The following is a 54,462-nucleotide window of genomic DNA, read 5'->3' as shown; positions in this document are numbered from 1 at the left end:
CTCGCAGGTCAGGTCGAAAAAAGCCGGTTTGGGTGAGATCTGCATAACTGAAACTCTTGTACGGCGGTAATGCCGGGGATAGCGGCATCGGCATTGCCGAGGCCAGTACAGACTAGACGCGAAACTGCGCCATCAATGCTTGTTGCTGATTGGCCAGGTGGTTCAGCGCCTGGCTGATGCGCGCCGATTCGTCTGCCTGGCCGGCGAGCGAGTCGGTTACATCGCGAATGCCGGCCACGTTGCGGTTAACTTCTTCGGCGACGGCGCTTTGCTCTTCGGCAGCCGAGGCGATCTGCAGGTTCATGTCGGTGATCACTGCGACAGCCTCGCCAATGCGCTGCAGCGCGGGCATCGCCTGCTCCATCTGCTGCGCGCTGTCCTGCGCCTGGCGCTGGCCGGCCTGCATGGTGCCGACCACGGCTTCGCTGCCTTGCTGCAGGCCTTCGATCACCTGGCGGATCTCCTCGACTGATACCTGGGTACGCTGAGCCAGGCTGCGCACCTCATCAGCCACCACCGCGAAACCGCGCCCAGCCTCGCCGGCGCGGGCTGCTTCGATAGCGGCGTTGAGTGCAAGCAGGTTGGTCTGCTCAGCAATGGCGCGGATCACCTCCAGCACCGAGCCGATCTGCTCGCTGCGGCTCTCGAGCGCTTTCGCCTGGCCCATCGCCGCATCCATGTCGCTGGCCAGTTGGGAAATTGCCCGACGGGTGTCGGCTACCCGCTGCAGGCCTTCGCGGCTGGCCTGATCGGCGCCGCGTGCCGCCTGCGCTGCCTGCGCGGCGTTATGGGCAACGTCCTGCGCGGTGGCGCTCATTTCATTGGCGGCGGTCGCCACCTGCTCGATCTCGCGTTGCTGTTGCTGCATGCCATTGCTGGTCTGGCTGGCGATGGCGGCGGACTGGTCCGCCGTGGTGCGCGCGTCCTGTAGCGAGGCTTTGACCTGGGCAATCACCGGTTGCAGCTTGTCGAGAAAACGGTTGAACCAGCCGGTCAACTGGCCCAGTTCATCATCGCGGGCGTAGTCCAGCCGGCGGGTCAGGTCGCCTTCGCCGCTGGCGATATCCTGCAGACGCCGGGCTACCATCAGGATTGGCCGGGTAACGCCACGCGCGGTCAGCCAGACCAGCAGCAAACCCAGCACCGCTGCAAACAGGCCGATGGCCAGGCTGATCAGGTTGGCGTCCTGGTTATGCCCGGCCAGGCGTTGGTTCAGCGCTACTGCCGGCGCCTGCAACACGGCCTCGGGCAGCTCCAGCAGAACTTGCCACGGGGCGGCGTCAGGGATAGGCGCAAATGGCTGCGAGACGCGCATCTGGCCGTGATCCAGGCGCCGCACTGGCTGCCCGGCAAGCAAGCTTGGTAGCAGCTCGCGGGCCGGGCCGCTGAGGACGTGCTCGAGCGGCTTGCTCAGTTGCGTGGCATCAGCGCTGTGGCCGGCGAGCAAGCCCGCCGGGCTGACGATGCTGACCTGGCCTTGGCCGTCGAACAGTTCCTGGCGGCCACTGAGGCTCAGTTGCTGGAGGTTGTCCAGGCTGATGTCCAGGCCAACTACGGCGATGACCTTGCCGTTATCCATGATCGGCAGGGCGATGCTGGTCATCAGGATCTGCTGGCCATTGATCTCGTCGAAGTAAGGTTCGACCACGCAAGCCTTGGCGGTTTGCTCCGGGCAGGTCAGCCAGCGGTTGTAGGGCGAGCCGTTGGCGCCAATGCTGCTGTCGGCAAGCATCGCCTCGGGCATGGCTTCGGCGGTCAGCGTGCCGGACTGTGCTTGCGACCAGTACAGCGAGAAGCGTCCGCTGTCATTGCTACCGTGCTCGGGCTGGTTGATGAAGCGCGCATCCTGTCGGTCGAGGGCGTTCGGTTGGAACACCAGATACAAGCCGATCAGGCCAGGATTGCCTACCAGCGCCGCGCGTGCCTGTGCGCTCAATGATGCGCGTAGATCGCTATCGCCGCGCTGCCTGAGTACCTGCACCAGGCGGCTGAAACCGCTGCCGTATTGGTAGGCATCCATGAAGTAGCGCTGAATACGCAGTGCCTGGGTTTCGGCCTGAGCCTGCAGGCGCAGGCGGGCGCTGTGGTCGAGCAGTTCGCTGTTGGCGCTGAACACCTGTGCTGCGCTGCGGCGCGCCTGAGTCAGCGAGGTGGCCACCAGCAGGGCGACGATGACCAGCAGGCACAGGCCGGCGAGCAGGGTGATCTTCCACTGGATGGAAAGGCGGCGCGGGAGCATGGGTTTTCCTTCTCGAGCAGAGCGACGCCCGCATCAAGCGGGCGTCGGTGGGGGAGGCTCAGTCAGCGATACAGCTGGGCGGCGCGATGCGAAACGCCTTGGTCAGCCAGCCGAGGTAGATCAGCCCGGCCAGTGCCCAGGCGCCGCCAAACAGCAGCGAGTGCTGGTTGAGGTCCAGCCACAGCGAGACGATGATGCAAAAGCCAATGGTCGGCAGCACCAGGTACTTGAAGGTCTGGGCCAGGCTCTTGCGACCCTTCTCGCGCAGGTAGCAGTGGTTGATCACCGCCAGATTGACGAAGCTGAAGGCAACCAATGCGCCAAAGTTGATTACCGAGGTAGCTGTGACCAGATCAAAGAAGATCGCCGACAACGCCACCAGTCCCACCACGGCAATGTTCAGCACCGGCGTCTTGTACCGAGGATGCAGGCGGGCGAACACCCGAGTCGGGATCACCCCGTCGCGGCCCATCACATACAGCAGCCGTGACACACTGGTCTGCGAGGCCAGGCCCGAGGCGATGGTGTTGATCACCGTGCAGGCGATGAACACCGACTGGAACAACTTGCCACCGACATACAGGGCGATTTCCGGCAGCGCCGCTTCCTGGTCATGGAAGCGCTGCATGGTCGGGAAATAGGCCTGGATGAAGTAGGACACAAGAATGAACACCACGCCGCCGATCAAGGCGGTGAGGAAGATCGCCCGCGGAATGGTCTTGCCCGGATCGCGAGTTTCCTCCGACAGGCAGGTCACCGCATCGAAACCCAAGAACGAGAAGCACAGAATGGTCGCACCGGCGGCCAGCGCGCTGAACTGCACCTGTGGGTCGACAAACGGGATCAGGCTCCAGGCCGTGCCCAGGCCCTCGCCATGCTCAAGGCCACGTGCGCAGAGATAGATGAACACACTGATGATCGCCACCTGCACGGCCACGAACAGGGCATTGAAGTGGGCCACCAGGTTGACGCTGCGCATGTTGACCAGGCTGATCAGGGTGACGAAGCCGGCCACCCAGATCCACTGTGGCACCTCCGGGAACATCGCCGACAGGTACAGCTTGGCCAGCAGGGCGTTGACCATCGGCAGCAGCAGGTAATCCAGCAGCGAAGACCAGCCGACCAGAAAGCCCACGTGCGGATTGATCGCCCGCTGGGTGTAGGTGTAGGCCGAGCCCGACTGCGGAAAACGCCGTACCAGCGTGCCGTAGCTCACCGCGGTGAACAGCACGCCCAGCAGCGCCAGGATGTAGGCACTGGGCACATGCCCGGCAGTAATCCCGGAAACGATGCCAAAGGTGTCGAAGACGGTCATCGGCGTCAGGTAAGCCAGACCGATGATCACCACATGCCACAGGCGCAGGGATTTGCGGAACTGGCCGCCGGTGCTTGGTTCAGGCTGCATGCGCGCGATGCTCCTGAGCCTGAACGGTGGGCGAGTAGGCGGGCGGGCACAGCCAGGTCGTGCGGATGAGCTCCATGTTGTTCACCTTTTATGTCGGAGCGAGGGCGGGCGCATGCGAGGCGCCGGTGGCATGGCTGACAGTGCCGCAGCGAAGTTCAAGGCGCGCAGAGTCCCTAGTGGGGCGAGTAAGCGCGCTGCGGTTGTTCTTCGTTGTTAGGCGCTGAAGCAAGGTGGTTAAAATAAAAAACGATGCCGGGTAGGGTGTCAAGTTAAACATGACAGGATGTAACGGACATCGAGCTTTTATCGGGTTTTTTCCGCTTATGCCCCAAGGTAAGTGCGAATTTTCATTCAAAGACAGATTTTAATGTCCGTAAAAATTTACGATCGCTGATTGCCAAACACATCCTCAGCAAATTTTTGCCCACTGAGCCCGGCGCATCCGACAGGCGTCAGTGGTACCCTTCGTGCCCAGCGCGACGGTGTCGCACCCAGTCCCCCCTTATGGAAAGCAATCGGTTCAATTCATGAAGAAATCAGTAGGCATCCTCTCCGGCCTGGCCGTCGCCATCGCCATCGCAGCCACCGCTGGCGCCTGGTACACCGGCAAGCAACTGCCCGCCGAGTTGCAGGCTTCGGTCACCCGTGCCAACGAAGAACTGCTCAAGGCCACTGCTGGTACCGGCGGCAGCATGAGCCTGGAACTGTCCTCGCTGGAGCAGCACCTGTTCAGCAGCACCGCGCACTACCGGCTCAAGGCCAAGGATGTGTGGCTGGGCGAAGGCCAGGCGCTGAACTTCGATGTCGGCATCACTGATCAGCTTGAGCACGGGCCATTCCCGTGGTCGCGGGTCAAGGCGCTGAAACTGATGCCGGTGATGGTCTCGAGCAACAGCGTGCTCGACAAGGACGAAGCCACAGCCAAGTGGTACAGCGCTGCGGGTGAGCAATCGCCGATCACCGCCAATGTCGATGTCGGTTATGGCGGTCACATCGACAGCGATGTTCGCCTGGCGCCGATCAAGCTCAATGAGGTAGACGGCAACAGCGTTGACTTCTCCGGCATGCAGGTGCTGCTCAGCGGCGACCGTGAAGGCAAGGCTGTGAAGATTCACGCCAACGCTGATCGTCTGCAGATGAAACTGGTGGGTGCAGACCATCCGCCAGCGACCTTCACCCTGGACAAGTTCAAGGTAGGCGGCAACCTGGCCAGCACCGACCACGACATGGTCTATGTCGGCAACGTCGATGTTCTGCTTGGCCAACTGGAGGCTGTGCTTGGGCCAAAGCAGGAAGTGATGTTGCTCAAGGACCTGGAGCAAACCAACCTGTACACCGCCGAAGGAACTGACAAGATTGGTGCGCGAATCGCGTACAAGGTTGGCGACATCAACTACGCCAACCGCGCCGTTGGCAGCGGCAAGATGGTCGTGACCATGAACTCGGTCGACGTGTCGGCCCTGCAGTCACTGGCCGAGTGGTACCAGACCAAGCTGCCTGAAGTGCAGGCCATGCAAGCGGCCACTGCTGCTGGCGAGCCAATGCCGTCGTTCAACATGAGCGAGGAAGAGAAGGTCAAGGTTCAGGCAGACCTGCAGAAGATGCTTGCCGCCAAACCAAAGCTGGCCCTGGAGGAGTTGTCGTTCAAGACTGCCAACGGCCAGAGTCACTTCAAGCTGGCGCTGGACTTCGCCGCGCCGAGCTCGTTCGACCTGCCGCCTGATCAACTGGCCAAGCAACTGATCAGCCAGCTCAACGGCGAACTGCTGGTGTCCAAGCCGATGGTCGGCGACCTGACCGCATTGCAGGCGCTGCTCGAAGGCCAGACCGACCCTCAGGCGATCGCTCAGCAGTCCAGTCAGGCCGGTGAAATGCTCGGCATGATGGCGCTGCAGAGCGGCATGGCCACGGTCAAGGGCGACGACGTCGTGTCCAACCTGCACTACGCCGATGGCATGGTCGACTTCAACGGCAAGAAAATGACCGTTGAAGAGTTCGTCATGAGCCTGGCTGCACTCATGGCGGCGCCGTGGCCGCAGGGCTGACCGTGTGAAGGCGTGGCCAGGCAACGGCGGGGCAAGCCCACCGTTACCTGGCCACGCAACTGCAAGCACTTGCGCGCAATCAGGTCAGCTACGCCGGCCTGATTGGCACGCGCAGAAATCGCTTTTGCAATGACCTGATTGTCTGTAGCCTTCGGCGCGATAATAATCCGCGCCCGCAGAAGGCCGTGATGGCCTGTCTGGCCGTCCGGCGTCATTAGCCTGACTGCCAGGGCTCGGTGATACTCTTGACTGACGCGCACGCGCGCCCGCAGGTCCAGCGATCATGACCCAGATTTCCGAACGGCTGTTGGTTCAAGCTCACCTTGACGCCAAGCAACCCCATCCCCTGACGCCCGCGCAGGAGGCCGAATACCGTGCGGCCATCGCTGCCGAGCTCAAGGCCCAGAATGCTGTGCTGGTTGCGCACTTCTACTGTGACCCGGTGATCCAGGCCTTGGCCGAAGAAACCGGCGGCTGTGTTTCCGACTCGCTGGAAATGGCCCGCTTCGGCAAGAACCACCCGGCAGACACCGTGATTGTCGCCGGCGTGCGCTTCATGGGCGAAACGGCAAAAATCCTCACCCCGGAAAAACGCATCCTGATGCCAACCCTGGAAGCGACCTGCTCGCTCGACCTGGGTTGTCCGGTAGAAGAGTTTTCGGCGTTTTGTGACAAGCACCCCGAACGAACCGTGGTGGTGTATGCCAACACGTCGGCTGCGGTCAAGGCGCGTGCCGACTGGGTGGTGACCTCCAGTTGCGCGCTGGAAATCGTCGAAACCCTGATGGATAACGGCGAAAAAATCATCTGGGGGCCGGACCAGCACCTGGGCCGCTATATCCAGAAGAAGACCGGCGCCGACATGCTGCTGTGGGACGGTGCCTGCATCGTCCATGAGGAGTTCAAGTCGCGCCAGCTCGCCGACATGAAAGCGCTGTATCCGGATGCGGCGATTCTGGTCCACCCGGAGTCGCCTGAGTCGGTGATCGACCTGGCCGATGCGGTAGGCTCGACCAGCCAGCTGATCAAGGCGGCGCAGACACTGCCGAACAAGACCTTCATTGTCGCCACCGACAGCGGCATCTTCTACAAGATGCAGCAGCTGTGCCCGGACAAGGTCTTCGTGGCCGCGCCTACCGCGGGCAATGGCGCTGCCTGCCGCAGCTGTGCGCATTGCCCGTGGATGGCGATGAATACCCTCGAGCGCACCCTCGACTGCCTGCGCACCGGCAGCAACGAGATCCTGGTCGACCCCGCCTTGATCCCGCGCGCGATCAAACCGCTCAACCGCATGCTCGACTTCACTCAGGCGGCCCGCCTGAAGTTGTCCGGCAACGCCTGATCCGCAGCTTGGGCGACGCCGGGCAAACCGGCGCCGCCTGCACGCTGCTTAGCGCATCATGTCCTTGACCATCCGCTGCTGCTCGAGAATCTGCCGCTGACGGGCGTCGATCTGCGACGCCAGCGGGAAGTTGCTGCCCGCGCGGCGTTTGGCGAAGTCGAGCTGCTGCACTGCCTGGTCAAAATCACCGACCAGCGTGAAGTACTCGGCGCGTGCCCGATGCAGGCCAATGGTATTGCCCGACAGCCCGCGCACTTCAGCCACTTCGTACCAGACGTCCGGGTCGTCCGGGCGCTTCTTGACCAGGTCATCCAGCACTTTCTCTGCCTCAGCCGGCTTGCCCTGCTTGATCAACAAGTCGGCGCGCGCCTGCTGCAGCGGATAATTGTTCGGATACAGGCTGCGTAGCCGCTCGATCCGCTGCTGCGCGTCGGCCAGGCGATTGTTGGTGATCTCCAGGTCGATCTGCGCCAGGTTGTAGGTGATGTCGTTGGGCGCCTTGGCCAGCAGTTGCTTGAGGTTGTCCCGCGCTTCGTTGAGGCTGCCGCCCTTGATCTGCGCCAAGGCAAGGCCGTAGCGGGCAGCATCCAGCTTGGGATCATCTGCGAGTTGATCGCGGAAGCGCTTGGCCGCAAGCCCCGGCGTGCCTTCGTAGGTCAAGGCGACGCGGGCGCGAATCAGCTGATAGCGCAGGCTGTCCTCGACGCCGCCCTTGGGCATCTGTTCGGCGCGGTTGCGGGTGTCGGCGATACGCGACTCGGTCACCGGGTGAGTCAGGAGAAACTCCGGCGGCTTGGCGCCGTAGCGGTACTGCCGGGCCAGGCGCTCGAACATGCTCGGCATGGTGCGTGGGTCGAAGCCGGCTTTTTCCAGGTTCTGGATGCCGATGCGGTCGGCTTCCTGCTCGTTCTGCCGCGAAAAGCGCCGCTGCTCCTGAATCGCCGCTGCCTGGGTGCCGGCAATCAGGCCAATACCGGCATCGCCGCCACCACCGGCTGCCAGTACGATGCCGGCCAGCAGTGCGGCCATCATCGGCACCTGCATGCGCTGCTGAGCTTCTATCCCTCGGGCAAAGTGGCGTTGCGACAAGTGGGCCAGTTCGTGGGCCAGTACCGAGGCGTATTCACCTTCAGTCTGGGCATTGAGGAACAGCCCGCCGTTGACCCCGACAATCCCCCCGGGAGCCGCGAAGGCGTTCAGCTCGCGGCTGTCGATAAGCACGAATTCCAATCGGCGGTCCTGCAGCTGGCTGGTCTCGGCCAGGCGATAGACGCTGGTTTCGACGTAGTCCTTGAGCTGCGGATCATTCAGCTGGCGCACTTGCCCGCGCAGCAGGCTGAGCCAGGCGCGGCCGAGTTCATGTTCTTGCTGCGGGGAAACGATTGCAGAACTGGCATCGCCCAGCGACGGCAGGTCATCGGCATGCCCGGGCAGGGCCATCAGGCAGGCCAGCGTCAGCAGGGTAGGGCGCAGTAGATTCATGCACGAAGCTCGCGTCGGATCAAAGACCCGTACTGTAGCCCGCTCACACCTTGACGACCAGTGGCGGTATCCTACCAGGCTTGTCTGCCATGCACCGTTGCCACCGCCAGGAGCCCCTTGGATGATCGATACCCTGACCTGCGACGCCGAACTCGACGCCAGCGGGCTTAACTGCCCATTGCCGCTGCTCAAGGCAAAAATGCAGCTTAACCAGATGGCAGCGGGCGCAGTGCTCAAGGTGATTTCCACCGACGCCGGCTCGCAGCGCGACTTCAGCACTTTCGCCCGTTTGTCCGGTCATAGCCTGCTGCAACAAAGCGCCGAAGCCGGCGTGTATACCTACTGGCTGCGCAAGGCCTGAGTTTTCCGCCCAAGGATCGTCAATGTTCAAAGTGCTTCGTGACTGGATGCAGCGCTACTTCTCCGATGAAGAAGCCGTAGTCCTGACAGTCCTGCTGGTTCTGGCCTTTACTGCCGTGCTCACCCTCGGCGGCATGCTCGCGCCGGTGCTGGCGGGGATGGTCCTGGCGTATCTGATGCAGGGCCTGGTCAACGCCTTGGAGCGGATGCGGGTGCCCAGTGGTGTTGCCGTGGGCGTGGTGTTCGCCTTGTTCATCGGCGCGCTGGGGGTATTTCTGCTGGTGCTGGTGCCGCTGCTCTGGCACCAGTTGATCACCCTTTTGAACGAGCTGCCGGGAATGCTCGGTAAATGGCAGTCGCTGCTGTTGCTGCTGCCTGAGCGCTATCCGCACCTGGTCTCTGACGAGCAGGTGCTGCGCGCCATCGAATCGGTGCGCGGTGAGATTGGCAAGTTTGGCCAATGGGCGCTGACCTTCTCGCTGTCGAGCCTGCCGCTGCTGGTCAGCGCCATGATCTACCTGGTGCTGGTGCCGATTCTGGTGTTCTTCTTTCTCAAGGACCGCGAGTTGATCGGGCGCTGGGTCAGCGGCTACTTGCCGCGTGAACGCAGGCTGCTGACCCGGGTCGGTGACGAGATGAACCGGCAGATCGCCAATTACATTCGCGGCAAGGGCATCGAGATTCTGATCTGCGGGATCGCCACCTACATCGCCTTCATCAGCCTGGGGCTCAACTACGCCGCGCTGCTGGCGCTGTTGGTCGGGCTGTCGGTGGTGGTGCCGTACGTGGGGGCGGTGGTGGTCACCGTGCCGGTCACCTTGATCGCGCTGTTCCAGTGGGGCTGGGGCGATCAGTTCATCTACCTGATGGCGGTTTACGCGATCATTCAGGCGCTGGACGGCAACGTGCTAGTGCCGCTGCTGTTCTCTGAGGCGGTCAGCCTGCATCCAGTCGCGATCATCTGCGCGGTGCTGCTGTTTGGCGGGCTGTGGGGCTTCTGGGGGATCTTCTTCGCCATCCCGCTGGCGACCCTGTTCAAGGCCGTACTGGATGCCTGGCCCAGGCAAGAGCCGGCTGTAGCACCGTTGCTGTAAGAACTGGGGCCGCTTTGCGAGCCTTCGCGGATAAACCCGCTCCCACAGGTTTAGTCGGCGCTGCAGACCCTTGTGGGAGCGGGTTTACCCGCGAAGGGTCGCAGAGCGGCCCCATACAGTTTCAGGCCTGATTCAATGCCTGCGCCGCTGCAAGCACGGCATCAACATGACCTGGCACTTTCACGCCGCGCCATTCCTGACGCAGAACACCGTCCTTGTCGATCAGGAAGGTGCTGCGGTCAACACCCATGTATTCCTTGCCGTAGAGCTTCTTCAGCTTGATCACGTCGAACAGCTGGCAGAGCGCCTCGTCCTTGTCGCTGATCAGCTCGAAGGTGAAGCCTTGCTTGGCCTTGAAGTTCTCGTGCGACTTCAAACCGTCACGCGAGACGCCGAACACCACGGTGTTGGCCGCGGCAAACGCGTCGAGTTGATCGCGAAAGCCCTGGCCCTGAGTGGTGCAGCCGGGGGTGCTGTCCTTGGGGTAGAAATACAGCACCACCTGCTTGCCCTTGAGCTCAGCCAGGCTGACGCTCTGGCCGCTGGTGGCCTGGGCCTGGAAGTCGGCGACAGGTTGATCGAGGGTTACCGCCATGTGAGGCTCCTTACACCGGGTTTTGAGGGCGCCATGGTTCGATCAGGGCATCCAGGTTCAGCGCATCGGCAAAGTCCAGGAACTGATCGCGCAGCCAGCTGATCTGGGTGCCAGCCGGCAACACCACGGTGAACTGGGCGTTGAGCATGCTGCTGCCGGTCTGCGGCGCCAGATAGGTATCGCAGGTCATGGCTTCGAGCTCGACGTTGTGGTCGAGGAAGAACTGGCACAGCTCGTTGATGATGTCCGGGCGATAGGCGGCGCTGACATAGGCCACATAAGGCAGGGCCTGCGGGCGCACTTCCTGATCGGCGCTGCGCACCACATCAAGAGTCAGGCCGTGCTTCTTGCCCAGGCCCGGCAGGGTGGCTTCAAGGCGGGCAAGGGCATCCCAGCTGCCACCGACTTGCAACACCAGGGCGCTGGTTTCGCCGTGGCGCGACAGGCGCGAGGTGACTACCGCGCAACGATTGTCGACGGCGGCGCGGCTGAGAACGTTGGCCAGCTCCATGGGATTGGGGCCCAGGGCACTGATGACAAGGAATTGTTCGCGGACTGTGGGGGTGGACATGCAGCATTCCTAAAACGATGAGCGGTCGGTGCAGGACCTGGGACAACCTCCGTTACAGCAAGGTTCTGAGCCGATTGCAGCGGCTGTAGACACCCGCGGGAGGCACTGTCGACGGCCCGGCGGGCCGCTCTGCACTGATCAAAGGATCAAGGGTAGCGAAAAGCAGCGCCGAGGGGAATGCTCCGCCCGCCAGCTTTGCTTGTGCAAGGCCGATGGCGCCAGTACCATTACCGCTCTCTTTTTCCGGCAGGAGCAGTTACATGATTGCGGGCAGTATGGTGGCACTGGTCACTCCCATGGATGCACAAGGGCGTCTGGACTGGGACAGCCTCGGCAAGCTTGTAGACTTCCACCTGGAAAAAGGCACTCATGCGATCGTCGCCGTCGGTACCACCGGCGAGTCGGCCACCCTCGATGTCGAAGAGCACATCCAGGTCATCGAATTTGTAGTCAAGCGTGTCAACGGCCGTATTCCGGTTATCGCCGGCACCGGTGCCAACTCCACCTCCGAAGCCGTGCACCTGACCCAGAACGCCAAGAACGCCGGTGCCGACGCCTGCCTGCTGGTGGTGCCGTACTACAACAAGCCGACCCAGGAAGGCCTGTATCAGCACTTCAAGCTGATCGCCGAGTCGGTCGACATCCCGCAGATTCTGTACAACGTGCCCGGCCGCACCTCCTGCGACATGCAGGCCGAGACCGTGATCCGCCTGTCCACCGTGCCGAACATCATCGGTATCAAGGAAGCCACCGGCGACCTGGTCCGGGCCAAGGCCATCCTCGATTGCGTCAGCAGCGACTTCATCGTGCTGTCGGGTGATGATCCGACCGCGGTCGAGCTGATCCTGCTCGGCGGCAAGGGCAATATCTCCGTTACCGCCAACGTCGCCCCGCGCGAAATGGCCGATCTGTGCGAGGCCGCACTGGCCGGCGATGCCGACAAGGCCCGCGCAATCAACGAACAACTGATGCCGCTGCACAAAGACCTGTTCTGCGAAGCCAACCCGATTCCGGTGAAGTGGGCGCTCGTGGAAATGGGCCTGATGCACAAAGGCATTCGCCTGCCACTGACCTGGCTGAGCGAGAACTGTCACGAAAAAGTCCGTACTGCCTTGAGCAAGTCCGGCGTACTGGTTTAATCGAGGAAGTACACCGCATGAAGCGATTGGCTGGTCTATCCGCCCTTGCCCTGATCATTTCCAGCACCAGCGGCTGCGGCTGGCTGTGGGGCGACGAGGGTTATTTCCGCGACCGCGGTAGCGATTACCTGCAGGCGCAACCGACCGCGCCGATGCAGCTGCCGGCAGACGTGGCCAACGTCAAACGCCTCGATCCGCTGTTGCCGATCCCGCGTAACGTTGCCGACGACACCGCCACTGGCGAATACGAAGTGCCGCGTCCGCAGCCGCTGTCGGCTGCTGCCGACATCAGCGACTTTACCCTGCAGCGCAGCGGTAACAGCCGTTGGGTGCTGGCCCAGCGTTCGCCTGCCGAAGTCTGGCCGGTGGCGCATCAGTTCTTTGAAGACAACGGCTTCCGCATCGCTGAAGAGCGTCCGCAGACCGGCGAATTCACCACCACCTGGCAGCGCTTCGACGAACTGTCGGCTTCGCTTGGCCAGCGCCTGGCCAGCTCGGCCAGCAGCGCCGAGAGTGAAGTACGTGTTCGCGTACGCATGGAACCCGGCGTGCAGCGCAACACCTCCGAGGTGTTCGTGGTCAGCGTCGAGCGTCCGGCTGGCAGCACTGCCCAGACCGATTTCCCGAGCAACTCGACCAACACCGGCGTCGATGCGCTGCTGGTCGACGAGATGCTCGCCAGCATGAACCGCAGCGCCGAGAAGGGCGGTTCGGTTTCGCTGCTGGCTGAGCGCGACTTCGATGCCCCAAGCCGGGTCAGCCTGAGCGAAGACGGCAGCGGCAACCCGGTGCTCAACGTCGGTTCCGACCTCGACCGCGCCTGGTCTGGTGTCGGCCGTGCGCTGGAGCAGGGCGAATGGCGCGTTGAAGACATCAACCGCAGCCTGGGCCTGTACTACATCAACTTGTCCGAGAAACCCGAAGACAAGAACAACCAGCCCGGCTTCTTCAGCCGCCTGTTCGGCAGCGAGCCGACCCAGGAAGAGCGTGAAGAGCGCGCCGAGCGTTATCAGGTACGCCTGAGCAAGGTTGGCGAGAGCGTGCAGGTAACGGTCGAGAAAAACATCAACACCGTGGCCCCGGCCGATGTCGCCCGCCGCGTGCTGAGCGCCATTCAGGACCGTTTGGGTTAAGTGCGCTTCGCAGTACTTGGAAGCGGCAGCCAGGGCAACGGCACGCTGATCGCCAGTGGTGATACGTACATCCTGGTCGATTGCGGGTTTTCCCTGCGGGAAACCGAGCGGCGCCTGGCGCTGCTCGGGGTCTCGCCAGCACAGTTGAGCGCGGTGCTGGTCACCCACGAACATGCCGACCACGTGCATGGCGTGGGTTTGCTGTCGCGGCGCTACAATGTACCGGTCTACCTCAGCCAGGGCACCTTGCGCGGCTTGCGCAAGCCGGTCGAGGTCGCCGGTTTTCTCGGTTGTGGTGACAGCATCAGCATCGGCGCGCTGCAGGTCAGCGCGGCGCGGGTCGAGCACGACGCCCATGAGCCGCTGCAGTACGTGCTTAGCGATGGTCGCCGGCGCTTCGGCATGCTCACCGACCTGGGCTGCTACGACGCCCGGCTGCTGGAGCGCTATCAGGGGCTGGACGCCCTGCTGATCGAAGCCAACCATTGCCGCGACTTGCTTGCCCGCGGTCATTACCCGCACTTTTTGAAGTTGCGCGTAGGCGGCAGCCAAGGACATTTGAACAACCACCAGGCCGCCAACCTGGTGGCCGAGCTGGGCTGGCAGCACCTGCAACACTTGGTGCTGGCGCATCTCAGCAGCAAGAACAACCTGCCACAGCTGGCCCGTCAGTGCTTTGTCGACGCCCTTGGGTGCGACCCGGACTGGCTGCAAGTGGCGAATCAGGAACATGGGCTCGACTGGCGCGAAATCGCCTAGCCCACCAACTCAAGCAAGCGGAGCCCATCATGGAAAAACGCGACGAACTCTACCGCGGCAAGGCCAAATCGGTTTACAAGACCGATGACGCCGACCGCTTGATCCTGCTGTTTCGCAACGATACCTCGGCGTTCGACGGCAAGCGCATCGAACAGCTCGACCGCAAAGGCACGGTGAACAACAAGTTCAACGCCTTCATCATGCAAAAGCTTGAAGAAGCCGGCATCCCGACTCAGTTCGACAAGCTGCTGGGCGACAACGAGTGCCTGGTGAAGAAGCTCGACATGATCCCGGTTGAGTGCGTCGTGCGTAACTACGCCGCCGGCAGCCTGGTCAAGCGTCTGGGTGTGGAAGAGGGCATCAAGCTCGAACCATCGACCTTCGAACTGTTCCTCAAGAACGACGAAAAGGGCGACCCGTTCATCAACGAATCCCACGTTGTGGCTTTCGGCTGGGGCACCGCCGAGCAGCTGGTCGAGATGAAGAAGCTGTCGCTCAAGGTCAACGAAGTGCTGAACAAGCTGTTCGATGACGCCGGCCTGCTGCTGGTCGACTTCAAGCTCGAATTCGGCGTATTCCACGGGCAGATCGTCCTCGGCGACGAGTTCAGCCCGGACGGCTGCCGCCTGTGGGACAAAGAAACCCGCAAGAAAATGGACAAGGACCGCTTCCGCCAGGGTCTGGGCGACGTGATCGAAGCCTACGAAGAAGTGGCCAAGCGTCTGGGCGTGCCGCTGTAAGGCCCGCTGTGACGCAAGCGTTTGATACCACGCGAATTTTTTTCAGATAAAGGTTTGCCTTTTACGAAATCGCTGGTATGATGCGCGCCATTGGAGAGATGCCGGAGTGGTCGAACGGGACGGATTCGAAATCCGTTGTACTGGCAACAGTACCTAGGGTTCAAATCCCTATCTCTCCGCCATACATCGAAAAGCCCCGCAGATGAAAGTCTGCGGGGCTTTTTGTTTTTGCGTTATCTGAAATGTGCGCAGGCATGGTGTTACCGTACTTCCTGATTTCATTTTCATAAGTGGTATTAGAAGACCTTCGCTAATGAGCTCTACTTGCTCTCATGCACCAAACTAATATGCCGCGTATGCGTGACTTGAATCAGTAAATTTAGTTGCTTTTTTACTTGCATGAAAATCGCCGTTTGAACCACTGGCCTCCCCCCGTTGCATAAAAGACCGCGGTCATCTCTGCTGATGCTGGTCGGCACCGGCCGCTGCGCCGTCAACGGCTGGGCAGGTTCAAGATTACGGTTCGGAAAGGGATTACAAGAAATGCAAGCTCTGTGAGTTCGACATGTTGAGAGGTTTTGTTGGTGTGAAGAGTAGCGTCAGAAGCCTTACATTTTTTCGTTTGCTCGCCAGATCTATCGCTCAAGCATTACTAAGTTCACTAACACGGTATTTGACTTGGATCCAATGCCCAGAAACTGTATGATCCCGCCGCCGTCAGTACGATGGCGCATGATCATTTAAAGGACTTAGTATGAAAAAGCTGTTCAAAGCTACCGTCGCTGTAGCCGTCGTATCGGGTGTTGCGCTGCTGTCGGGTTGCACCGGCCAGGTCTACAACCAGCAAAAGAATTGCTCTTACGACTACCTGTTCCACCCTTCGGTTTCGGTCTCCAAGATCATTGGCGGTTGCGGCCCGATCGACAAGCTGCCACAGCAGCAGTAATTCCAGATCGTTGATGGGGCCGTTCGCGGCCCCGTCCAAGACCCTCGGCCATCCACGTGGCCGGGGGTTTTTGTTGTCTGGCGTATACTCGGGCCACGGCCACCCCGCGACATTCGGCCACTGAGACATCCCGTCACCTTGCCTGCCACTTGCGAATTTGTTTGTGCTGGCATTTCGGTTACAATCGGAAAAACGTTTCAGCCCTGACTGGTCAATTCGACCTTAGGCTGGCGTCCCTGTTTCTCAAGCTGCTGACTCCAATGATCAATAAAAAGCGCGCGCTGAAGGACATGGATAAACGAGGCCCTGCCTAGGCCTTCCTTACGTGCTATCGATTGGAATTGATCAATGTTCAAGAAAGCTGGCAAGACCCTGCTGGGTCTGGCTGTCGCGGCGAGCCTGATGCAGGCGCACGCCGATGAAGCGAAGAAAGTAGACGTGCTGCTGGTTGGCGGCGGCATCATGAGTTCGACCTTGGCGGTCTGGCTCAATGAGCTGGAGCCGAGCTGGTCGATGGAGATGGTCGAGCGCCTGGATGGCGTCGCTGAAGAAAGCTCCAACGGCTGGAACAACGCCGGTACCGGTCACTCTGCGCTGGCCGAGCTGAACTACACGCCAATGGATAAAGACGGCACCGTCAATATCTCCAAGGCCATCGAGATCAACGAATCGTTCCAGATATCCCGCCAGTTCTGGTCGTGGCAGGTCCGTCAGGGCGTGTTGAACAACCCGCGTTCGTTCATCAACACCACGCCGCACATGAGCTTCGTGTGGGGCGACGACAACATCAAGTTCCTCAAGAAGCGTTACGACGCGCTGCAGGCCAGCCCGCTGTTCCGTCCGATGCAGTACTCGGAAGACAACACGCAGATCGCCAAGTGGGTCCCGCTGATGATGGAAGGGCGTGATCCTTCGCAGAAGCTGGCCGTGACCTGGACGCCGATCGGCACTGACGTCAACTTCGGCGAGATCACCCGTCAGTTCGTCAAGCACCTGCAAACCCGGGAAAACTTCGACCTGAAGCTGTCCACCGAAGTGCAGGACATCACGCGTAACGAAGATGGCTCGTGGCACGTTGAGTACAAGAACCTCAAGGACGGCAGCAAGTCGGCCACCGACGCCAAGTTCCTGTTCATCGGTGCTGGCGGCGGCGCGCTGAAGCTGCTGCAGAAGTCGGGCATCCCGGAAGCCAAGGAATACGCAGGCTTCCCGGTCGGCGGCTCGTTCCTGGTGACCGAGAACCCTACCGTGGCCATGCAGCATATGGCCAAGGCCTACGGCATCGCCTCCACCGGCGCGCCACCCATGTCGGTGCCGCACCTGGACACCCGCGTGCTGGATGGCAAGCGCGTGATTCTGTTTGGCCCATTCGCCACCTTCTCGACCAAGTTCCTCAAGAACGGTTCGTACCTCGACCTGCTGAGCAGCACCACGCTGCATAACGTCTGGCCGATGACCAAGGTAGGTGTTGATCAGTATCCGCTGGTCGAGTACCTCGCTGGCCAGCTGATGCTGTCTGACGATGATCGCTTCGCGGCGCTGCAGACCTACTTCCCGAACGCCAAGAAGGAAGACTGGCGCCTGTGGCAGGCCGGTCAGCGCGTGCAGATCATCAAGCGTGACGAAGAAAAAGGCGGCGTACTCAAGCTGGGTACCGAAGTCGTAACCTCGCAGGACCGCAGCATTGCCGGTCTGCTGGGCGCTTCGCCAGGCGCTTCGACCGCGGCACCGATCATGCTCACTGTGCTCGAAACCGTGTTCAAGGAAAAGGTCGCAACGCCTGAGTGGCAAGCCAAGCTGCACGAAATCGTGCCAAGCTACGGCACCAAGCTGAACGATTCGGCTGCTGCTGTGCAGAAAGAGTGGAACTACACCGCCGAAGTGCTGCAACTGGAAAAACCACCGGTTATCGATCAGAGCGTTGGCACTGATACAACCGTGAGCAAGCCAGTTGAAAGCAACCCTGCGAGCGACATGGCGCTGTAATCAGGCTTTAGCTGCGCGGTAACCATTTGCCGCTACGGCAACCAGCCCATAAAAAACCACGAGGTGCTGCCTCGTGGTTTTTTTTATGCCTGCGGTTTGCGGTTCAGGCTTGAACTGAATTTGAGTCATGCGGGTACCTTGTCTGGTGTCTGATTCAAACCTGTGCGGTCGGCAGATCTGCGGCTTGCCACCAAGGCCCCGCTGGACGGCGCATGCTGTGCCTTGTGATCAGTAGAGAAGGGCGCTTCGAACGGCGTTCATTACGCCTGCTGCGCGAGCCGATGGGCTGCGCAGGGGGAGAGGATGCGGCGGTTACTCAGCGCTGGCGCAGGATGCACTCGAGCAGGCCGGGGAAGCGGCTGTCGAGCATTTCGCTGCGCAGCGAATTCATGTGCGTGGTGCCGACATTGCGCGTCTGCACCAGGCCCGCATCACGCAGCACGCGAAAATGATGAGACATGCTCGACTTGGGCCGGCCGCCATCCAGCTCGCCGCAAGTGGCTTCGGTGACACCCGCCAAATGGCGCACGATGGCCATGCGCACGGGGTCGCTCAAGGCGTACAGCACGCGTTCGAGGATGAGGTCTTCACAGCTTGGATGTTTGTAGGCTCGCATGGTCGACATGATAACGGGGCTTTCATTAATTGCCATAGTTCGATTATGATCGAACTATCGTATACCCAACCTGCTGGAGCTGGCTCATGTCTGCATTGTTCGAACCCTACACCCTCAAAGACGTCACCTTGCGCAACCGCATTGCCATTCCACCGATGTGCCAGTACATGGCCGAAGACGGCATGATCAACGACTGGCACCACGTGCATCTGGCGGGTATGGCCCGCGGCGGCGCCGCCTTGCTGGTGGTCGAAGCCACTGCTGTATCGCCAGAAGGACGCATCACCCCAGGCTGCGCCGGGATCTGGAGCGACGCCCACGCCGAAGCGTTCGTACCGGTGGTGAAGGCGATCAAGGCGGCCGGTTCCGTACCCGGCATCCAGATCGCCCACGCCGGGCGCAAGGCCAGCGCCAATCGCCCATGGGAAGGTGACGACCATATCGCCGCTGACGACGCCCGCGGCTGGGACACCCTTGCACCGTCGGCAATTGCCTTTGGCGCCAACCTGCCGAAAGTGCCAAAGGCCATGACCCTGGACGACATCGCTCGGGTGAAACAAGACTTTGTCGATGCTGCGCGTCGCGCCCGTGACGCCGGTTTCGAGTGGATCGAGCTGCACTTCGCCCACGGCTACCTCGGCCAGAGCTTCTTCTCCGAGCACTCCAACCAGCGTACCGATGCTTACGGCGGCAGCTTCGAAAACCGCAGCCGCTTCCTCCTCGAAACGCTGGCGGCCGTGCGTGAAGTCTGGCCTGAGCATCTGCCGCTGACCGCCCGCTTCGGTGTGCTGGAATATGATGGCCGCGACGAGCAGACCCTGGTCGAGTCGATCGAACTGGCCCGTCAGTTCAAGGCCGGTGGCCTCGACCTGTTGAGCGTCAGCGTTGGTTTCACCATCCCCGACACCAACATCCCGTGGGGCCCGGCCTTCATGGGCCCGATTGCCGAGCGCGTGCGCCGCGAAGCAGGCCTGCCGGTGACTTCGGCATGGGGCTTCGGCACGCCGCAGCTGGCTGAAGGCGCGCTGCAAGCGGGTCAGCTGGATCTGGTTTCGGTAGGCCGTGCGCACCTGGCTGACCCACACTGGGCCTACTTCGCCGCCAAAGAGTTGGGCGTGGACAAAGCCTCGTGGACCCTGCCAGCGCCGTATGCGCATTGGCTCGAGCGCTATCGTTAAGGCTCGCCCTAACGCCAGCCAGCACCGTTAACCACGCGGGGCCAGTCCGAGCAGCACAGCGCTGCGAGACTGGCCCCGCGTTTTTTGTGGCTAGCAGTTACTGGCCAAACACTATCCGTGCCTGGTTAAAGCACTGCTCGGCAATCGCCGACCTCGGCTCGCTGCGGCGCAGCAGCAGGCCGACCGGGCTGAGCACGCTGGCCTCGGTGATGGGGGTGATGCGCATGTGTTCGCTCAAATCCTCCAGCCCGCAGTTGAGCGGCATCACTGCGCAGCACATGCCGCTGGTGATGGCCTGGATCAGCTGGAAGGTCGAGTCGCTTTCCAGCACTGCCAGTGGCGCAAGGCCGCGGCTGCGAAAGCTCAGGTCCAGCGACTGGCGATAGTGCATGCCCTTGCTGAGCAGCCCCAACGGCAGATCCCCCAGCTCATCCCAGGCCAGCTCGCTTTGCTCGAACTGATAATGGCGGGTGTCGTGCAGCAGGCCCATGGTGGTGGTGCCCAGTTCGATCACGTCGAAAAAGCTTGAGTTGACCTGATCCAGATAGCAGATCCCCAGGTCGAGCTGATTGCGGCTGAGGCCATCGACAATCTGCTCGGAGGTACTCGAGCTGAGCTGAAACTGCAGCTCGGGAAACTTCTCCCGCAGCGGCACCAGCAGCGCCATTGGATTGAAACTGGCCAACGGCACGCTGCCCAGGCGCAGGCTACCGACCACTTGGCCGCGGCAGCTGGCCGCTTCGGCCTGCAGGCCGTCATGTGCGGCCAGCAGTGTCCGCGCCCAAGCCAGAATGCGTTCGCCGGCCTCGGTGAAACCCTCGAAGCGCTGGCCACGTTCGACCAGCACCAGGTCAAGTTCTTCTTCCAGATTACGCAGGCGCATCGACAAGGTCGGCTGGGTGATATGGCACAGCGCAGCGGCCTGACCGAAGTGCCGGGTCTGGTCCAGGGCGATAAGAAACTTGAGCTGCTTGATGTCCATGGGGCGGCCTGCGCAATCGGAATGCGTTGACCTTAACCAAGTTGAGCGGGGCTAGCCATTGTTTAGTCGCCGCCGCCCGGTTCAGCTGAGCACGTGATCGACCGGCATCAGCGCCGGCGGCAACGGCTCGTGGCCAAGCGCCGCAAGCACGTCGCGCTCCAGGGTGCGCACCAGTGAGTCGGTGGGCAGGTCGTTTTCGTCGCGGCCGAACGGATCTTCCAGCTCGTTGCCGATCGCATCCAGGCCAAAGAACGTGTAGCTGACGATGGTGGTGAACAGCGGCGCCAGCCAGCCCAAAGGTTCTGCCAGGGCGAACGGCAGCAGCAGGCAGAAGATATAGATGGTCCGGTGCAACAGCAGGGTGTAAGGGAAGGGTAGCGGCGTGCCCTTGATCCGTTCACAGGTCGCCTGCACTTCGGCCAGGCCAACCAGACGCTGTTCGAGCAGGGCGTAGCGCCATTCGCTGATCTGTTGCGTCTGCGCCAGCTCCGAGCAGCGCTGGCCGATGTTACGCAGGATGCCGTCGCAGACGTTGTGCGGGCTGAGTGAATGCGCCGGGTTCAGCCACGGCTGCGCCGCGCCGAGGGCATCCTCACCGCGCAATCCAGCGTTCAAAGCATGGGCAAAGCCGCACAGGCTGCGCAGCACCTCGCGGCGCAGCTCGGGGTCGGCAATCGCCACGCTCTCGCGCACGAACGAGCGCACCTCGATGAGCATCCGCCCCCAGGCCTTGCGGCCCTCCCACCAGCGGTCATAACAGGCCGTGTTGCGAAAACTCATGAAGATCGACAGCGACAGGCCGAGCAAGGTGAAAGGCGTGGCGCTGACCGGCGAGAACATCTCTGGATAATGCCGCTCGACCAGCACGATCAACGCCGCCAGCAAGGTAACCAGCAGGCAGCGCCAGGCAATGCGCTTGACGATCGAGCCTTTCAGGGTGAACAGCACACGCAGCACATCGGGCCGGGAATGGACGATCATGGGAATCCAGAGGCGGTTGGGTCAGCCGCCAGTCATGTTCATGAAGCGCAGGATCTGCACCTCGCCGCCTACTTCGAAGTGGTGGCGGTAAGGCTTGAGCTGCACCGCTTCGCGGATGGCATGCTCGAGGCGCTCGGCGTCGCCTGGGTGCGCACGCAGCACCTGTTTCAGGTCCAGCGAATGCTCGTTGCCCAGGCACAGCAGCAAGCGGCCCTCGACGGTCAGGCGGACACGGTTGCAGGTGGCGCAGAAGTTGTGGCTGTGCGGCGAGATGAAGCCGACCCGCGTCTGCGCAGCCTCGGCCAGGCGCCAGTAGCGCGCCGGGCCCTGCGATGATTCGGCAGATTCGATCAGGCTGAAGTGCGCCGCGAGGCGGTCGCGCACGTCATCGCTGGAATAGAACGACTCGCCGCGCTGATGCTCGCTGATCACGCCCAGCGGCATCTCTTCGATGAAGGTGATGTCCAGCTCACGGTCGATGGCAAAGCGCACCAGATCGACCAGTTCGTCATCGTTGCGACCCTTGAGCACCACGCAGTTGAGCTTGATCCGCTTGAAGCCGGCGCGGCGCGCGGCGTCGATGCCGGCGATGACCTGGGCCAGATCGCCGGTGCGGGTCAGCTGGCGAAAGCGCTCCGGGTCGAGGCTGTCGAGGCTGATATTGAGGCGGCTGAGGCCGGCGTCGAACAGCGGCTGCGCCAGCCGGTCGAGCTGCGAGCCGTTACTGGTCATGCACAGTTCACGCAGGCCGGGCAGGGCGGCAATGCGCCGACATAGGTCGACGATGCCCTGACGCACCAGTGGCTCGCCGCCGGTCAGGCGGATCTTGCGCGTGCCGAGGGCGACGAAGCGTTCGGCCACCTGATACAGCTCTTCAAGGCTGAGAATCTGTTGGCGCGGCAAGAACTGCATGTCTTCGGCCATGCAATAGACACAACGAAAATCACAGCGGTCGGTGACCGACATCCGCAGGTAGTCGATTTTTCGGTTGTAGCCGTCGATCAGGGCCTGGCCGTTGGGTTCCACAATCGCGCTCGCGTCTAAGGAGGGTCGGCCGGTTGGCCGCAGGGCAGTGAGTCCAAGCTATAACCTGTACCCGACGCCGTCAAATTGCTTTGTCCACTCGGTTGATCGGCGCGCTCTATCAGCCGTTCAAACCAATTGATCGACGCATCAGCGATGCACCGGATAGGCCGTGGTGTACTTCATCTGTTCCATGGCAAAGCTGGAGGTGATGTTAGACAGGCCATCGGTGCGGGTGATCAGCTTCTTGTAGAAGCGGTCGTAGGCGGCAATATCGCTGACCACCACCCGCAGCATGTAATCCCAATCGCCAGACATGCGGTAGAACTCCATGACCTCCTCGAAGCCGCTGACAGTGGCGGCAAATTGCTCGAGCCAGGCATTGTCGTGGCGCTGGGTCTTGAGCTGGACGAACACGGTCAGACCCAGGCCCAGGCGTTGCGGATCAAGCAGTGCGACGCGGCCGAGAATGTAGCCATCATCCTGCAGGCGCTTGACCCGCTTCCAGCATGGGGTGGTGGTGAGGTTGACCGCTTCGGCCAGCTCCTTGAGCGAGGTGGAGGCGTCGCGTTGGAGCAGGGTGAGGATGTGCTGGTCGAAACTGTCCATGCCGGTGCGTCGCCTTGCCGAGAAAAATATGCTCCAGACTAGCCGTTAACGAGCACGAATAGAATGCTGGGGCCGGGGTATCGCGCGCATCCGCCTGCGCTCGGCCAATCGCGGCGGATATGCGATAGTGACGGCCATCAACCCCGCCTTCTACCAGTCACTGGGCCCGATCATGTCCGACAAACCGCGCAACTTCGCCACGCGTACCATTCACGCTGGCGAGCAATTCAGCGTTGCCGACAACGCCATCTTCCCGCCGATCTACACCGCCAGCTCGTACATCAAGCGCGGCCTCGACGATAACCCCGAGTACGCCTACAGCCGCGTTGCCAATCCGACCCGGCATGCCTACGAGAGCTGCGTTGCGGCGTTGGAAGAAGGGCTAGGTGCGGTCGCCTGTGCTTCCGGCGTCAGCGCCACTTCGACAGTGCTCGAGTTGCTCGACAAGAACGCTCACGTGGTGGTGATGAACGGCGTCTACGGCGGCACCTTCCGCCTGCTCGAAGACTACCGCAGCCGCACCTCCGGGCTGACCACCACGTATGTCGACCTGAATGACCTGGACGCCCTGGCAGCGGCGATTCGCCCGGACACGCAGCTGATCTGGATCGAGTCGCCGACCAATCCGCTGCTGCACCTGGTCGATATCGAAGCAGTGTGCAGCCTGGCCCGTGCCCGCAATATCCTCACCTGCATCGACAACACCTTCTGCTCGCCGTGGAATCAGCAGCCGATCACCCTCGGCGTGGACCTGGTGATGCACTCGGCGAGCAAGTACATCGGTGGCCACTCCGACCTCACCGGCGGAGTCGTGGTGGCGGCCAACGCCGAGTTGCTGGCGCGCCTGCGCAAGATCAGCATGGCCGTCGGTGCCGTGCAGGGGCCGTTCGATTGCTACCTGGCCCTGCGCGGACTGAAGACGCTGGACGTGCGCATGGAGCGCCAAAGTGCCAATGCCCTGCGGGTGGCGCAGTTCCTCGAGAGCCATCCGCTGGTCGACAAGGTGTTCTATCCAGGTCTGCCCAGTCACCCGCAGCATGAGCTGTGCAAGCGCCAGATGCGCACGGGCGGCGCGGTGGTGACCTTGCAGGTGAAGGGTGATCGCGAGGCGCTCAAGCGCTTTGTCGACGCGCTGTCGATCTTTGTCCTGGCCGATTCGCTGGGCGGCGTCGAGAGCATGATCAACCATTCCTGGAGCATGTCGCACAACTCGTTGAGCCCAGAGCAGAAAGGCGTGATGGGGATTACCGAGGGCCTGTTGCGGCTGTCGCTGGGGATCGAGGACTGCCGCGATCTGATCGATGATCTGCAAGGCGCCTTGCAGGCCAGCGCCGCAGTCTGAGGCTTTGTTGATCGCCATCGCAGGCTTGCCCCGCGATGGCGGTTTTACAGTTGTTGCAGCCGGGTCAGGACTTGGCTGGATGAATGATTCGTTCGATCTTGTCCTTGATCAGCAGCCGCTCCTTGCGCAATAGCGTGACGGTGTCATCGGTGGCGGCGGTGCGTTCAGCGACGTCCACCTCTTTGTCCTTGGCTTGGTAAGCCTTGTGTAGCTTGAGCAGCTCCGGGTCCTTGGCGCTCAGTGCGTGAAAGTCGTCAGGCTGGATGCTGAGGTCTGCGAACAGATCATGCGGTACGGGCATTTCTTCACCTCCGTCAGGGGTTGGACACTGGTGCAGAATCTTGAGGATAGCCGCGTTTGCCAAAGACGTGGGTGGGGGTGGTCTGGCAGCGGTTGGCTGAACGTCGGCTGAATGAAAGGTAAACACGTGTAATTGTTGCTGGATGTCAGAGTTTGTTGGCGGGTTTTTCACAAAAAAACGATGGTCTGCTTCCCACAATCCGCTTCGAATTGCCACGCGCTGAGTCGCGCCTGGGCCAACATCAAACTCGATAGCGAAGACCATGCTGAAACTCGACAATCTGCGGACCGAATGGGTCACGTTACTGGCCAGCCTGTACCTGTTGATTGGCTTCAACAGCCTGCTCTGGAGTCACCTCCAGGCGGTGGTGCCGCCAGGGTTGACGGGGCTTTGGCTGATGCTGGCGTTTGCCCTGCTGATGCTGTTTGCGTTCAACCTGGTGTTGACCTTGATTGCCTTCAAGTATGTGTTGAAGCCGGTCTTGATGGTGCTGTTTGTCAGCGGTGCGGCAGTGGCTTACTTCATGAATCAGTACGGTGTGCTGATTGATGCAGGCATGTTCCGCAACGTTGCCGAGACCAACATCAGCGAAGTGCGTGATCTGCTCTCGTTGAAGTTCATCGGCTATATCGTGCTGCTGGGTTTGCTGCCGGCCGCACTGGTGTGGAAGGCGCCGATCGCCTATCGCCCGTGGCACCGCGAAGTGTTCGGCAAACTGCTGGTCGGGGGGGCCTGTACGGTGGCGTTGGGCGCGGTGGCCCTGGCTAACTATCAGGGCCTGTCTTCGCTGTTTCGCAACCACCACGAAATCCGCCTGATGCTCACCCCAAGCAACGTTGTTGGCGCCTCGTTTGGCTATGCCAGCGAGCGGTTGGGCAGTGCGGCCGCGCCGTTTCAGCGCTACGGCGAAGACGCCCGCCGCGATGCCGCTGCCTGGCAGCAGCACAAGCGCAAGTCGCTGACGGTGTTGGTAGTGGGTGAAAGCGCCCGCGCGGAAAACTTTGGCGTGCTCGGTTATAGCCGCGATACCACCCCGCGCCTGAGCAAGGAAGACGGCCTGCTGGGCTTCACCGATGTGCATTCGTGCGGCACCGAAACCGCTGTCTCGGTGCCGTGCATGTTCTCCGGCATGCCGCGCAAGGACTACGATGCCAGCGTCGCCCGTAACCGGGAGGGGCTGCTGGACATGCTCCAGCGCGCCGGCCTGACGGTGCAGTGGCGTGACAATCAATCAGGCTGCAAGGGTACCTGCGACCGCGTGCAGTTCGTCGACGTCAGCAACCTCAAGGACCCCGCCCTGTGTGCCGGCGGCGAGTGCCACGACGAAATCCTCCTGCAAGGCCTGGCCGAACTGCTCGACAGCCTCGACCAGGACACCGTGCTGGTCCTGCACCAGATGGGTAGCCACGGCCCTGATTACTACAAGCGTTATCCGCAAGCGTTCGAGCGATTCACCCCGGTGTGCCACAGCAACGCCCTGAACCAGTGCGATCAGCAGGCAATCATCAATAGCTACGACAACACCCTGGGTTACACCGACCACGTGCTGGCCTCGCTGATCGACCTGCTGCGCAGCCGTCAGGACAACGTCGACACCGCCATGCTGTACCTGTCCGACCACGGCGAATCGCTGGGTGAGTACAACCTCTATCTGCATGGCACGCCGTACATGCTGGCGCCCGAGCAGCAACGCCATGTGCCGATGCTGGCGTGGTTCTCCGACAGTTACCGGCAGGACTTTGGCCTCGACAACGACTGCCTGGCGCGCCTGCGTGATGCCCCGCTGAGCCAGGACAACCTGTTCCACTCGATGCTCGGCCTGCTGCAGGTGCACAGCGCGGTCTACCAGCAATCACTGGACTTGTTCGCCGGCTGCCGGCCGTGGCTGGCGGCTGGCCGCTGACAGAAGCGCCGGGCGATGGTCGCCATGTTTCGCGTGCGCGGCCCACGGCGTATATACTGCGCGCCACTGTTTGTGGGAGAGCCTCGTGGCCAACGAAATACACTGGATCTGTGACGACCAGAGCCTGGCCGAGCACTGCCGGACCTGGCGCGAATTGCCCTTCGTAGCGCTCGACACCGAATTCATGCGGGTAGACACCTTCTACCCCAAGGCCGGGCTGCTGCAGGTTGGCGACGGTCAAAAAGCCTTTCTTATCGACCCGTTGCGCGTTCGTGACTGGCAGCCTTTGGCTGACCTGCTCGAAGACCCGCAAGTGGTCAAAGTGGTGCATGCCTGCAGTGAGGACCTTGAAGTTCTCCTGCGCCTGACCGGCAAGCTGCCACAGCCGTTGTTCGACACCCAGTTGGCCGCAGGTTACCTCAACATCGGTTTCTCGATGGGTTACTCGCGCCTGGTGCAGGACGTGCTCGGGCTCGATCTACCCAAGGGCGAAACCCGCTCTGACTGGCTGCAGCGGCCTCTGTCGGAAACCCAGGTCAGCTACGCCGCCGAAGACGCCGTGCACCTCGCCGAGCTGTTCTCCGCGCTGCGCCCGCGGCTGTCCGATGACAAGTACGCCTGGGTGCTGGAAGACGGCGCCGAACTGGTTGCGCAGATGCGCCGTGAAATCGAGCCGCAGCTGCTTTACCGTGAGGTCAAGCTGGCCTGGAAGCTGTCGCGTCAGCAGCTGGCAGTCCTGCGTGAGCTGTCGGCCTGGCGCGAGCTTGAAGCGCGCCGCCGCGACCTGCCGCGCAACCGCGTGCTGCGTGAGCATTCGCTGTGGCCGATCGCCAAGACCCAGCCAGACAGCCTCTCGGCCCTGGCTAAGATCGATGACATGCACCCGCGCACCCTGCGTCAGGACGGCGAGTTCCTCCTGCAATTGATCAAGCAGGCCGGCAGTGTGCCGGCTGAGCAGTATCCGCCAGCGCTGCCTGAGCCATTGCCGATCGAAGCCTCGGCCATCCTCAAGCGCCTGCGCGCCATCGGCCAGGCCGAAGGCGAGCGGCTGGGCATCGCCCCGGAGCTGATGCTGCGCAAGAAAACCCTCGAGGCGCTGCTCAAGAGCGGCTACCCCAATGGGCCCTATCAACTGCCCGATTCGCTGCGCGGCTGGCGTCGCGAGCGGATGGGCCAGGCGCTGCTGGATGATCTGGCCGCGCTCGGAGAATCCTCATGAAACGCATCTGCTCGATCTACAAGAGCCCGCGCAAAAACGAAATGTACCTTTACGTGCTCAAGGCTGACGGCCTGGAGCGGGTCCCAGCAGGTTTGCTGCCGGCCTTCGGTACGCCGATTCACGCCTTCGACCTGGTGCTGTCGCCGGAGCGCAAGCTGGCCCGGGAAGACATCGAACAGGTGCTGAACAACCTCGAGGCCCAGGGCTACCACCTGCAGATGCCGCCGCTCGAAGACGAGTACATCGAGCACCTGCCTGAAGAGCTGCTGCGCCGCAACGACCCGGTCTGATAGGCCCGCGCTGCCCATCGTTTGCCCAAGCGGCCCGCTACTCGGGCCGTTTTCCGTTATCTGCCAAGGTTGTCTTTTGAGATGCGCGTTCTGATCGCTGAACAGGATCATGCCAACTATGCCGGCCTGCTGGCCGCTGCCGCCCCCGACCTTGAAGTGCTGACCAGCGGTAACTCCGCCGAGCTGGCGCTATTGGCGCCGCAATGCCCGGTGTGGCTGGGTCAGCCAGACCTGCTGGCGACCCTGCTGCGCCAAGGCCATAAGCCAGAATGGGCGCAGTCGACCTGGGCGGGGATTACCCCGCTGCTGGCCGACGGCCTGACGCGTGACTACCGCCTGACCCGCGCTGTGGGCATCTTTGGCCAGGTCATGGCCGAATACATGCTGACCTACATGCTTGGCCACGAGCGCGAGGTGTTGTCGCGCCTGGTCAGCCAGGTCGAGCGGCGCTGGGATGAACGCCCTGGGCACAGCCTGCAAGGGCGCCAGGTGCTGATCGTTGGCACGGGCGATATCGGCCAGCGTGTGGCGGAGTTTCTCGTGCCATTTGGTGTGACCCTGTACGGCGTTGCCAGCAGCGCGCGTCAGCAGGCGCCGTTTGTTGAAGTGGCTGGGCTCGATCAATTGCCACAGCGAGTCGAGCAGGCTGATTACGTAATCAACCTGTTGCCTGATACCCCGGCCACCCATGACCTGTATAACGCCGCGCTGTTCAAACGCTTCAAGCCCAGTGCGCTTTTGATCAACGCTGGTCGCGGTGTTTCGGTGGTGGACGCCGACCTGGTCGCAGCGTTGAAGGAAGGTCATCTGGCCGGCGCCGTGATCGACGTATGCCGGCAGGAGCCGCTGCCGCAACAACATCCGTTCTGGACGGCGTGGGGTTTACTGCTGACCGGGCACAGCTCCGCGCCGACCTCGCCTACGGCGATGGTGCGTTTGTTTGTCGAGAATCTGCGGGACTATTTAGCGGGGCAGGCACTGCGCGGCGAGGTGGATTTCCAGCGCGGTTATTGATGTGTAGCGCGGGGCGTCTGGAGCAAGCGTCGCCTCGCGCTGCGGTAGATCAGAGGCTGAAATCGCCTTCTGCAGCCAGCTCGGCCAGTGGCTTGCGCGGGCTAGGTACTTCACGGGCCTGCAGGCCTTCGGCGAGCGTGGCCTTGTCGCCCAGCTTGCCGATCGCGACCATCGCCTGCAGCTCATAGCCTTCGGGGATCTTCAGTTGTTCGCGGGCCATCGCCTGGTCAAAGCCGGCCATGCCGTGGGTGTGCCAACCGCTGAGGCTCGCTTGCAGCGCCAGGTGGCCCCAGGCCGAACCGGTATCAAATGCGTGCCACAATGCTGGCGACTCTTCGCTGGCACCGGGTGCGATAAAGCTGGTCTTGGAAATCACCAGCACCAGCGCCGAGGCGTGCTGGGCCCAGCTGCGGTTGAACGGCACCAGCAGCTCCAGGTAGCGCTGCCAGTTTGGCGTGTCGCGACGGGCATAAAGGAACCGCCACGGCTGCGAGTTATAGGCCGAAGGCGCCCAGCGCGCCGCTTCGAAGAAGCTCAGCAGGGTTTCTTCGCTGATCGGCTCGGGGTTGAATGCGCGGGGCGACCAGCGATTGATGAACTGCTCGTTGATGGCGTAATCGGCAACGCGTGGGTTGGCGCTCATGACAGCTCCTGCAAGACACAAGGGGAAGCCGGCACGCTACTGCGTCTGGACACCCCTGACAAGCGGTCTGGCTTTGCCCAAGGCCAGGCTCTAGACTGGCGCCGCCGCCTGCTGCGGCCCAAGAACAACTGCGAGAAACCGTGTGATGATGGCCCAGACTGCGCCCTTCTGGCAGCGCAAGACGCTCGATCAACTCGACCCGCAAGAGTGGGAATCACTCTGCGATGGCTGCGGCATGTGCTGCCTGCAGAAACTCGAGGACGAGGACGACAACAGCGTCTACTACACCCGCATTGCCTGCAAACTGCTCGATCTGAACAGTTGCCAGTGCAGCGACTACCCTAATCGCTTCAAACACGTGCCCGACTGCATCCAGCTCACCCCGGGCAAGGCCGATCAGTTCAAATGGTTGCCGCCGACCTGTGGCTATCGGCTGGTCAGCGAAGGCAAGGACCTGCCCGCCTGGCATCATCTGGTCTGTGGCGACCGCAGTCAGGTGCATGAGCAACGTATTTCGCAGTCCGGGCGCATGCTCAGCGAGAACGATGTGGCTGAAGACGACTGGGAAGACCATTTGATTTTCCGCGCCGGCTGAGCGCCGCGGTGATTGGCCTGTGCCGAACAAGGAGTTTGTCTATGCGTTGCCCTTTGCTGCTTGTTCTGGCGCTGGCGGCTTGCTCGCCAGCCTGGGCCAAGAAGGTCGATCTGGATTACCAGGTGCGCCTGCTGCCCAACAGTGGCCAGGCCGAAGTACGCCTGACCCTGGCTGATGGCAGCGCGGTGCGTAGCCTGGATTTTGCCTTGGGCAAGGCCAATGCCTACAGCGGTTTTCAGGCCGATGGCCAGTGGTCACAGCAGGGTGAGCGTGGCGTGTGGCGCCCGGCTGCGGGCAAGACCAGCCTCAGTTACCGCGTCCGGCTCGACAGTGCTGCATCAGGGGGTGCCTTCGAGAGCCGCATGACCGCGCATTGGGCGGTGTTCCGTGGCGATCAGTTGGTGCCGCCTGCACGTCTTGATCAACAGGACGGCACCGAGTTGGTAGCGCGCCTGGCAGTCGAGCTGCCGCCCGGCTGGAAGAGCGTGGAAACCGCCTGGCCGCGGATCGGCCAGCACAAGTTTCGTATCGATGATGTCTCGCGCCTGTTCGATCGGCCGACTGGCTGGATGCTCGCCGGTAACCTCGGCAGCCGCCGCGCGCGCCTGGGCGAAACCGACGTCACCGTGGCCGCGCCGCAAGGGCAGGGCATGCGCCGGATGGACACGCTGACGTTGCTGACGTTCGTCTGGCCTCAGTTGCAAGCGGTGTTCCCGCGCAATCCGCCCAAGTTGTTGCTGGTTGGCGCACGCGATCAGATGTGGCGGGGCGTGCTTGGCGAGCACAACTCATTGTTCATCCACAGCAACCGCGCCTTGATCAGCGAGAACGGCAGCAGCCCACTGCTGCGTGAGCTGGTCCAGCTGTTTGCGCAGATCAAGGTGCGCGATGACAGCGACTGGATCAGTGAAAGCCTGACGGACTACTACGCCACCGAACTGCTACGCCGGGCCGGCGGCATCAGTGATGATCGCTATGATGCCTGGCAGGCACGCCTGCACAAACAGGGCGCCAAGGTCACTCGGCTGGTGGCCAGGCAGGCTAACGCCGGGCAGATCGCGCGAGGCGTGCAGGTGTTGCAGGCATTGGATCGGGAGATCCGCCTGCACACTCAGAATAAACGCTCACTGGACGACGTCACCCAGGCGTTGATGCGCATGCCGAGTGTGAATACTGCAGAGTTCATCCAGATCAGCGAGAGCGTGCTTGGGCGCAGCTCAGACGTGCTTCAGAGCAAATTGCTACGCTAGCCCTGCTTGCACGCAGTTGGTGTAGGAGCGGCCTTGTGTCGCGAAAGGGTCGCATAGCGACCCCGGCAACCTAGCGTCAAACGACAGATCGAGGGGCCGCTGCGCAGCCCTATCGCGACACAAGGCCGCTCCTACAAAGGGCGCGGTGTTACAGCTTCGGGGTATGGACGGGGTCGTCACCGGTTACGGTTACGCCGCGGGTAGCAGCGTCGGCACTGGCGCGAAGCACTTCCAGCTCGGCGGCGCCACGGTCAATGTCACCCTTCAGACGCTGGTATTCCTGACGATGACGCAGCCACCAGGCCTTGGTCGCACAACGGCCCTTGACCCCGCGTGCCAGCGCCAGGCCGCCAACGGCAACCTGCAGCAGGCCGATCACGCCGCCATGGCGCATACCTTTGCTGATCATGAGGGCGCCACCGGCCAAGGAACTGGCGCGTTCCCAGCCATGCACGTTCTTTTCCTCGGTATGGGCATTGGAATCTAGATCAAGCATGAGCAGAGCCTCCAGGTAGGTTGGTAAATAACTGACCCTGGCGGTTGTCGCGCCGTTCATTTCATATGCCCAGCGGCCTGCCTGTTACTTGAATTTAGGCCCCGAGCGGGTGTTCAGGCCCTTGGCCAGGCGGTCGTAAAGCACCACGTTGACGGTTGCCGCAAGGTTCATGCAGCCTTCGGTGGGGATATAGATGGTTTCTTCGCACCAGGCGCGCACGTTCTCGTCGAGGCTGCCGTCTTCCGGGCCGAAGATATAGATGGCGCGATCAGGGTGGGTGTATTCAGGCAGGGGGCGGGCGCCGTCGACCAGCTCCACCGCCACCGGCGTGCAGCCCAGCGGGATGATGCGTTGCAGGTCGTCGATGCCGATCAGCGGAATGTCGTAATGCACCCGCTTGGTGTCGGTGACGAAATCACGCGCGCGCTCATACCGCTTGCCGGTGTAGAACACCGAACTGACGCCGTAACAACCCGCAGCGCGCATCACCGAACCGACGTTCTCTGCAGACTTGGGGTTGAACAGGCCGATGCAACTGTACCGTTTGTTCGCCACGTGCCGGGGCCCTTCGCAAAAAAAACGCGATTATACGGGGTTGCCCGGGCGCTGTGGGCTCAGTCTTTCTTGAGCAGACCGGCCAGCCCGGCGAACGGGTTGTGGGTAGCCTTGGCGATGCTCGGGGTGGCCGTCGAGCCTTCGCTGAAGTACTGCTGATCGGTGTAGCGCGAGTGCTCGTTGTCGTGGCAGTACAGGCACAACAGCTCCCAGTTGGAGCCGTCCTGGGGGTTGTTGTCGTGGTTGTGGTCGCGGTGGTGCACGGTCAGTTCGCTCAGGCGCTTGCCGGCGAACTCACGGGCGCAGCGGCCGCAGACGTGCGGGTACATCTTCAGGGCCTTGTCGCGGTAGCCCATTTCCTTGTCGCGCTTGGCGTCGGCGATGATGCGGTCCAGGCGAGCGGTGGCGGAGAGGGTGGAACTCATGGTGTGACCTTTCTTGTAATCAGGCTGATGACGGTTATGGCGTTGAGTCTAGCGTGGTTACAGGCCAGGCGGACAGGCAAAAACCCGCAGATGGGCGTAGCCTGTAGATGAATTTTCGACAGGAGGTTGCCGATGCTCCACGCGATCCTCAGCGCACTGATCCTGCTCGCCGCGCCGCTGGCTGACGCTGCCGGGCAACAGCCGCGCATTACTACGCCGGTGCCCGGTGCTCCGGGTACCGCCACGCCCACGCCGTATCCGCAGATCACCCCGAGCGCGCCACCCAAAGCCTACGACAATCAACCCGGTGGGCCGCTGTTGCCACCGATGCCGCTGCCTAGCCCGCGCCGGGACGAGCCGCTGCCCGGCTTGCAGCAGGACGCGCCCAGGCCGCAGGGCAAAGACGACTAGACCTGCGCCAGGCGCTGGCCATCCTGCATGCGCAGGCGTTTGGACAGCGCCACGGCGAGTGCGCGAATGATCCGCGCAGCAATCCGCGGCGCTTCGTTGAGCATCTTCTCCAGCGAATCCTTGCCCAGCGTCAGCAGCTGGCATTCGCTGGCGGCCACGCAACTGGCCGAGCGCCGCTCGCCGTCGAGCACCGCCATTTCGCCAAAGGCGCCACGGCGCAATACGGCGATTTCGACGGCCTGGCCACTGCTGTCGGTCTTGCGCACCGAAACCTGGCCGCGGTGCAGAATGCACATGAACGTGCCGGCGTCGCCCTCGGCAAAGATAGTCTCGCCGGCGCTCATGTTGCTCAGGCTGAAATAGCCGGCAGCGGCAGCAAATTCGCTGGCCTGCAAGGTGTCGAACAGGCCGCAGTCCATGAGCATGTCGCGGATTTCGGCATTGAGGTGGGAATGGTCGGACATGGTCTGGTCTTCTGCGCTTGGCGTGGCAGCGTTGATCACGCGGCCACGCAAGATTGTTCACGATTGTGCATAGGACAACAGCAAAGCCGGTTTACACCACGCCGAGCTCATTGAGTACGAACGCATATTCCAGCGCCACATCGCGCAGCCCCTGATAGCGACCGCTCATGCCACCATGGCCCGCACCCATCTCGGTCTTGAGCAGCAGCAGGTTGTTATCGGTCTTGAGCGTGCGCAGGCGTGCTACCCACTTGGCTGCTTCCCAATACTGCACACGGCTGTCGTTGTAGCCGGCCACTACCAGCATCGCCGGGTAGGCCTGAGCCTTGACGTTTTCATAGGGCGCGTAAGCCTTGATTCTTGCATGCACCTCGGGTTGTTCAGGGTTGCCCCACTCGTCGTACTCGGTCACGGTCAGCGGCAGTTCAGGGTCGAGCATGGTGTTGAGCACATCGACGAACGGCACCTCGGCAATCGCGCAGCGGAACAGCTGCGGGCGCAGGTTGAGCACCGCGCCGATCAGCAATCCACCGGCGCTGCCGCCGCTGATCGCCAGTTGTTCCGGGCGGCTGACACCGGTTGCGATCAGGTGCTCGGCGCAGGCGATGAAGTCGTCAAAGGTGTTCTGCTTGTGTTCTTGCTTGCCAGCGCGGTACCAGGCCTCACCCAGCTCGCCGCCGCCGCGCACATGGGCAATGGCAAAGGCCACGCCGCGCTCGAGCAGGCTCAGCCGCGCATGGGAGAACCACGGGTCGAGGCTTTCGCCATAGGCGCCGTAGCCATACAGATAGAGTGGCACCGTCTTGCCGACGTCGTCGCGGCGGCGTACCAGGCTGATCGGGACTTGGGTGCCGTCGTTGGCAGTGGCCCACAGGCGTTCGCTGACGTAGGCGTCGGCGTCAAAGGCACCGAGCACCGGGGTCTGCTTGAGCACTGACTGCGCGCCGTTGGCCAGTTCCAGCTGGCGCACCTGGGCCGGGCGATTGAGTGCCTCGTAGCGCAGGCGGATGCGCGTGCTGGCAAATTCCAGGCTGTCTTGCACGTATAGGCTGTAGGCCGCATCCGGCAGCTCGACGCGGTAAGGCGCCTGGCCTTGCGGGCGTACTTCAATGATGGGCAGGCCGCCTTCACGCAGGCTCAGCGCCAAGGCACTGGCATTCAGGCTGAGGCCTTCGAGCATGATGTTGTCGCGGTGGGCTACCAGCACCTGCCACTGTGCACGGCTGGGCACTGACGCAGAGGGCGCCTGGTACAGGGCGAAGTTGATACCGTCCTGGTTGCTGCGGATAAACCAGCGCCAGTCGCCATCGAGCTGGCCGTGATCGGGGAAGTATTCATGGCCTTCTTCGCGTGCAGCCATGCAGGTGAACTCGGCCAACGGCGTCTCGGCATCCAGCACCCAGGCTTCGCTGGTGGTCTTGCTGTTGAGCAGCAGGATCAGCTGGCGCTCGGAGCTGGCTCGGTAGCAGTGCAGAAAGAAGCGCCCGTCGTCTTCTTCGAACACCGTATGCGCATCAGCCTCGCCCAGGCTGAACCGGCGCAGGCGGCAGGGGCGATGGGTGTCGTCGAGTTCGGCGAAGAACAGCGTGCGGCTGTCGTTGGCCCAGGTCATGCTGCCGTCGCAGTCCTCGAAGGGCAGGGTGGTGATGGCGCCAGTGGCCAGGTCCTTGACATACAGCGTGTAGGTTTCTTCGCCATTGGTGTCGAGGCTGTAGGCCAGCAGCTGGTGGTCGGGGCTTACATTGAACGCGCCAAGCGACAGGAAGCCGCCGGCCGCCAGCTCGTTCGGGTCAAGCAACAGCTGTTCGGCGCTGGCGTCGACTGTGTTGGAATCATCTGCCGGGCGTGGGCAGCGGTAGTGGCGCGGGTACTCATCGCCAGCAGTGGTGCGGGTGTAGTACAGCCATGGCCCCCACGGCGAGGGCAGCGACAGGTCGGTTTCCAGAATGCGCCCTTTGATTTCCTCGAACAGCTGCTCGCGCAACGGCGCCTGATCGGCCAGGCAGGCCTCCTGATAAGCGTTTTCGGCCTGCAGGTAGGCGAGCACTTCGGCGCTGTCGCGCAGCTGCAGCCAGGCGTAAGGGTCGTTACCGGGGGCTTGCTGGGCGATCGGGGCAGTAATAGCGGGCATGTATGGTCTCTGGCGAAAGCGAATAGGGCCGGGCGACAGTGGCACCGGTGATCACGGGCAGACAGGCACCTGTGCCTAAAAGTGTTTATCATAGGCATCTCTTCGCCTGGCTTGCACGAACACCATGACCGAGAACGACTATACCCTTGCCTGGGGCCTGTATGCGGTGGCCGCCATCGGCTGCCTGCTGGTGACCTTCAAGCTGACTGGCTGGATGTGGCGCTGGCTGCGCGAACCGCTGCGGGTGCTGGTTGCGGTGCTGCTGCTGACGCCGACGATTGTCGACCCGGTCAAGGAAAGCTTCGCCCCGGCCATTGCCATCAGCGCGCTGGATATCGCCTTCAAGGTTGGCAACAACGCCTGGCGCGCGGCGTCCGATCTGGCCATGTACGGCATGATCGCCTTTGCTTTGTATCTGTTGTTCGTGCTGTTGCGCTGGCCGCTGGAAAAACGCGCCCGTGAGCGCCGCGAGCAAGCTGATGCAGCTGCCAAGCGGCAAGCCGCAGAAGACAGCGAAGTGCTGGTCGAGGCGCCGGTTGCCGCCGATCGCCACGACCGTTACCGCAATGATCCGCCGGCACCGGCCGCGCCTGGCCGTGGCCGGGTCGAGCCACGTCTCTGAGGGGAGCTGCAAGGCATGTGCGAACTGCTCGGCATGAGTGCCAACGTCCCCACTGATATCGTTTTCAGTTTTTCCGGGCTGATGCAGCGCGGCGGCCGCACCGGGCCGCACCGCGATGGCTGGGGCATCGGCTTTTACGAAGGGCGCGGCCTGCGCGTGTTTCAGGACCCGGCAGCGAGCAGCGAGTCGGAAGTCGCCAAGCTGGTGCAGCGCTACCCGATCAAGAGCGAAGTGGTGATCGGCCACATCCGCCAGGCCAACGTCGGCAAGGTCTGCCTGAGCAACACCCACCCGTTCGTGCGTGAGTTGTGGGGGCATAACTGGTGCTTCGCACACAACGGCCAGCTGCCGCAGTTCAGCGGCCAGCGCACCTTCTACCGGCCGGTCGGTGATACCGACAGCGAAGCGGCCTTCTGCGACCTGCTCAACCGCGTGCGCGATGCCTTCCCCGAGCCGGTCGAGGTCGAGCAACTGCTGCCGGTGCTGGTCGAGGCCTGCGCCGAGCACCGCAGCAAGGGCGTGTTCAACTGCCTGCTGAGCAACGGCGACTGGCTGTTCTGCTTCTGCTCGACCAAGCTGGTGCACATTACCCGCCGCGCGCCGTTTGGCCCGGCCCGGCTCAAGGACGTCGACATGATCGTCGACTTCCAGGCCGAAACCACGCCCAATGATGTGGTCACGGTGATCGCCACCGAGGCCCTGACCGAGAACGAAACCTGGAACCGCTACGAACCCGGACAATGGGCGTTGTGGCGGCATGGCGAATGTATCGCCCACGGGCAAAGCTAAGGACGCGGCATGTTCAGAAGTTATCTGCGGTTGCTGTTGTTCACTTGCGGCCTGCTGGCGGGCATTCAGGTCCCTGGCCTGGTCAAGGATTACGGCCAGCGCGTCGAGGCCCGTGTGCTCGAGTCGCGCGAGGCCTTGTCCGGCTTCCAGGAAACCGCCCAGCGCTTCTTCAAAGGCGACCTGCAAGCGCTGCTGCAGCATTACCGCACCAGCGAGGATCCGGTATTCATCAGCGATGCCAACAGCATCGAGAGCCTGCTGGTCCGCAACCAGTTGCTGGAAAACGAGTGGCAGGCCATGCAGGGCTCGTGGCTGAGCCAAAGCTGGCACGTGCTGGCGCAGGCTGACCCGCAATTGCGCGAAGAGACCCTGAACAGCTACAGCTACCAGATTCTGCTGGTGCCCGAAGCCATCGGCTGGGGCCTGAGCGCAGGCTTTGTGCTGGCGTTCGTGGTCGAAAGCGTGCTGGTGCTGCTGGGCTGGGTCATCCTTGGCGGGCGGCGCAAGGTGGTCAAGGAAAGCTGGCGCTAAGCCGGCTGGCCGCCTCAGCGCCGCCGTACTCTGTTCTAGTCGATTCAGGAGTCCGCCAGATGCAAACCCTGCTTCTCAACTGCGACATGGGTGAAAGTTACGGCAGCTGGCGCATGGGTCTGGATGCCGAGGTCATGCCCTACATCGACTGCGCCAATATCGCCTGTGGTTATCACGCGGGCGATCCGAGCATCATGCGCCGCACCGTGGCCCTGGCCCTGCAGCATGGTGTGACCATTGGCGCGCATCCGGCCTATCCGGATCTGGTCGGCTTTGGTCGCCGCTCGATGGCCTGCAGCAATGAAGAAATCCGCGATCTGCTGCACTACCAGATCGGCGCACTGGACGGCATCTGCAAGGTCCAGGGCGGGCGCGTGGCGTACGTCAAACCGCACGGCGCGTTGTACAACGACATGATGGCCGACCCAGTGAAATTGCGCGCCGTGCTGGAAGCCGTAGCCGCCTACGACAGCAGCCTGCCGCTGATGCTGATGGCTACTGCTGATGACCGTGCGGCGCAGCAGCTGGGCGAGGAGCTGGGTGTCACCTTGTGGTTCGAGGCATTTGCCGATCGTGGCTACACGGCCAGCGGCCACCTGCTGTCGCGGCGGCTGCCGGGGGCGGTGCACCATGAGCCGGCGTTGATCATCGAGCAGGCGGTGCGCCTGGCCCGTGGCGAGACGTTGCTGGCAGACGACGGCAGCGCGCTGCGACTGAACGCCAGCACCTTGTGCGTGCACGGCGACAACGACAGCTCGCTGGCGGCGGTACGGCAGATTCGCCAGGCCCTGGATGCGCTGGTGCAGCCATGAACGTGCGCATCCAGGCGGTGGCCATCGACAGCCTGATGGTGCGCCTGTTCGATCGCATAGATGAAGCCAACATGCCGTGGATCCTCGCTGCCAGCCAGCGCCTGAGCAGTGCCCTGGGCGCCGATCTGGTTGACCTGGTGCCGTCCTATACCACCGTGATGGTGCAGTTTCGGCAGTCACCGGCTGCGGCGCGAGGGCTGATTATCGAAGCGCTGCAAAATCTGCAGCCGGATGCAGGCGCGGCGGGGCGCAAGCACGAAATTGCCGTGTGGTATGACCCCAGTGTCGGCCCTGAATTGCCATTGCTGGCAGCGCGCAGTGGGCTGTCCGAGGCCGAGGTGGTGCGCCTGCACAGTGAGCGTGAATACCCGGTATTTGCCCTTGGCTTTGCCCCAGGGTTCGGCTTCATGGGGCTGGTCGACGAACGCCTGGCCACGCCACGGTTGAGCACCCCGCGCAAGCGCGTGGCCGCTGGCAGCGTCGGCATTGCCGAGCGCCAGACGGCGGCCTACCCGGCAGTGTCGCCGGGCGGCTGGAACCTGATCGGTCGCACGCCAGTACGTCTGTTTGACCGCGAGCGCGAGGGCTACAGCTTGTTGCAGCCGGGTGACCGTGTGCGTTTCGTCGCGGTGGACCACGCCGAATTCATCAGCCTGGGTGGCGACGACAGCCCGCTGGGGGGCCAGGCATGAGTCTGTTGATCGAGGCCAGCACGCCGCTGTGTCAGCTGCAGGATGGCGGGCGCTTTGGCGTGCGCCATCTCGGCGTGACCCAGGGCGGGGCGCTGGATTGGGTGGCGCTGCACTGGGCCAACTGGCTGCTGGATAACGCCTTGCAGGCGCCGGTGGTGGAAATTCCCTTGGGTGGTTTCAGCGTGCTCGCCCAGCGCGACTGCTGCCTGGCCTTGGCGGGCGCTGATCTGGATGCACGAATCGATGACCAGCCGCTCAAGCCCTGGCGCAGTTTTCATCTGCGTGCGGGGCAGCGGCTGAGCTTTACCCAGCCTCTGCACGGTGCTCGTGCTTATCTGGCCGCGCTTGGTGGTTTTCAGGCCGAGGCGGTAATGGGCAGTTGCGCCACGGTTGTACGCGAACAGCTGGGCGGGCTTGATGGCCAAGGTTCGGCGCTGATCAAGGGGCAGTTGCTGGCATGCGCCGATGCCCTGCCGGCCGAGCGCGAGGTGCCAGCACAATCAAGGCCGGTGTACGCCGCCAAGCCTGCGCTGGATCTGGTAATGGGCGCACAACTGGGGCAGTTCAGCGGCACCAGCCTGTTCGAGGCGTTCAACCGGAACTGGACCCTGGACAGCCGCGCCGACCGCATGGGCATGCGCCTGCTCGGGCCGCAACTGGTGTACCAAGGCGAGCCGATGATCTCGGAGGGTATCCCGTTGGGCGCCGTGCAGGTGCCACCGGATGGCCAGCCAATCGTGTTGTTGAACGACCGGCAGACCATTGGCGGCTACCCGCGGCTAGGTGCATTGACGCCCTTGGCGCTGGCCCAGTTGGCCCAGTGCCTGCCGGGGGGGCAGTTGCGCTTCAGAGCGGTGCTGCAGGAGTTCGCCTGGCAGGAGCAGCAAGCTTACCTGCAACGCTGGAGCTGATCTGAACGGCCGGGGTTACTTGGCCAGGTACTTCATGGCGTCTTCCAGGCCCTGCAAGGTCAGCGGGTACATCTTGTCTTCGATCAGCTCGCGGATCAGGTGAGTCGACGTGGTGTGCTCCCAGGCCTGTTTGGGGTACGGATTGATCCACACCACCTTCTTGAATTTTTCCTTGATCCGCCGCACCCAGACATACCCGGCTTCCTCGTTCCAGTGCTCGACACTGCCGCCGGGCTGGGTAATTTCATACGGCGCCATGGCCGCGTCGCCGACGAACACCACCTTGTAATCATCGCCGTACTTGTGCAGCAGGTCGAAGGTGGCGAAGCGCTCGGCGTTGCGCCGCAGGTTGTTCTTCCACACCGACTCATACACGCAGTTATGGAAGTAGTAATACTCCAGGTGCTTGAACTCGGTCTTGCACGCTGAAAACAACTCCTCGCAAATGCGCACGTGGGCATCCATCGAGCCGCCTATGTCGAACAGCAATAGCAGCTTCACCGTATTGCGCCGCTCCGGGCGCATCTGGATATTGAGCAGGCCGGCATCGCGGGCGGTGTGGTCGATGGTGCCGTCGATGTCGAGCTCTTCGGCCGCGCCCTGGCGAGCGAACTTGCGCAGGCGGCGCAGGGCCAGCTTGATGTTGCGCGTGCCCAACTCGACCTGATCATCGAGGTTCCTGTACTCGCGCTGCTCCCAGACCTTGACCGCCTTGCCGCGGCGCTCGCCGGCGTCGCCAACGCGAATGCCTTCAGGGTTGTAGCCGCCTGAGCCGAACGGGCTGGTGCCGCCGGTGCCGATCCACTTGTTGCCACCGGCATGGCGTTTTTTCTGTTCTTCGAGGCGTTTCTTGAATTCTTCGATGAGCTTGTCCAAACCGCCCAACGACTGGATCTGCGCGCGTTCCTCATCGGTCAGCGAACGCTCGAACTCCTTGCGAAGCCAGTCTTCAGGGATCAGCGCCTCAAGGTGCCGGTCGAGGTTTTCCAGGCCTTGGAAGTACGCTGAAAAAGCCCGGTCGAACTTGTCGAAGTGGCGTTCATCCTTGACCAGAATGGTCCGCGCCAGAAAGTAGAACTCGTCCATGTCGGCGAATACCACCCGCTGCTGCAGGGCATTGAGCAGGTCGAGCAGTTCACGCACCGACACAGGCACCTTGGCCGCGCGCATTTCGTTGAACAGGTTGAGCAGCATGACTGGCTCCTGTCAGCGATTACCGCGCCGGCTCATGAACGCCAGGCGCTCGAGCAACTGCACGTCCTGCTCGTTCTTGACCAAGGCGCCGGCCAGCGGCGGGATGGCCTTGGTCGGATCACGCTCGCGCAGGACCGCTTCGCCGATATTGTCGGCCATCAGCAGCTTGAGCCAATCGACCAGCTCGGAGGTCGAGGGTTTTTTCTTCAGGCCCGGTACCTTGCGCACATCGAAGAACACATCCAGCGCCTCGCTGACCAGCGACTGCTTGATGTTCGGGTAGTGCACATCGACGATCTTCTGCAAGGTGTCGCGATCAGGGAAGGCGATGTAGTGGAAGAAGCAGCGGCGCAGAAACGCATCCGGCAGCTCTTTTTCGTTGTTGGAGGTAATGATGATGATCGGGCGCTGCTTGGCCTTGATGGTCTCGTCGATTTCGTAGACGTAGAACTCCATCTTGTCGAGTTCTTGCAGCAGGTCATTGGGAAACTCGATGTCGGCCTTGTCGATCTCGTCGATCAGCAGAATGACCCGCTCTTCAGCCTCGAAGGCTTCCCACAACTTGCCCTTTTTAAGGTAGTTGCGCACATCGTGGACCTTGTCCACACCCAGCTGCGAGTCGCGCAGGCGGCTGACCGCGTCGTACTCGTAGAGGCCTTGATGGGCTTTGGTGGTGGATTTGATGTGCCAGGTGATCAGCTTCGCGCCAAACGATGCCGCCAGTTGCTCGGCGAGCATGGTCTTGCCGGTGCCGGGCTCGCCTTTGATCAGTAACGGGCGTTCGAGGGTAACTGCCGCATTGACCGCCAGTTTCAGATCATCGGTGGCGACGTAGTCGCGGGTGCCTTCGAACTTCATCAACCAATCCTCTGCAAGTGTCTGGGCCGGCCCAGGCAAGGCTATCTAAATGTGTACTGGACTATACGCCGCACCTGGGCAGCTGCAAACGCAGACCGGGTATTCAGTCTCTGAATGGTGCGTCGCGCCGCCTTTCAGTCAGTGTCAGGCGCTGGCCTTTCATAGCGTGCACTGAACGCCTGGATGAAGCCATTGCGCAGGATCTGCAGAAACGCCTCGAAGCCATTGATGTTCTGCTGATGCACACTGCCGCTGAGCTCGACGCGGGTGGCGAACTGGTTTTCCGGCTGGTTTTTCAGCACGGTTTCGGTAGTGCCGACCACCGCTTCCCAGATCGAACGGAAAAAGCTTTTGTCTTTGTTCTCCACGTCTTGCTGCCAGTTGAATACTTCCACATTGCGCAGCAGCGGTTTGATGTAGCCCTTTAGTCGGCCTTTTTCGGCCTGAGCCTCGATCACCACGTCGCCGTTGCCGGCATTGAAGTCGAACTTGCCATAGGCACTGGCGAAGTCATTCATCTTGCGCAGTTCAATGCCAGTGGCGCGCAGGCGGAACTCGAAATCATCGAAGTCGCTGAACGGGTCAAAGGTCGCCTTGCTCTCGACCTTGGCATCGCCGAGCAGGCGCGCGGTGCCTTCGAAGCTGGCGTCGCGGCGGCCCTCGGCATCGCGCACATTGGTCAGGTTGCGGATGCTCGCCTGCAACTGCGTGGCCTTGAGCGTTACCGGCGGCTTGGAGTTGAAGTTGCGGAAGGTCAGCGTACCGTCATCGATGCGCACTTCGTTGAGGGTGATCGGCAGCAGTTTTTCCAGCTGCTGGCGCCAGTCGGTGCCTTGACCGGTCTGCGAGTTCTGCTTGTTGCCACCGTCGACGAAGTTAAGCTCCGGGCGCAGGAAGGTCACCTCGGCCACCACTGCGTGGTCGTACCACAGCGAATGCCAGCTCACCGAAAAGTCGACTTTCGGCGCATCGACAAACGGCACCGGTACCTTGCCAGTGGTCTTGACGATCTTAAGGCCGTTGATCTGGTAGGCGCCGCGCCACCATGCCAGGTCGACGTCGCTGACCTGGCCGCGGTAATCACCCATGTCGGCCAGTTTTTCGTTCAAGTAGTCGCGCATCAGGTAGGGCAGGGCCAGGTGCACGGCAAGCAGTATCACAAGCAGGCTGACCAGGGCGACCAGTGGCCGGCGATAGCGGGCTGTCATGAGGGCTCTCCAAAGCAGGTTGAGCGGTTGACCGCAGGCATCGCCGGGGAGTTCGACCGGGCTTTACGCTGCTGGCGGGCAGGCTTACCCTTGAGGCTTTCCCCGCTCGGTTAAGGACCCTGCCAATGAGCCGTATCTACGCAGACAACGCCCATTCCATCGGCAACACGCCGCTGGTGCAGATCAACCGCATCGCCCCGCGCGGGGTGACCATCCTGGCCAAGATCGAGGGGCGTAACCCCGGCTACTCGGTCAAATGCCGGATCGGCGCGAACATGGTCTGGGACGCCGAAGGCAGTGGCAAACTCAAACCGGGCATGACCCTGGTCGAGCCGACTTCGGGCAACACCGGTATCGGCCTGGCCTTCGTTGCCGCCGCCCGTGGCTACAAACTGCTACTGACCATGCCCGCTTCGATGAGCCTGGAGCGGCGCAAGGTGCTCAAGGCGCTGGGCGCCGAGCTGGTGCTGACCGAGCCTGCGCTGGGCATGAAAGGCGCCATCGACAAGGCCAACGAAATCGTTGCTTCGGACCCGCAGATGTATTTCCAGCCTGGCCAGTTCGACAACCCGGCCAACCCGGCTATCCATGAAAAAACCACCGGCCCGGAAATCTGGAACGACACCGACGGCGCGGTTGACGTGCTGGTTGCAGGCGTCGGCACGGGCGGCACCATCACCGGTATTTCCCGTTACATCAAGCACACCCAGGGCAAGCCGATCCTGTCAGTTGCGGTCGAGCCGGTGGCCTCGCCCCTGATCACCCAGGCGCTGGCCGGCCAGGAGCTTAAGCCCAGCCCGCACAAGATTCAGGGCATTGGCGCCGGGTTCATCCCGAAGAACCTTGATCTGTCGATTGTCGACCAGGTCGAGACGGTCAGCGATGACGAAGCCAAGGCCATGGCCCTGCGCCTGATGCAGGAGGAGGGCATTCTCTGCGGTATCTCCTGTGGTGCAGCGATGGCTGCGGCCGTGCGCCTGGCCGAAAAGCCAGAGATGACCGGCAAGACCATTGTGGTGATCCTGCCCGACTCGGGCGAGCGCTATCTGTCGAGCATGCTCTTCTCTGACCTGTTTACCGAGCAGGAAAACCAGCAGTAAAATCCTGTGTCATGGCGGCTCTTGAGCAAACCGAGAGCCGCCTTGGATTCCCGGCGCAGGGCGTGTACCGCGCAATTGCCTGACCCCGCGCAATACCCCGCGAAAGCCTTTATTACAAAATCTTCAACATTGCTATCCGGCGCAACCTGTTTTTACTGCGGGCGGATGGGTTTATGATGTTCGGCTATCTGCAAGTGATGGCCTGATTTCCTACTCCAAGGAGTGTTGCATGAGCTTTTCCTTTGTCGCCAAGGCGGGTGTCCTGCTGGTGTTCTTCGGCAGCGTGCTGTACGTCCATTTGCGCGGCAAGGCGCGCTTGCCCGTGCTGCGCCAGTTCGTCAACCATTCGGCGCTGTTCGCCCCCTACAACAGCCTGATGTACCTGTTCTCCGGCGTGCCGTCCAAGCCATACCTGGATCGCCAGCGCTTCCCTGAGCTGGATGTGCTCAAGGACAACTGGCCGGTGATCCGTGAAGAGGCCATGCGCCTGTTCGACGAGGGCTACATCCGCGCCGCCGAAAAAGACAATGACGCAGGCTTTGGCTCGTTCTTCAAGAAGGGCTGGAAGCGCTTCTACCTGAAGTGGTACGACAAACCGCTGCCGTCGGCCGAGGCGCTGTGCCCGAAGACCGTCGAGCTGGTCAGCAGCATCCCCAGCGTCAAGGGCGCGATGTTTGCCCTGCTGCCAGGTGGTAGCCACCTGAACCCACACCGCGACCCTTTCGCCGGTTCGTTGCGCTATCACCTCGGGCTGTCCACACCCAACTCCGACAACTGCCGCATCTACGTCGACGGCGAGCCGTATGCCTGGCGTGACGGGGAAGACGTGATGTTCGACGAGACCTTTGTGCACTGGGTCAAGAACGAGACCGACATCACTCGGGTGATCCTGTTCTGTGACATCGAGCGGCCGCTGACCAGCCCGCTGATGACCCGCATCAACCGTAAGGTCAGTGCCTTCCTCGGCCGTGCTACTGCACCGCAGAACACCGATGACGAGCGCGTCGGCGGGATCAACCAGGCCTATGCCTGGAGCAAACGTTTCAGCAACAAGCTCAGCACCCGGGTCAAACAGTTCAAGCGCGCCAACCCGAAGGCCTACCGCATTCTGCGGCCGATCCTGGCCGTACTGGTGGCTTACCTGCTGTATCGCTGGTTGTTCTGACTCAGCGAAACTCTGCGGGGATGGCGTGGCGCAACACGCCTTCCTCGAACTCCAGCGTTCCAGCTTCGCGCTGGGTCAGCAAGTAATAGAGCAAGGTGTCGAGCGACTGCGTCGGCGGCACCTGCACGGCCAGCATCTTCACCGCCTGCTCCACTTCGCTGGGGCAACCGAACTCGCTCAGCGCTGCGCGCACCGGCTCCAACGCCCCAGCTAACTTGACCAGCACGCGAAACACGCTGGCGCCGCCACTGTTGCTCAACGCCGCAAACCACACCTCGCCATCGGCTTCGCTGGCGCTGATCAGGTCGCCGGGGGCGATGCCGTAGGCGTAGAACGGGATGCTGTCGATCAGGTAGCCAGCCTCTGTCTGCTGCGCCCACAGGCCTTCCACCGAAGCCGGAGGGTAGCCTTGCGCATCCTGCTCCAGGCGGAACAGGATTTTTTTGAACACCGGCGAGTGCTCCGTGCTCATGAGCGCGCCTGCGCCAGCGCGCGCGGTGCAGGCCTGAGTACCAGCCACAGCGCGACGCCGATCAGCAGCCCGCCGTACAGGTGGCCCATCGACAGCGACTCATCCAGCAACCAGGCGCCCCACAGCACGCCGAAGACCGGGATCAGGAAGGTCACGGTACTGGCCTTGACCGGGCCGATCTCGGCCAGCAGGCGGAAGTACAGGATGTAGGCAAAAGCCGTGCATAGCAGGCCCAGCCCGAGCAACGATAACCACACCTGCCAGCCGCCCCAACTGGCAGGTGGCTGGCTGAGGGCGCTCCAGGCGAACAGGGGGCTCAACAGCAAGGTTGCGCCGAGCATGCTGCCCAGGGCCGACAGGCGGCTGTCCAGGCCGCTGATCCAGCGCCGCGCGAGGTAGCCGGCAAAGCCGTAGCAGGTGGTCGCGGCCAGGCACGCCAGCGCGCCTTGCACCAGGGCCAGGTCCAGTGCCACCGGGCCGGCGCCACTGAGGATGCCGACGCCGAGCAGGCCAAGAAAAATCCCCGCCAGCTTGCTGACCGTCATTGGCTCGTGGAAGAACAGCGCGCCGATCAGCACGCCCATCAGCGGCGTGGTGGCGTTGAAGATCGCCGAGTAACCCGCAGGCAGCACCTGCGCGGCCACCGAGTAGAACGTCGCCGGGATGCCCGAGTTGATCATGCCCAGCAGCAGGCAGGCGCCGAGCTTGCCGTTGAACTGCCATGGCACCCGCGCCACGGCCAGGATCGCGATCAAGCCCAGGCACGCGATCGAGACCCGGAAAAACGCCGTCGGTACCGTACCGAGCTCCGGGGCGATGATGCGCATGAACAGGAAACTGGCCCCCCAGACAGCGGCAAGGGTCAGCAGGCGGGCGAGGGCGATGGGGCTCACGGGGGTCTCCAGAATCAGGGCAGGGTGGGAGTGTACGTGAGTGCGCTGGGCAGGTTCTTGTCCTTTCTTGCTGCGCTACTAAGCTGAGCGCTTGAACCCTGCAGAGGCATCGGTATGTCCCAGCACTGGCCCGCCAGCGAAATCGCCCGCAGGGTACTCGATGGCTTCGATAACTACCGCGAGCACTTCCGGCAGATAACCCTGGGTGCGCGCGAGCGATTCGAGCGCGCTGACTGGCACGACAGCCAGCGGGCGGCAGCTGCGCGGATCAGCTTGTATGAGGAGAAGGTCGTCGAGGTCAATGGCTGGCTGCGCGAGGGATTTGCCGAGGCGCTATTGCTCGATGTCGCACAATGGCCGTTGGTCAAAAGCGCCTACATTGGGCTGATCAACCCGCGGCTGGACGATGAGTTGGCCGAGACTTGGTACAACTCACTGTTCTGCAGCCTGTTCAGCCATGACCTGATCAGCGACAGCTGCATGTTCATCCACACCACCCGGCCGGCCCTGCGCGACCATCAGCGCGCTGCGCAGACGCGCATTTATCAGGCCGACGGTAGCTTGAGCGGGTTGTTGCACCGGGTGTTTGCCGATTACCCGTTCAGTGTCGACTATGCGGACTTGCCCAGCGACGTCAGCCGCCTTGAACAGCAACTGCGCAGCAGCTTGCCCGACTGGGTGTGCAAGGACGCGAGCCTGGCACTGGAGCTGTTTGCGCCGGTGCTGTACCGCAACAAAGGTGCGTATCTGGTAGGCCGTTTGTACACCCGGGATGAGCAGTGGCCACTGGTGATCCCACTGCTGCACCGCGAAGGTCATGGCCTCGAGGCGGACGCGGTGATCACCGACGAAGCCGAGGTGTCGATCATTTTCTCTTTCACCCGCTCCTATTTCATGGTCGATGTGCCGGCGCCGGCGGAGTTCGTCAGCTTTCTCAAACGTATTCTGCCCGGCAAACATGTGGCCGAGCTGTATACCTCGATTGGCTTCTACAAGCATGGCAAGTCGGAGTTCTATCGGGCGCTGATCAATCATCTGGCCAGCAGCGACGACCGCTTCGTCATGGCGCCGGGTGTGCGCGGCATGGTCATGAGCGTGTTTACCCTGCCGGGCTTCAGTACGGTGTTCAAGATCATCAAGGACCGTTTCGCACCGTCAAAAACAGTCGACCGCGCTACGGTTATCGACAAATACCGCCTGGTAAAAAGCGTCGATCGGGTCGGGCGCATGGCCGACACCCAGGAGTTCGCTGACTTTCGCTTCCCGCGGAAAAAGTTCGAGGCCGCGTGCCTGGCCGAGTTGCTGGAAGTGGCTCCGTCCACCGTGGTGCTGGAGGGCGACACGGTGCTGATCCGCCACTGCTGGACCGAACGGCGGATGACGCCGCTGAATCTGTATCTGGAACAGGCCAGCGACGCCCAGGTGCTGGAGGCGTTGGAAGATTACGGCCTGGCGATCAAGCAGCTGGCGGCGGCCAATATCTTCCCCGGTGACATGCTGCTGAAGAACTTCGGCGTAACCCGCCATGGGCGGGTGGTGTTTTACGATTACGACGAAATCTGCTTTCTCGATGAGGTCAACTTTCGCCATATCCCGCCGCCGCGCTATCCCGAAGACGAGATGTCAGGCGAGCCGTGGTATTCGATCGGCATCCATGATGTGTTCCCGGAAGAATTCCCACCGTTTCTGTTCGCCGATATCGGCCAACGCCGCCTGTTCAGCAAGCTGCACGGGGAGCTATACGACGCCGATTACTGGAAAGGGCTGCAGGCGGCCATTGCCGGCGGCAAGGTCATCGATGTGTTCCCTTATCGACGTCAGCCGCGCGAATGACCGTCAGCCCTTGAGGCATTTCAGTTCACTGAAGCTGGTGCGCACCTTGCTCAGGCGCTCTTGCAGAAACTGACGCTGGGCGGGTGTGCTGTCCTTGATCAGGTCTACCAGCAGGCCGCGCGCCTGGAGCTCGGTGTTGTTGAACGCCTTGCGATAGTCCTGCGTCCACAGGCTTTCTTTGTGCTGCAGCAGCTGTGCGATGCGCGGTTCGAAGCTGGGCGTCGCACGTTGCTGCATGGCCAGCAGCAACTGTTGCTGCCAGTGCGCGCGGTTGGCGATCCACTGGCGGTTCTGGTCGCCCAAGGCTTGCGACCAGTTCTGCACGCGCAGGCGCTGGGCGGCGTTGAGCTCGCCGAGCCAGGGCTTGATGCGTTTCTCCATGCGTTCGGCGCGTTTGCTGATCTGCTTGGCCAGCGGCGTGTCGACGTAGGTGCGCTGGCGCTCGCGGATGTCATCCGCGAATGCCTGGCGCATCTCTTCGACCTGCTGATCATCCATGCCGCGCAGCAGTTCGACTGCGGACGGAGTGATTGCTTCGGTGACCCGGGCAATCGCCTCGCGGGCCTCTGCTGTGCGCTGCTGCAAGGCCTGATCGGTGACTTGATCCTCGGCGACCATCGCCCGCATGCGGTCGAGCCAGTCGAGGTAGCCGGGCAGCTGTGTGGAGCAGTGCCACGCCAGATGCGCCTGCAAGCGCTGGTCGAGCCAGTTTTTCTGCTCGCGGTTCATGTCCAGATAATCGCCCAGCGACCACGGCACCAGCGTGTCGAGGTTGCGATAGGCAAGGTCGATGCGGCTGCAGCCGAACAGGGTGGCGGCGCAGAGCAGGGCGACAAGGCTGAAGCGCAGGGCGTTGGTCAGGCAGACAGGCATGAGCGAATCCTTGCAAGAGCGTGCCAGCAATAGACGCAGCGGCGGGTTTGCAGTTCAGTCGAACCAGCGGTCGGGCGAGGCGGCGGGTTCAGGTGTAGAATAGCCGCCTTGTCTTGAGGAACATCGGAAATGGCTCTACTTGGGCGTTACAACAGTTTGCAAATCGTCAAGCACGTCGAATTCGGCCTGTACCTGGATGGCGGCGCCGACGGCGAAATCCTCCTGCCGCGGCGTTACATCCCCAAGGATACGCCCACCGAGCTCGATGACTGGCTCAACGTGTTCATCTACCTGGACAGCGAAGACCAGCTGATCGCCACCACCGAGAAGCCCAAGGTGCAGGTCGGCGAGTTCGCCAGCCTGAAGGTAAAAGATATCAATGGGGCTGGTATCTTCCTCGACTGGGGCCTGAGCAAAGACTTGCTGATGCCCTACTCGGAAGAGAAGCGCTCGCTGAAGATCGGCGACTACTGTGTTGTCCACGTCTACCTGGACAAACGCACCCGCCGCATCACCGCCACCGCTCGACTGGACCGCTACCTCGACCTGACCCCGGCCGCGTACACCGCAGGCCAGCCGGTTGAGCTGCTGGTGGCCGATGAAACCGATCTCGGCTTCAAGGCGATCATCAACAACCGCCATTGGGGATTGATTCACAAGAACGAGATATTCAAGTTCCTGCGTTCGGGCATGCACGAGAAGGGCTTTATCAAGGAAGTGCGCCAGGACGGCAAGATCGCCCTGAGCCTGCAGCCGGTTGGTCAGGCCCTGGCCGATGGCCTGCAAGAGCAGATCATGGCCAAGCTGGAAGCTGCTGGCGGCACTCTGGCAGTGTGTGACAAGAGTGATCCGCAGGTGATCAGCGGCCTGTTCAACGTCAGCAAGGGCAACTTCAAGAAAGCCATTGGCGCGTTGTTCAAGGCCGGCCGTATCGTCATCCTTGACGATCGCATCGAGCGGGTCTGATCAGTCCTGGACGAAGGTGCGGAAGTCCAGCTGCTCGCCGCCCGGCCGGGTGTCGCGCAGCAGCGAATCGCGGTCAGCGCTGAGGGCCAGACTGATGGTCGAGCGGCGCTTGCCGGCGTTGCGCACTTCCAGTTGCTCCTGGTGCGCACGCAGGTAGTTGATCGGCACTTTCAAGTGCTGCAGCTCGTCTGACTCCGGGCTGTGCAGCAGCAGGTTGACCCAGTCAGGCTGGCCTTTGACCAGCAGCCGCATCGGGATGTCGAACCACCACAGGTTGCGCTTGGGGTCGAGGATGGCGAACAGGCAGTTGTCGCTGGTCAGCACCGGCCGGGCCAGCGCTTGGTTGCGCCGGGCGATGGCGGCGGGTTTGTCGAGTTTCATGCAGGTTCCTGCGGGTTGACGCTTGAGATGACCTGACATTGTGCGGGGTGGCGCGCGGGCGAGCAAGGCTTGCACACGCTGATGTCGCATTACCCGGCTGCCTGCAATGGGCGGCTGTTTGCCGATGTTTCAGCGCCTGATGGTTTTGCGCGCAAGGCAATGATCGAGAAAAAAATGAAACTCTCGGCAAAGGCCACCGGTCGATTCGTATGTCGACGCGGTTATCTCGCGTCTTTGCCTAAAAGGAACTTCCCCATGAGTGGCACCAAAGACAAAGCGAAAGGCTTGGCCAACGAAGCGGTAGGTAACATCAAGCAAGGTGTTGGCAAGGTCACCGACAATGACAAGCTGCGTGCAGAAGGCAAGGCGCAGGAAGTCAAAGGCGAAGCACAGCAGAAAGTCGGCGATGTCAAAGACGCGGTTAAAAAGCCATAAGCGCTCATTCTTAGGAAAACGGCTATCCAAGGGTTGATGCCGGTAAGTTAAGGTTTGAATGCTGATTTTGGGGCTGCTCTGCAGCCCTTCGCGGGCTTGCCCGCGAAGGGCCGTAGAGCGGCCCCAATTGCCTTTGATGAGCAATGAACAGCAACGCGCCTGGCGTGGTCTATTAGACTTGCATGCATACCATAAGGCCTGTCGCATCGGCGGCCGGCAGCCAAGATGATCGAGCGGCGAAAGGAGACGCTATGATTTTTAACGCCTTGCAGGGCCTCCCCCTGCACCGTGTGCTGGTGCGCACCGTCAGTGAGTTTCTCGATGACGAGATGTCCACCTACGCGTCGGCTCTGGCCTACCAGATGCTGTTTTCGCTGTTCCCGTTCCTGCTGTTCCTGATTGCCCTGATCGGTTTCCTGCACCTGCCTGACTTCTTCTCCTGGCTGCGCTTGCAGTCCGAGCTGGTGCTGCCGCCACAGGCACTGGAACAGGTCAATCCGGTGATCGACCAATTGCAGCAGTCCAAGGGTGGCCTGCTCTCGGTGGGTATCGTGATTGCCCTGTGGACCGCCTCGGCCGGTGTGCGCTTGATGATGAGTGCGATGAACGCCGCTTACGACGTTCCGGAAGGGCGCCCGGTGTGGAAGCGCATCCCGCTGTCGATCTTCTACACCATCGGCATCGCCGGCATGCTCCTGGCAGCGGCGGCGTTGATGGTATTGGGCCCACAGGTAATGGAGTGGATTGCGGCGCAGGTGGGCATGCAGGAGTTCATCGTTACTCTATGGACGATCGTGCGCTGGCCGGCAATCGTCGTGCTGATGATGGTCGCGGTGGCGTTGATCTACTACGTCATGCCGGACGTGAAACAGAAATTCAAGTTCATTACCCCAGGCTCGGTGCTGGCGGTGGTGGTGTGGATCATCGCCTCGCTGGGCTTTGGTTATTACGTCAAGACCTTCGCCGACTACAACGCCATGTACGGCAGCATCGGGGCAATTATCGTGCTGCTGCTGTACTTCTATATTTCAGCCGCCGTACTCTTGCTTGGCGCCGAGATGAACGCGGTGATCGAGCACATGTCCGCCGAGGGTAAAGACCCAGGCGAGAAGGACTTTGACGGCCACAAGCCGAAGGAGACCGTGTCTGTGCTGGGTCATGAGCGTCCGGTGGCGACCGAACCCCCGAGCCCAGAGCCGAACCGCTGATGATCCGTGACATCCTGAAAATGGGCGATGAGCGCCTGCTGCGCATCGCCCCGCCTGTTCCCGAACACTTGCTTGGCAGCGCCGAGCTACAGCAGTTGATCACCGATATGTTCGAGACCATGCACCATGTCGGTGGCGTTGGCCTGGCCGCGCCGCAGATCGGCGTCGACCTGCAACTGGTGATCTTCGGCTTCGAGCACAGCGAGCGCTACCCGGACGCCGAGGCAGTGCCGCAGACCATTCTGCTCAACCCGGTCATTACACCGCTGTCGAGTGAGACCGAGGAGGGCTGGGAGGGCTGTCTGTCGGTGCCGGGCTTGCGCGGTGTGGTGCCGCGGTTCACGCGCATCAGCTACAGCGGCATCGACCCTGAGGGCAACTTGATCGAGCGCGTCGCTGAAGGTTTCCATGCGCGGGTCGTGCAGCATGAGTGTGATCATCTGATCGGTCGCCTGTATCCATCGCGGATCCAGGACTTCTCCCGGTTTGGCTACACCGAGGTGTTGTTCCCTGGGCTGGACATCGGCGACGACTGATCACGGCCGAGCGCGACCAGGTTTTTGCTGCGCTGATAGCGCGCCAGACGCATGCTCAGCGCCTCGGGCAGATCATGCGCGGGGCCAAAGCCCAATCGCTGATAGAACGGCAGTAGCTCCGGGTGGCAGAACAGCCACACGGGGCCCGATGCAGTTGCCAGCGAGGCCTCGATCAACTGCCCAGCGATGCCACGCCCACGCCACTGTGGGTCGACCAGCAGCCCGGTCAGCCATTGACCGTGGCCCACCGGGCTCAAGCTCATCCCCGCAACGATTGCGCCCGCACGCGCTACCCACAGCGCGCCGCCGGCTGCCGAGCGCATGCGCGAGCCTTGCTGGCGATAGAAGTGATCAAGCAGGCGTTGCTCCAGTCCGCAGAGGGGCGCGTAGGTCAGGGCAGTCATCGTGTGTTCCAGTTCAGCGGTAGCGGGCGCCCGGGGGGGCAGACTGTTGCACATTGCGCAAGGCTGTATGTCCTACCGTGGGGTTCAAGTATTGCGTAACAGGCGTAAAATTGTCTCATCCCCTCAGCAGTACGACAAAGCGGGACCGGTACTTCGTGCCATCGGTGCACTCGATGACAACTTCTCCGCGCCAATGACGGCGGACTGAAGTCAATCGCTCAGCTTGATCGCCTCAAAGGCCAACTCTCATGAAAGCTCTACTGATTCTTGCACTCTTCGGTGTGTCCTCGTTCGCCTTCGCAAAAGAGGCTCAAC

59 protein-coding genes, 1 tRNA gene and 2 pseudogenes (2 of these 62 running past the window's edge) are annotated in these 54,462 nt (G+C 62.2%); 34 read left to right on the top strand and 28 right to left on the bottom strand.

The genetic code is table 11. The annotated features are described in order from the left end of the window. From M2396_RS13070 to M2396_RS13060, 4 genes and pseudogenes are all read right to left on the bottom strand, one after another. Window positions 1-45, bottom strand: partial view of a cation diffusion facilitator family transporter gene (locus M2396_RS13070; RefSeq protein WP_259075350.1) — the 5' end (the start) only. It extends 915 nt beyond the left edge of the window; only the first 45 of its 960 coding nucleotides appear in the window; its start codon is at window positions 43-45; the stop codon falls past the left edge of the window. A 67-nt stretch (window positions 46-112) separates the two neighbouring features. After that, window positions 113-634: pseudogene (locus tag M2396_RS24365) on the bottom strand (methyl-accepting chemotaxis protein); the annotation flags it as partial. Window positions 635-970: 336 nt separating this feature from the next. Next, a pseudogene (locus M2396_RS24360) lies at window positions 971-2,020 on the bottom strand (HAMP domain-containing protein); the annotation flags it as partial. Window positions 2,021-2,297: 277 nt separating this feature from the next. Further along, window positions 2,298-3,644, bottom strand: coding sequence for an APC family permease (locus tag M2396_RS13060; RefSeq protein ID WP_150570897.1), 1,347 nt, complete (start codon window positions 3,642-3,644; stop codon window positions 2,298-2,300). A gap of 527 nt (window positions 3,645-4,171) precedes the next feature. Between M2396_RS13060 and M2396_RS13055 the strand changes: the two genes are divergently transcribed. Together M2396_RS13055 and nadA are read left to right on the top strand one after the other, a co-directional pair. Then, on the top strand, window positions 4,172-5,689 hold the full coding sequence (locus M2396_RS13055) for a YdgA family protein (RefSeq protein WP_259075345.1): 1,518 nt from the start codon (window positions 4,172-4,174) through the stop codon (window positions 5,687-5,689). A 283-nt stretch (window positions 5,690-5,972) separates the two neighbouring features. Then, on the top strand, window positions 5,973-7,031 hold the full coding sequence (nadA, locus tag M2396_RS13050) for a quinolinate synthase NadA (protein WP_259075343.1): 1,059 nt from the start codon (window positions 5,973-5,975) through the stop codon (window positions 7,029-7,031). Between the two features lie 48 nt (window positions 7,032-7,079). Here the strand turns inward: nadA and M2396_RS13045 are convergent, their stop codons facing one another. Next, window positions 7,080-8,513, bottom strand: a complete 1,434-nt coding sequence (locus M2396_RS13045; RefSeq protein WP_150570900.1) for a M48 family metalloprotease — start codon at window positions 8,511-8,513, stop codon at window positions 7,080-7,082. 121 nt (window positions 8,514-8,634) lie between these two features. Here M2396_RS13045 and M2396_RS13040 point away from each other — a divergent pair, with 121 nt between their 5' ends. Further along, window positions 8,635-8,874, top strand: a complete 240-nt coding sequence (locus tag M2396_RS13040; protein ID WP_150571996.1) for a sulfurtransferase TusA family protein — start codon at window positions 8,635-8,637, stop codon at window positions 8,872-8,874. Window positions 8,875-8,896: 22 nt separating this feature from the next. Next, window positions 8,897-9,967: an AI-2E family transporter gene (locus tag M2396_RS13035; protein WP_101317444.1), complete on the top strand. Its 1,071-nt coding sequence runs from the start codon at window positions 8,897-8,899 to the stop codon at window positions 9,965-9,967. 121 nt (window positions 9,968-10,088) lie between these two features. Here M2396_RS13035 and M2396_RS13030 read toward each other — a convergent pair whose 3' ends face one another. After that, window positions 10,089-10,562 carry a peroxiredoxin gene (locus M2396_RS13030; protein WP_101317446.1) on the bottom strand — a complete coding sequence of 158 codons (474 nt, stop codon included), beginning with the start codon at window positions 10,560-10,562 and terminating at the stop codon, window positions 10,089-10,091. 10 nt (window positions 10,563-10,572) lie between these two features. Continuing rightward, on the bottom strand, window positions 10,573-11,133 hold the full coding sequence (locus M2396_RS13025) for a glycine cleavage system protein R (protein ID WP_101317448.1): 561 nt from the start codon (window positions 11,131-11,133) through the stop codon (window positions 10,573-10,575). Between the two features lie 260 nt (window positions 11,134-11,393). Here M2396_RS13025 and dapA point away from each other — a divergent pair, with 260 nt between their 5' ends. The 7 genes from dapA to mqo all read left to right on the top strand — a co-directional run bounded on the left by dapA (window position 11,394) and on the right by mqo (window position 17,836). After that, window positions 11,394-12,272: a 4-hydroxy-tetrahydrodipicolinate synthase gene (dapA, locus tag M2396_RS13020; protein ID WP_259075339.1), complete on the top strand. Its 879-nt coding sequence runs from the start codon at window positions 11,394-11,396 to the stop codon at window positions 12,270-12,272. A 17-nt stretch (window positions 12,273-12,289) separates the two neighbouring features. Continuing rightward, window positions 12,290-13,405, top strand: a complete 1,116-nt coding sequence (gene bamC, locus M2396_RS13015; protein ID WP_101317452.1) for an outer membrane protein assembly factor BamC — start codon at window positions 12,290-12,292, stop codon at window positions 13,403-13,405. Beyond that, the gene (locus tag M2396_RS13010; protein ID WP_101317454.1) at window positions 13,406-14,164 is read left to right on the top strand and encodes an MBL fold metallo-hydrolase; all 759 of its coding nucleotides are present in this window, start codon (window positions 13,406-13,408) and stop codon (window positions 14,162-14,164) included. Between the two features lie 29 nt (window positions 14,165-14,193). Then, complete coding sequence (gene purC, locus M2396_RS13005; RefSeq protein WP_103436385.1) at window positions 14,194-14,904, top strand: phosphoribosylaminoimidazolesuccinocarboxamide synthase; 711 nt, start codon at window positions 14,194-14,196, stop codon at window positions 14,902-14,904. 92 nt (window positions 14,905-14,996) lie between these two features. After that, a tRNA-Ser gene (locus M2396_RS13000) sits at window positions 14,997-15,086 on the top strand. Window positions 15,087-15,658: 572 nt separating this feature from the next. Continuing rightward, entirely contained in the window at window positions 15,659-15,850 is a 192-nt protein-coding gene (locus M2396_RS12995; protein ID WP_101317458.1) for a DUF4223 family protein, read from the top strand. 348 nt (window positions 15,851-16,198) lie between these two features. Further along, window positions 16,199-17,836: a malate dehydrogenase (quinone) gene (gene mqo / locus M2396_RS12990; protein WP_259075334.1), complete on the top strand. Its 1,638-nt coding sequence runs from the start codon at window positions 16,199-16,201 to the stop codon at window positions 17,834-17,836. Here the strand turns inward: mqo and M2396_RS12985 are convergent, their stop codons facing one another. Further along, a complete protein-coding gene (locus M2396_RS12985; protein ID WP_259075332.1) occupies window positions 17,837-17,965 on the bottom strand; it encodes a hypothetical protein in 129 nt (42 codons plus the stop codon). It lies immediately after the preceding gene. Between the two features lie 187 nt (window positions 17,966-18,152). Next, the gene (locus M2396_RS12980; RefSeq protein WP_101317462.1) at window positions 18,153-18,488 is read right to left on the bottom strand and encodes a helix-turn-helix transcriptional regulator; all 336 of its coding nucleotides are present in this window, start codon (window positions 18,486-18,488) and stop codon (window positions 18,153-18,155) included. Between the two features lie 50 nt (window positions 18,489-18,538). On the opposite strand from M2396_RS12980, the gene xenA reads away from it, so the two are divergent. Further along, a complete protein-coding gene (xenA, locus tag M2396_RS12975) occupies window positions 18,539-19,630 on the top strand; it encodes a xenobiotic reductase XenA (protein ID WP_259075330.1) in 1,092 nt (363 codons plus the stop codon). 97 nt (window positions 19,631-19,727) lie between these two features. Here the strand turns inward: xenA and M2396_RS12970 are convergent, their stop codons facing one another. The 4 genes from M2396_RS12970 to M2396_RS12955 form a co-directional block, all read right to left on the bottom strand. Continuing rightward, window positions 19,728-20,612: a LysR family transcriptional regulator gene (locus M2396_RS12970; protein ID WP_181106050.1), complete on the bottom strand. Its 885-nt coding sequence runs from the start codon at window positions 20,610-20,612 to the stop codon at window positions 19,728-19,730. 81 nt (window positions 20,613-20,693) lie between these two features. Next, window positions 20,694-21,593 carry a bestrophin family protein gene (locus tag M2396_RS12965; protein WP_259075326.1) on the bottom strand — a complete coding sequence of 300 codons (900 nt, stop codon included), beginning with the start codon at window positions 21,591-21,593 and terminating at the stop codon, window positions 20,694-20,696. 21 nt (window positions 21,594-21,614) lie between these two features. Continuing rightward, window positions 21,615-22,619 carry a GTP 3',8-cyclase MoaA gene (gene moaA, locus M2396_RS12960; RefSeq protein WP_103436467.1) on the bottom strand — a complete coding sequence of 335 codons (1,005 nt, stop codon included), beginning with the start codon at window positions 22,617-22,619 and terminating at the stop codon, window positions 21,615-21,617. Between the two features lie 147 nt (window positions 22,620-22,766). Then, complete coding sequence (locus tag M2396_RS12955; RefSeq protein ID WP_101317474.1) at window positions 22,767-23,225, bottom strand: Lrp/AsnC family transcriptional regulator; 459 nt, start codon at window positions 23,223-23,225, stop codon at window positions 22,767-22,769. A 160-nt stretch (window positions 23,226-23,385) separates the two neighbouring features. On the opposite strand from M2396_RS12955, the gene M2396_RS12950 reads away from it, so the two are divergent. Continuing rightward, entirely contained in the window at window positions 23,386-24,567 is a 1,182-nt protein-coding gene (locus M2396_RS12950; RefSeq protein WP_150571496.1) for a PLP-dependent aspartate aminotransferase family protein, read from the top strand. Between the two features lie 64 nt (window positions 24,568-24,631). Here M2396_RS12950 and M2396_RS12945 read toward each other — a convergent pair whose 3' ends face one another. Next, window positions 24,632-24,868 (bottom strand): YdcH family protein, encoded by a 237-nt coding sequence (locus M2396_RS12945; protein WP_101317476.1) that lies wholly within the window; start codon window positions 24,866-24,868, stop codon window positions 24,632-24,634. A gap of 262 nt (window positions 24,869-25,130) precedes the next feature. On the opposite strand from M2396_RS12945, the gene M2396_RS12940 reads away from it, so the two are divergent. From M2396_RS12940 to M2396_RS12925, 4 genes are all read left to right on the top strand, one after another. Continuing rightward, on the top strand, window positions 25,131-26,771 hold the full coding sequence (locus M2396_RS12940; RefSeq protein WP_150571991.1) for a phosphoethanolamine transferase: 1,641 nt from the start codon (window positions 25,131-25,133) through the stop codon (window positions 26,769-26,771). Between the two features lie 85 nt (window positions 26,772-26,856). Continuing rightward, window positions 26,857-27,990 carry a ribonuclease D gene (gene rnd / locus M2396_RS12935; protein ID WP_259075322.1) on the top strand — a complete coding sequence of 378 codons (1,134 nt, stop codon included), beginning with the start codon at window positions 26,857-26,859 and terminating at the stop codon, window positions 27,988-27,990. Then, entirely contained in the window at window positions 27,987-28,280 is a 294-nt protein-coding gene (locus M2396_RS12930; protein WP_101317482.1) for a YcgL domain-containing protein, read from the top strand. The genes rnd and M2396_RS12930 overlap by 4 nt, the downstream gene beginning before the upstream one ends. Before the next feature lie 81 nt (window positions 28,281-28,361). Next, window positions 28,362-29,294 carry a D-2-hydroxyacid dehydrogenase gene (locus M2396_RS12925; RefSeq protein ID WP_150571990.1) on the top strand — a complete coding sequence of 311 codons (933 nt, stop codon included), beginning with the start codon at window positions 28,362-28,364 and terminating at the stop codon, window positions 29,292-29,294. 49 nt (window positions 29,295-29,343) lie between these two features. On the opposite strand, the gene M2396_RS12920 is transcribed toward M2396_RS12925, so the two are convergent. Then, a complete protein-coding gene (locus tag M2396_RS12920; protein WP_150571483.1) occupies window positions 29,344-29,937 on the bottom strand; it encodes a nitroreductase family protein in 594 nt (197 codons plus the stop codon). Window positions 29,938-30,082: 145 nt separating this feature from the next. On the opposite strand from M2396_RS12920, the gene M2396_RS12915 reads away from it, so the two are divergent. Both M2396_RS12915 and M2396_RS12910 read left to right on the top strand, forming a co-directional pair. Beyond that, window positions 30,083-30,532, top strand: a complete 450-nt coding sequence (locus M2396_RS12915) for a YcgN family cysteine cluster protein (RefSeq protein ID WP_103436475.1) — start codon at window positions 30,083-30,085, stop codon at window positions 30,530-30,532. A 41-nt stretch (window positions 30,533-30,573) separates the two neighbouring features. Beyond that, a complete protein-coding gene (locus M2396_RS12910) occupies window positions 30,574-31,782 on the top strand; it encodes a hypothetical protein (protein ID WP_150571484.1) in 1,209 nt (402 codons plus the stop codon). Window positions 31,783-31,930: 148 nt separating this feature from the next. On the opposite strand, the gene M2396_RS12905 is transcribed toward M2396_RS12910, so the two are convergent. The 3 genes from M2396_RS12905 to M2396_RS12895 all read right to left on the bottom strand — a co-directional run bounded on the left by M2396_RS12905 (window position 31,931) and on the right by M2396_RS12895 (window position 33,258). Continuing rightward, window positions 31,931-32,278, bottom strand: a complete 348-nt coding sequence (locus tag M2396_RS12905) for a DUF2892 domain-containing protein (RefSeq protein ID WP_101317492.1) — start codon at window positions 32,276-32,278, stop codon at window positions 31,931-31,933. Window positions 32,279-32,362: 84 nt separating this feature from the next. After that, window positions 32,363-32,833: an RNA methyltransferase gene (locus M2396_RS12900; protein WP_101317494.1), complete on the bottom strand. Its 471-nt coding sequence runs from the start codon at window positions 32,831-32,833 to the stop codon at window positions 32,363-32,365. Window positions 32,834-32,892: 59 nt separating this feature from the next. Beyond that, a complete protein-coding gene (locus M2396_RS12895; protein ID WP_101317496.1) occupies window positions 32,893-33,258 on the bottom strand; it encodes a YajD family HNH nuclease in 366 nt (121 codons plus the stop codon). A gap of 132 nt (window positions 33,259-33,390) precedes the next feature. Here M2396_RS12895 and M2396_RS12890 point away from each other — a divergent pair, with 132 nt between their 5' ends. After that, window positions 33,391-33,669: a hypothetical protein gene (locus M2396_RS12890; RefSeq protein ID WP_150571485.1), complete on the top strand. Its 279-nt coding sequence runs from the start codon at window positions 33,391-33,393 to the stop codon at window positions 33,667-33,669. On the opposite strand, the gene M2396_RS12885 is transcribed toward M2396_RS12890, so the two are convergent. Both M2396_RS12885 and M2396_RS12880 read right to left on the bottom strand, forming a co-directional pair. Continuing rightward, window positions 33,666-34,133: a cyclic nucleotide-binding domain-containing protein gene (locus M2396_RS12885; protein WP_101322960.1), complete on the bottom strand. Its 468-nt coding sequence runs from the start codon at window positions 34,131-34,133 to the stop codon at window positions 33,666-33,668. The two genes, M2396_RS12890 and M2396_RS12885, sit on opposite strands and share 4 nt — an antisense overlap. 91 nt (window positions 34,134-34,224) lie before the next feature. Next, window positions 34,225-36,264 (bottom strand): S9 family peptidase, encoded by a 2,040-nt coding sequence (locus M2396_RS12880; RefSeq protein WP_259075312.1) that lies wholly within the window; start codon window positions 36,262-36,264, stop codon window positions 34,225-34,227. A 124-nt stretch (window positions 36,265-36,388) separates the two neighbouring features. Between M2396_RS12880 and M2396_RS12875 the strand changes: the two genes are divergently transcribed. From M2396_RS12875 to M2396_RS12850, 6 genes are read left to right on the top strand one after another with little or no spacing between them, the layout of a single operon-like run. Further along, on the top strand, window positions 36,389-36,886 hold the full coding sequence (locus M2396_RS12875) for an MFS transporter (RefSeq protein ID WP_101317502.1): 498 nt from the start codon (window positions 36,389-36,391) through the stop codon (window positions 36,884-36,886). Window positions 36,887-36,901: 15 nt separating this feature from the next. Beyond that, complete coding sequence (locus M2396_RS12870) at window positions 36,902-37,675, top strand: class II glutamine amidotransferase (protein ID WP_101317504.1); 774 nt, start codon at window positions 36,902-36,904, stop codon at window positions 37,673-37,675. 9 nt (window positions 37,676-37,684) lie between these two features. Then, on the top strand, window positions 37,685-38,206 hold the full coding sequence (locus M2396_RS12865; RefSeq protein ID WP_101317506.1) for a DUF2937 family protein: 522 nt from the start codon (window positions 37,685-37,687) through the stop codon (window positions 38,204-38,206). A 59-nt stretch (window positions 38,207-38,265) separates the two neighbouring features. Beyond that, window positions 38,266-39,018, top strand: a complete 753-nt coding sequence (locus M2396_RS12860; RefSeq protein WP_259075309.1) for a 5-oxoprolinase subunit PxpA — start codon at window positions 38,266-38,268, stop codon at window positions 39,016-39,018. Continuing rightward, the gene (gene pxpB / locus M2396_RS12855; RefSeq protein ID WP_259075308.1) at window positions 39,015-39,710 is read left to right on the top strand and encodes a 5-oxoprolinase subunit PxpB; all 696 of its coding nucleotides are present in this window, start codon (window positions 39,015-39,017) and stop codon (window positions 39,708-39,710) included. Before M2396_RS12860 ends, pxpB begins: the two co-directional genes overlap by 4 nt. Continuing rightward, window positions 39,707-40,621 carry a biotin-dependent carboxyltransferase family protein gene (locus M2396_RS12850; protein ID WP_259075306.1) on the top strand — a complete coding sequence of 305 codons (915 nt, stop codon included), beginning with the start codon at window positions 39,707-39,709 and terminating at the stop codon, window positions 40,619-40,621. Before pxpB ends, M2396_RS12850 begins: the two co-directional genes overlap by 4 nt. 15 nt (window positions 40,622-40,636) lie before the next feature. Here M2396_RS12850 and M2396_RS12845 read toward each other — a convergent pair whose 3' ends face one another. The 3 genes from M2396_RS12845 to M2396_RS12835 all read right to left on the bottom strand — a co-directional run bounded on the left by M2396_RS12845 (window position 40,637) and on the right by M2396_RS12835 (window position 43,881). Beyond that, complete coding sequence (locus tag M2396_RS12845; RefSeq protein WP_101317513.1) at window positions 40,637-41,815, bottom strand: VWA domain-containing protein; 1,179 nt, start codon at window positions 41,813-41,815, stop codon at window positions 40,637-40,639. A 12-nt stretch (window positions 41,816-41,827) separates the two neighbouring features. Next, entirely contained in the window at window positions 41,828-42,673 is an 846-nt protein-coding gene (locus M2396_RS12840) for a MoxR family ATPase (protein WP_101317515.1), read from the bottom strand. Window positions 42,674-42,807: 134 nt separating this feature from the next. Beyond that, a complete protein-coding gene (locus M2396_RS12835; RefSeq protein ID WP_220633240.1) occupies window positions 42,808-43,881 on the bottom strand; it encodes a DUF748 domain-containing protein in 1,074 nt (357 codons plus the stop codon). A 125-nt stretch (window positions 43,882-44,006) separates the two neighbouring features. Here M2396_RS12835 and cysK point away from each other — a divergent pair, with 125 nt between their 5' ends. After that, the gene (gene cysK / locus M2396_RS12830; protein WP_103436487.1) at window positions 44,007-44,981 is read left to right on the top strand and encodes a cysteine synthase A; all 975 of its coding nucleotides are present in this window, start codon (window positions 44,007-44,009) and stop codon (window positions 44,979-44,981) included. Between the two features lie 229 nt (window positions 44,982-45,210). Next, window positions 45,211-46,146: an aspartyl/asparaginyl beta-hydroxylase domain-containing protein gene (locus tag M2396_RS12825; RefSeq protein ID WP_188035572.1), complete on the top strand. Its 936-nt coding sequence runs from the start codon at window positions 45,211-45,213 to the stop codon at window positions 46,144-46,146. Between the two features lies 1 nt (window position 46,147). Here M2396_RS12825 and M2396_RS12820 read toward each other — a convergent pair whose 3' ends face one another. Both M2396_RS12820 and M2396_RS12815 read right to left on the bottom strand, forming a co-directional pair. Beyond that, window positions 46,148-46,618, bottom strand: coding sequence for a DUF4265 domain-containing protein (locus M2396_RS12820; protein WP_259075300.1), 471 nt, complete (start codon window positions 46,616-46,618; stop codon window positions 46,148-46,150). Next, a complete protein-coding gene (locus tag M2396_RS12815) occupies window positions 46,615-47,511 on the bottom strand; it encodes a DMT family transporter (RefSeq protein WP_101317525.1) in 897 nt (298 codons plus the stop codon). The genes M2396_RS12820 and M2396_RS12815 overlap by 4 nt, the downstream gene beginning before the upstream one ends. Window positions 47,512-47,625: 114 nt before the next feature. Between M2396_RS12815 and aceK the strand changes: the two genes are divergently transcribed. After that, window positions 47,626-49,344 carry a bifunctional isocitrate dehydrogenase kinase/phosphatase gene (gene aceK / locus M2396_RS12810; protein WP_259075298.1) on the top strand — a complete coding sequence of 573 codons (1,719 nt, stop codon included), beginning with the start codon at window positions 47,626-47,628 and terminating at the stop codon, window positions 49,342-49,344. A 3-nt stretch (window positions 49,345-49,347) separates the two neighbouring features. On the opposite strand, the gene M2396_RS12805 is transcribed toward aceK, so the two are convergent. Next, entirely contained in the window at window positions 49,348-50,217 is an 870-nt protein-coding gene (locus M2396_RS12805) for a DUF6279 family lipoprotein (protein WP_259075296.1), read from the bottom strand. Between the two features lie 129 nt (window positions 50,218-50,346). Here M2396_RS12805 and M2396_RS12800 point away from each other — a divergent pair, with 129 nt between their 5' ends. Further along, window positions 50,347-51,183 (top strand): S1 RNA-binding domain-containing protein, encoded by an 837-nt coding sequence (locus M2396_RS12800; protein ID WP_103436493.1) that lies wholly within the window; start codon window positions 50,347-50,349, stop codon window positions 51,181-51,183. Here M2396_RS12800 and M2396_RS12795 read toward each other — a convergent pair whose 3' ends face one another. After that, entirely contained in the window at window positions 51,184-51,564 is a 381-nt protein-coding gene (locus M2396_RS12795) for a hypothetical protein (RefSeq protein WP_150571494.1), read from the bottom strand. 255 nt (window positions 51,565-51,819) lie between these two features. Between M2396_RS12795 and M2396_RS12790 the strand changes: the two genes are divergently transcribed. From M2396_RS12790 to def, 3 genes are all read left to right on the top strand, one after another. Continuing rightward, a complete protein-coding gene (locus M2396_RS12790) occupies window positions 51,820-51,999 on the top strand; it encodes a CsbD family protein (protein ID WP_101317536.1) in 180 nt (59 codons plus the stop codon). Window positions 52,000-52,250: 251 nt separating this feature from the next. Continuing rightward, the gene (locus M2396_RS12785) at window positions 52,251-53,207 is read left to right on the top strand and encodes a YihY/virulence factor BrkB family protein (RefSeq protein ID WP_101317538.1); all 957 of its coding nucleotides are present in this window, start codon (window positions 52,251-52,253) and stop codon (window positions 53,205-53,207) included. Further along, window positions 53,207-53,743: a peptide deformylase gene (gene def, locus M2396_RS12780; protein WP_101317540.1), complete on the top strand. Its 537-nt coding sequence runs from the start codon at window positions 53,207-53,209 to the stop codon at window positions 53,741-53,743. The genes M2396_RS12785 and def overlap by 1 nt, the downstream gene beginning before the upstream one ends. Here def and M2396_RS12775 read toward each other — a convergent pair. Continuing rightward, a complete protein-coding gene (locus M2396_RS12775) occupies window positions 53,698-54,066 on the bottom strand; it encodes a GNAT family N-acetyltransferase (RefSeq protein WP_150571518.1) in 369 nt (122 codons plus the stop codon). The genes def and M2396_RS12775 overlap by 46 nt on opposite strands. A gap of 329 nt (window positions 54,067-54,395) precedes the next feature. On the opposite strand from M2396_RS12775, the gene M2396_RS12770 reads away from it, so the two are divergent. Next, on the top strand, window positions 54,396-54,462 hold the start of the coding sequence (locus M2396_RS12770; protein ID WP_101317542.1) for a DUF2790 domain-containing protein. Its footprint extends 191 nt past the window's final position; 67 of the gene's 258 nt are visible here — the first part of the coding sequence; its start codon is at window positions 54,396-54,398; the stop codon falls past the right edge of the window.

Source organism: Pseudomonas sp. BIGb0278, assembly GCF_024809895.1.
GTDB classification, from domain to species: Bacteria; Pseudomonadota; Gammaproteobacteria; order Pseudomonadales; family Pseudomonadaceae; genus Aquipseudomonas; species Aquipseudomonas shirazensis.
Note: the sequence above shows the minus strand (reverse complement) of the source record. Positions and strands in the feature narration are given on the sequence as shown.

Bases quoted from the DNA above. Each gene is read 5' to 3' on its own strand.
- M2396_RS13060 (WP_150570897.1), bottom strand. From the start codon at position 3,644: ATGCAGCCTGAACCAAGCACCGGCGGCCAGTTCCGCAAATCCCTGCGC.
- M2396_RS13055 (WP_259075345.1), top strand. From the start codon at position 4,172: ATGAAGAAATCAGTAGGCATCCTCTCCGGCCTGGCCGTCGCCATCGCC.
- nadA (WP_259075343.1), top strand. From the start codon at position 5,973: ATGACCCAGATTTCCGAACGGCTGTTGGTTCAAGCTCACCTTGACGCC.
- M2396_RS13045 (WP_150570900.1), bottom strand. From the start codon at position 8,513: ATGAATCTACTGCGCCCTACCCTGCTGACGCTGGCCTGCCTGATGGCC.
- M2396_RS13040 (WP_150571996.1), top strand. From the start codon at position 8,635: ATGATCGATACCCTGACCTGCGACGCCGAACTCGACGCCAGCGGGCTT.
- M2396_RS13035 (WP_101317444.1), top strand. From the start codon at position 8,897: ATGTTCAAAGTGCTTCGTGACTGGATGCAGCGCTACTTCTCCGATGAA.
- M2396_RS13030 (WP_101317446.1), bottom strand. From the start codon at position 10,562: ATGGCGGTAACCCTCGATCAACCTGTCGCCGACTTCCAGGCCCAGGCC.
- M2396_RS13025 (WP_101317448.1), bottom strand. From the start codon at position 11,133: ATGTCCACCCCCACAGTCCGCGAACAATTCCTTGTCATCAGTGCCCTG.
- dapA (WP_259075339.1), top strand. From the start codon at position 11,394: ATGATTGCGGGCAGTATGGTGGCACTGGTCACTCCCATGGATGCACAA.
- bamC (WP_101317452.1), top strand. From the start codon at position 12,290: ATGAAGCGATTGGCTGGTCTATCCGCCCTTGCCCTGATCATTTCCAGC.
- purC (WP_103436385.1), top strand. From the start codon at position 14,194: ATGGAAAAACGCGACGAACTCTACCGCGGCAAGGCCAAATCGGTTTAC.
- M2396_RS12995 (WP_101317458.1), top strand. From the start codon at position 15,659: ATGAAAAAGCTGTTCAAAGCTACCGTCGCTGTAGCCGTCGTATCGGGT.
- mqo (WP_259075334.1), top strand. From the start codon at position 16,199: ATGTTCAAGAAAGCTGGCAAGACCCTGCTGGGTCTGGCTGTCGCGGCG.
- M2396_RS12985 (WP_259075332.1), bottom strand. From the start codon at position 17,965: ATGACTCAAATTCAGTTCAAGCCTGAACCGCAAACCGCAGGCATAAAA.
- M2396_RS12980 (WP_101317462.1), bottom strand. From the start codon at position 18,488: ATGGCAATTAATGAAAGCCCCGTTATCATGTCGACCATGCGAGCCTAC.
- xenA (WP_259075330.1), top strand. From the start codon at position 18,539: ATGTCTGCATTGTTCGAACCCTACACCCTCAAAGACGTCACCTTGCGC.
- M2396_RS12970 (WP_181106050.1), bottom strand. From the start codon at position 20,612: ATGGACATCAAGCAGCTCAAGTTTCTTATCGCCCTGGACCAGACCCGG.
- M2396_RS12965 (WP_259075326.1), bottom strand. From the start codon at position 21,593: ATGATCGTCCATTCCCGGCCCGATGTGCTGCGTGTGCTGTTCACCCTG.
- M2396_RS12955 (WP_101317474.1), bottom strand. From the start codon at position 23,225: ATGGACAGTTTCGACCAGCACATCCTCACCCTGCTCCAACGCGACGCC.
- M2396_RS12945 (WP_101317476.1), bottom strand. From the start codon at position 24,868: ATGCCCGTACCGCATGATCTGTTCGCAGACCTCAGCATCCAGCCTGAC.
- M2396_RS12940 (WP_150571991.1), top strand. From the start codon at position 25,131: ATGCTGAAACTCGACAATCTGCGGACCGAATGGGTCACGTTACTGGCC.
- M2396_RS12930 (WP_101317482.1), top strand. From the start codon at position 27,987: ATGAAACGCATCTGCTCGATCTACAAGAGCCCGCGCAAAAACGAAATG.
- M2396_RS12925 (WP_150571990.1), top strand. From the start codon at position 28,362: ATGCGCGTTCTGATCGCTGAACAGGATCATGCCAACTATGCCGGCCTG.
- M2396_RS12920 (WP_150571483.1), bottom strand. From the start codon at position 29,937: ATGAGCGCCAACCCACGCGTTGCCGATTACGCCATCAACGAGCAGTTC.
- M2396_RS12915 (WP_103436475.1), top strand. From the start codon at position 30,083: ATGATGGCCCAGACTGCGCCCTTCTGGCAGCGCAAGACGCTCGATCAA.
- M2396_RS12910 (WP_150571484.1), top strand. From the start codon at position 30,574: ATGCGTTGCCCTTTGCTGCTTGTTCTGGCGCTGGCGGCTTGCTCGCCA.
- M2396_RS12905 (WP_101317492.1), bottom strand. From the start codon at position 32,278: ATGCTTGATCTAGATTCCAATGCCCATACCGAGGAAAAGAACGTGCAT.
- M2396_RS12895 (WP_101317496.1), bottom strand. From the start codon at position 33,258: ATGAGTTCCACCCTCTCCGCCACCGCTCGCCTGGACCGCATCATCGCC.
- M2396_RS12890 (WP_150571485.1), top strand. From the start codon at position 33,391: ATGCTCCACGCGATCCTCAGCGCACTGATCCTGCTCGCCGCGCCGCTG.
- M2396_RS12885 (WP_101322960.1), bottom strand. From the start codon at position 34,133: ATGTCCGACCATTCCCACCTCAATGCCGAAATCCGCGACATGCTCATG.
- M2396_RS12880 (WP_259075312.1), bottom strand. From the start codon at position 36,264: ATGCCCGCTATTACTGCCCCGATCGCCCAGCAAGCCCCCGGTAACGAC.
- M2396_RS12875 (WP_101317502.1), top strand. From the start codon at position 36,389: ATGACCGAGAACGACTATACCCTTGCCTGGGGCCTGTATGCGGTGGCC.
- M2396_RS12870 (WP_101317504.1), top strand. From the start codon at position 36,902: ATGTGCGAACTGCTCGGCATGAGTGCCAACGTCCCCACTGATATCGTT.
- M2396_RS12865 (WP_101317506.1), top strand. From the start codon at position 37,685: ATGTTCAGAAGTTATCTGCGGTTGCTGTTGTTCACTTGCGGCCTGCTG.
- M2396_RS12860 (WP_259075309.1), top strand. From the start codon at position 38,266: ATGCAAACCCTGCTTCTCAACTGCGACATGGGTGAAAGTTACGGCAGC.
- pxpB (WP_259075308.1), top strand. From the start codon at position 39,015: ATGAACGTGCGCATCCAGGCGGTGGCCATCGACAGCCTGATGGTGCGC.
- M2396_RS12850 (WP_259075306.1), top strand. From the start codon at position 39,707: ATGAGTCTGTTGATCGAGGCCAGCACGCCGCTGTGTCAGCTGCAGGAT.
- M2396_RS12845 (WP_101317513.1), bottom strand. From the start codon at position 41,815: ATGCTGCTCAACCTGTTCAACGAAATGCGCGCGGCCAAGGTGCCTGTG.
- M2396_RS12840 (WP_101317515.1), bottom strand. From the start codon at position 42,673: ATGAAGTTCGAAGGCACCCGCGACTACGTCGCCACCGATGATCTGAAA.
- M2396_RS12835 (WP_220633240.1), bottom strand. From the start codon at position 43,881: ATGACAGCCCGCTATCGCCGGCCACTGGTCGCCCTGGTCAGCCTGCTT.
- cysK (WP_103436487.1), top strand. From the start codon at position 44,007: ATGAGCCGTATCTACGCAGACAACGCCCATTCCATCGGCAACACGCCG.
- M2396_RS12825 (WP_188035572.1), top strand. From the start codon at position 45,211: ATGAGCTTTTCCTTTGTCGCCAAGGCGGGTGTCCTGCTGGTGTTCTTC.
- M2396_RS12820 (WP_259075300.1), bottom strand. From the start codon at position 46,618: ATGAGCACGGAGCACTCGCCGGTGTTCAAAAAAATCCTGTTCCGCCTG.
- aceK (WP_259075298.1), top strand. From the start codon at position 47,626: ATGTCCCAGCACTGGCCCGCCAGCGAAATCGCCCGCAGGGTACTCGAT.
- M2396_RS12805 (WP_259075296.1), bottom strand. From the start codon at position 50,217: ATGCCTGTCTGCCTGACCAACGCCCTGCGCTTCAGCCTTGTCGCCCTG.
- M2396_RS12800 (WP_103436493.1), top strand. From the start codon at position 50,347: ATGGCTCTACTTGGGCGTTACAACAGTTTGCAAATCGTCAAGCACGTC.
- M2396_RS12795 (WP_150571494.1), bottom strand. From the start codon at position 51,564: ATGAAACTCGACAAACCCGCCGCCATCGCCCGGCGCAACCAAGCGCTG.
- M2396_RS12790 (WP_101317536.1), top strand. From the start codon at position 51,820: ATGAGTGGCACCAAAGACAAAGCGAAAGGCTTGGCCAACGAAGCGGTA.
- M2396_RS12785 (WP_101317538.1), top strand. From the start codon at position 52,251: ATGATTTTTAACGCCTTGCAGGGCCTCCCCCTGCACCGTGTGCTGGTG.
- def (WP_101317540.1), top strand. From the start codon at position 53,207: ATGATCCGTGACATCCTGAAAATGGGCGATGAGCGCCTGCTGCGCATC.
- M2396_RS12775 (WP_150571518.1), bottom strand. From the start codon at position 54,066: ATGCGCTCGGCAGCCGGCGGCGCGCTGTGGGTAGCGCGTGCGGGCGCA.